Raw genomic sequence first — 56,229 nt, 5'->3', positions numbered from 1 at the left:
AACTGCGCCGCCCACTGGCCGAGGACCAGCAGGAGGGCGAGCCCGGAGGCGGCCCAGACGGCGCCCAGGGCGGCCTGCTGGACGCCCTGGTCGATGCCGTGCCGGATCAGGACCGGCAGCAGCAGGCCGGAGCCGGCGTCGAGGGTGACGAGCCCGAGGCTGAGGGCGAGCGGCGCCCAGAAGCCGTGCAGCAGGCGGCGCAGGCCGTAGCTCTCCTCGGCGGCGGCGGCGCGGTCCTCGTCCACCTCCGGTTCGTCCTCGGCGGGCGGCAGGGCCGCCACCTGGGCGAGGAGTTCGGGGGTGGCGGGCATGCCGGGGGCGGCGGGGGTGGCGGAGGCGGACCGGCCGTCGTCCTCGCGGCGCCACAGCTCGGGGGTGACCCCGTCGGCGACCCGGCGCTTGGCGCTGACCGGCTCGGAGTCGATCTCCGCTTCGAGTTCCAGGTCGCGCTCGATGTCCCGCTCGAAGGCGGCCATGGCCGGCGCGTCGGCGGTGCGCGGAGAGGCCCCGCCGAGGGCGTCGGGGTCGGTCAGCAGCCTGCGGTACAGGGCCGAGCGCTGTTCCAGCTCCTCGTGGGTGCCGATGTCGGCGAGCCGCCCGCGGTCGAGTACGGCGATCCGGTCGGCCAGCGCGAGGGTGGAGCGGCGGTGGGCGATGAGGAGGGTGGTGCGGCCCGCCATGACGGTCCGCAGCGCCTCGTGGATCTCGTGCTCCACGCGGGCGTCGACGGCGGAGGTGGCGTCGTCGAGGAGCAGCAGCCGGGGGTCGGTGAGGAGGGCGCGGGCGAGGGCGATGCGCTGGCGCTGGCCGCCGGAGAGGGTCAGGCCCTGCTCGCCGACCCGGGTGTCGTACCCGGCGGGGAGGGCCTCGACGAAGCCCTCGGCCTGGGCGGCGCGGGCGGCGGCGCGTATCTCCTCCTCGGAGGCGTCGGGGCGGCCGAAGGCGATGTTGGCGCGGATGGTGTCGGAGAAGAGGAAGGAATCCTCCGGGACCAGGCCGATGGCGGCGCGCAGGGAGTCGTACGTCAGCTCGCGGACGTCGTGGCCGCCGACGCGGACGGCGCCGTGGTCGGCGTCGTAGAAGCGGGGCAGGAGCAGGGCCACGGTGGACTTGCCGCTGCCGGAGGAGCCGACGACGGCGACGGTCTCGCCCTCGGCGAGGGTGAGGGAGAACCCGTCGAGGACGGGCCGCTCGGGGTCGTAGCCGAAGCGGACGTCGTCGAACTCGACGGTCGCGGGGGCGTCGGCGGGCAGTTCGCGGGTGCCCTCCCGGATCACCGGCTCGGTGTCGATGAGCTCGAAGACCCGCTCGGCGCCGGCCCGGGCCTGCTGGCCGACGGTGAGGACCATGGCGAGCATGCGGACGGGGCCGACGAGCTGGGCGAGGTAGGTGGAGAAGGCGACGAAGGTGCCGAGGGTGACCTGGCCGCGGGTGGCCATCCAGCCGCCGAGGGCCAGCATCGCGACCTGCCCGAGGGCGGGGACGGCCTGGAGGGCGGGGGTGTAGCGGGAGTTCAGCCGGATGGCGCGCATCCGGCCGCCGAAGAGCCTGCGGCCGGCCTCGCGCAGCTTGCCGGTCTCCTGCTCCTCCTGCCCGAAGCCCTTGACGACGCGGACGCCGGTCACGGCGCCGTCGACGACGCCGGCCACGGCCGCGGCCTGCGCCTGGGCGTACCAGGTGGCGGGGAAGAGCTTCTTGCGGCTGCGCTTGGCGATGAACCAGAGCGCGGGGGCCATGAGCAGCGCCACCAGGGTCAGCAGCGGGGACAGCCAGAGCATGACGCCGAGGGATATCCCGAAGAGGAGGAAGTTCCCGATGGTCATGGGGAGCATGAACAGCAGGCCCTGGATCAGCTGGAGGTCGCTGGTGGCCCGGCCGACGACCTGCCCGGTGGACAGCTCGTCCTGCCGCCGCCCGTCGAGGCGGGCGATGGTGTCGTACATGTCGGTGCGCAGGTCGTGCTGGACGTCGAGGGCGAGGCGGCCGCCGTAGTAACGGCGTATGTAGGTGAGGACGTACACGAGCAGGGCGGCGCCGATGAACAGGCCGGCCCAGGGGGCCATGTCCTTGGTCTTGTTCCCGACGACGTCGTCGATGATCACCCGGGTGACGAGCGGTACGAGGGCCATGACGGCCATGCCCGCCAGCGAGGACCCGAGCGCGAGCAGCACGTTCGCCTTGTACCGCCAGGTGTAGGCGGCCAGTCGCCTGCCCCAGCCCTGTTTCTCCCCTGCCGCCGTCTGCGCCGCCGTCACGTCGTGCCTCCCCGTCGGTCCTGTCCTGCCGCCACCCCCAACGCTCCCACCGGCGGATTTCATCCCGTCGCGACCATCGGACGGGATCGCGCGGGCGGGCGCGCGGCGGGTGGGCCGGACGGGGGACGGCGTGCGGGGCGGGCGCGGGAGGGGGGTGGGGCGGGCGCGCTCAGAGGTGGGTCGGGGCGAACATCCTGAGGGTGGCGGGGAGGACGACGACCGAGGGGCCCGGGGTCTTCAGGGCCTTGGCGAGGTCCGCGCGCAGGGACGCGGGGGTGGTGGTCGTCGCCGGGACGTCGAAGGAGGCGGCCAGGGCGGCGAAGTCGGGGCGGGTGAGGTCGGTGCCGGTGGCGCAGCCGTACTCGCGCAGGATGCCGTAGCCGCCGTCGTCCACGATCAGCCAGGTGACGTCGAGGGCGTGCTGCTTGGCGGTGGCGAGTTCGGCGAGGGAGTACATCGCGCCGCCGTCGCCGGAGACGGCCAGGACCGGGGTGCCGGGCTCGGCCACGCAGGCGCCGAGGGCGGCCGGGAAGGCGTAGCCGAGGCCGCCCGCGCCCTGGGCGGAGTGCATGGTGTTGGGGCCCTGGGGGTCGAAGGCCGACCAGGCCCAGTACGTCAGGATCGTCATGTCCCAGAAGGACGGGGAGCGGGGCGGCAGGGCTTCGCGGACCGCGCGCAGGAGGTCCTGTTCCAGGGCGAGGTCCTGCTCGGCGAGGCGGGCCTCGACGGCGGCGAGGAGCAGGCGGACCCGCTCGGGGGCCTCGGCGTCCTCGCGGGGCGTGACCGTCTCCAGGAGGGCCTGGACGGCCAGGCGGGCGTCGGCGTGGATGCCGAGCGCCGGGTGGTTGGACTCCAGCTTGCCGAGGTCGGCCTCGATCTGGACGACCCGGCCCGTGGGGAAGAACGTGTGGTAGTTCGAGGAGAGTTCCCCGAGGCCGGAGCCGACGACGAGGAGGACGTCCGCGTCCTCCAGGAAGTCGGTGGTGTGCCGGTCCTCCAGCCAGGACTGGAGGGAGAGGGGGTGCGTCCAGGGGAAGGCGCCCTTGCCGCCGAAGGTGGTGACGACGGGTGCGTTCAGGCGTTCCGCGAGCTGCCTGAGCTTGCCGGCGGCGTCCGCGCGGATCACCCCGCCGCCCGCGATGATCACCGGGCGGGAGGCGTGGGAGAGCCAGTGGGCGGCGAGCGCCGTCAGCTCGGGGCGCGGCGCCAGCTCGTGCGGGGTCGCGTCCATGCCGGTGACCTGGGGGATCACCGTTTCCGCCCGCAGGACTTCCTCGGGGATCTCCACCCAGACCGGGCCGTGCGGGGTGCTGAGGGCCGACTCCCAGGCCTCGGCGATGACGGAGGGGATCTGGGAGGGGGTGCGGGCGGTGTGCACCGACTTCACCACCTCCCGGAAGGAGGCGGACTGCTCGCGCAGCTCGTGCAGGTGGCCCCGGCGGCCCCCGCCCAGGCCCGGGGACGGGACCTGGGAGGAGATCGCGAGGACCGGTGCGGAGGCCGCCGCGGCTTCGGCGAGGGCCGGCAGGGCCGTCAGCGCGCCCGGACCGGTGGACAGCAGCAGCGGGACGGCCTCGCCGGTGAGGCGGCCGTACGCGTCGGCCGCGAAGCCGGCGTTGTTCTCCACGCGCAGGGTGACCAGGCGCAGCCCGGAGCGGCCCACCGCGTCGAACAGGGCCAGGGCGTGCTGCCCCGGCAGTCCGAAGGCGGTGGTCGCGCCGAGCCCCCGCAGGGTCTCCACGACCAGGTCCCCGCCCGTGCGGCCCGGCGGCGGCGCCAGGGCGGCGGCCGTCTGGGCTTCGGTGGGGCGCAGTACCAGGTCGTGGTCGTGTGTCACTTGTTCTACTGGCCCTTCGCCCGCGCGATCTGCCGCGACATGATCGTGGTGAGCTCGTACGCGGTGTGCGAGGCCGCGACCGAGGTGATCTCCGCGTGATCGTACGCCGGGGCGACCTCGACGACGTCGGCGGAGACGAGGTTGCAGGAGGACAGGCCGCGGATGATCTCCAGCAGCTCGCGGGAGGTCATGCCGCCCGCCTCGGGGGTGCCGGTGCCGGGCGCGTGGGCCGGGTCGAGCACGTCGATGTCGATGGAGATGTAGAGGGGACGGTCGCCGATGCGCTGGCGCAGCTGGTCGGCGACCTCGTCGGCGCCGCGGCGGTAGACGTCCGCCGAGGTCACGATGCCGAAGCCCATCTTGGCGTCGTCGTCCAGGTCCTGCTTGCCGTACAGCGGGCCGCGGGTGCCGACGTGGGAGAGTGCCTCGGTGTCGAGGATGCCCTCCTCGACGGCGCGGCGGAACGGGGTGCCGTGGGTGTACTCGGCGCCGAAGTAGGTGTCCCAGGTGTCCAGGTGGGCGTCGAAGTGGAGCAGGGCGACCGGGCCGTGCTTCTTCGCGACCGAGCGGAGCAGCGGGAGGGCGATGGTGTGGTCGCCGCCGAGGGTCATCAGGCGGGAGCCGGCGCCGATCAGCTCGTCGGCGGCGGCCTCGACCGTCTCGACGGCCTCGTTGATGTTGAAGGGGTTCACGGCGATGTCGCCGGCGTCCGCGACCTGGGCGAGCGCGAAGGGGGAGGCGTCCTGGGCCGGGTTGTACGGGCGCAGCAGGCGGGAGGCCTCGCGGATGGCGTTGCCGCCGAAGCGGGCGCCGGGGCGGTAGGAGACACCGGAGTCGAAGGGCACGCCGACGACGGCGACGTCGGCGGAGCCGACCTCGTCGAGGCGGGGCAGCCGGGCGAAGGTCGCCGGGCCCGCGTAGCGCGGGATGCGGGAGGAGTCGACGGGGCCGCGCGGCTGCGTGCTCATGGGGGGTGCCCTTCTGGTGGTCCTGCGGTGCGGTGATTTCGAGCCTAAACGGGCGGGGCCGGGGCGCGAAGTGTACGGTTCATCCACTGTTCAACCCGGATATGTACGGAGTAGCCATGGAGGCCCCGCTCACCCCGCCGGTTCCACTGGCCGCCCTGACCGCCGACCGGGAGCTGGGGCTGCGGCTGCTCGCCGGGGCGGCCGGGGCCGACGTGTACGGGGTGCACGCCTCGGAGATGGCCGACCCGACGCCGTACCTGCTGGGCGGCGAGCTGCTGCTGACGGCGGGGGCGGGGCTCGCGGGCGCGGCCGCGGGGGACGCGGGGGACGCGGGCGATCCCGGGGCGTACGTGGCGCGGCTGGCCGGGGCCGGGGTGGGCGCGGTGGGGTTCGGGGTCACCCCGGTGCACGAGACGGTGCCGCCGGAGCTCGTCGCGGCCTGCGAACGGTACGGGCTGCCGCTGGTGGAGGTACCGCCGGGCACGCCGTTCACCGCGGTCGGCCGGGCGGTCTGGCGGCTGATGGCCGAGGCCCGGACCCGGGAGCTGCGCCGGGTGACCGAGGCGCAGCGGTCCCTGGCGTCGGCGGCGTCCCGCCCGGACCCGGTGCCCGCGGTGCTGACCCGGCTGGCCTCCACCCTGACCGGCTGGGCGGCCCTCCTGCCGCCCCCGCCCGCCACCGATCCGCTCGCCGGGGCCGGGGTGGATCCGCCGGAAGGGGCGGTATCGGCGGTCCGGGCGCTCGCGGCGCGGGTGGGGGCCGGGGGCGCGGCGACGGCGACCGACGTGCTGGACGGGACGCAGCTGGCGGCGTACGCCGTGGGCGGCGGCCGGGTGCTGGCCCTCGCCACCCCGAGCCGGGCCCCCGGGGACCACACCATCGCCTCCGTCGCCGCCGTCCTGCTGACCCTGCTCACCGGGGACCGCCCGGCCGGGGACGAGGCCGCCGCCCTGACCCGGCTACTGCTGGACGGCGATCCGGCCGGGGCGCTCGCGCCGGGGCCCTGGTACGCCGTGCACGCCCGGGGCGCCGGGGACCCGCGGGCGCTGGCCGACGCGCTGGGCACCGTACTGCTGGACCCGCGCGGGGACGGCGTACGCCTGCTGACGGACCGGGAGCCGGCCCCGCAGCCCGGCTGGCGGCTCGGGGTGAGCGCGCCGGCCGGGCCGGCCGGCCTGGGCACCGCCGGGGCGCAGGCGCGCCGGGCGCTGGAGCGCGCCGAGGCGGCCCGGACCCCGCTGGCCCGGCACACGCCCGGCGGGCTGGCCGCCCTGCTGGACCCGGCGGAGGCCCGCGCGTACGCCGGGGCGCTGCTGGCCCCGCTGAGCCCGGCGCAGGCGGCGACCCTGCGGAGCTGGCTCGCGCACCACGGCAGCTGGGACCGCACCGCCGCCGCCCTCGGCGTCCACCGCAACACCGTCCGCCAGCGCATCGCCCGCGCCGCCGCCCTGCTGGACGCCGACCTGGACGACCCGGACACCCGGATGGAACTGTGGTTCGCCCTGCGCTGGACGCCGCGGCCCCCGGCCTGACGCCCGGCCGCGAGCGTGCCGCGTCTCACTCTGGACAGGGACGACAACCCGCCGGTAACTTAATCTGAGCAAGCGCTTAGTGCGCGAGCACCGACTGAGACACCACGACGGCGCTCGGCCACCTCCGCGAACCGACGCGGCGGCGGTTCAGCCGCGAGAGGGAGGCCGGCCGTGCGCCGTACCGTTTTCGACGAGGACCACGAGGCGTTCCGCGAGACCATCCGCGCCTTCATCGAGGCCGAGGTCGTCCCCGTCTACGACGAGTGGTTCGCGGCGGGCCAGGCTCCGCGCGACTTCTACTACAAGCTCGGCGAGCTGGGCGTCTTCGGGATCAACGTCCCCGAGGAGTTCGGCGGCGCGGGCCTGGACACCCACAAGTTCGAGGCCGTCCTCTACGAGGAGACCTCCCGCGCCGGCGTGAACTTCGGCGGCTCCGGCGTCCACGTGCTGCTCGCCCTGCCCTACCTCAAGATGCTCGCCACCGACGAGCAGAAGAAGCGCTACCTGCCGAAGTTCGTCTCCGGCGAGGAGATGTGGGCCCTCGCGATGACCGAGCCGGGCACCGGCTCCGACGTCGCGGGCATGAAGACCACCGCCAGGCTCTCCGAGGACGGCACGCACTACGTCCTCAACGGCTCCAAGACCTTCATCACCGGTGGCGTCCACGCCGACCGCGTGATCGTCTGCGCGCGCACCTCCGCCCCGGGCGAGCAGGACCGCCGCTTCGGCATCTCCCTCTTCGCCGTGGACACCAAGTCCGAGGGCTACTCCATCGGCCGCAAGCTGGACAAGCTGGGCCTGCGCACCTCCGACACCGCCGAGCTGGCGTTCGTCGACGTGAAGGTGCCGGTCGAGGATCTGCTCGGCGAGGAGAACAAGGGCTTCTACTACCTCGGCGCGAACCTGCCGTCCGAGCGCTGGGGCATCGCCTTCGGCGCGTACGCGCAGGCCAAGGCCGCCGTCCGGTTCGCCCAGCAGTACGTGACCGACCGTACGGTCTTCGGCAAGCCGGTCGCGCACTTCCAGAACACCAAGTTCGAACTGGCCTCCTGCCAGGCCGAGGTGGACGCCGCCGAGGCCGTCGCCGACCGCGCCCTGGAGGCCCTGGACGCGGGCGAGCTGACCGCCGCCGAGGCCGCCTCCGCGAAGCTGTTCTGCACCGAGGTCGCGCACCGCGTCATCGACAAGTGCCTCCAGCTGCACGGCGGCTACGGCTACATGAACGAGTACCCGATCGCCCGTCTGTACGCCGACAACCGCGTGAACCGCATCTACGGCGGCACCAGCGAGGTCATGAAGTCCATCATCGCCAAGTCGATGGGCCTGTAAGTCCCCGCGGGGCACTTACCTCCACCTTCATGAACGAGGCACTGACGACCCTCCTCGACCTGCTCGACCTGGAGCGGATCGAGGAGGACATCTTCCGCGGTACCAGCCGTTCGGCGCTGGTACCGCGGGTCTTCGGCGGCCAGGTCGCGGCGCAGGCGCTGGTCGCGGCCGGCCGGACCGTCCCCCAGGACCGTACGGCGCACTCGCTGCACTCGTACTTCCTGCGCGCCGGGGACCCCGGCGCGCCCATCGTCTACTCGGTGGACCGGATCCGCGACGGGCGCTCCTTCACCACCCGCCGCGTCGTCGCCGTCCAGCACGGGCAGCCGATCTTCCACCTCTCGGCGTCGTTCCAGACGTACGAGGAGGGGCTCGACCACCAGGCCGCCATGCCCGGCGCGCCCGACCCCGAGACCCTGCCGACGGCCGCCGAGGCGCTGCCCGCGTACCGGGACATCTTCCGCGACCCCGGCACGGTCGAGCGGCTGCTCGACGCCCGGGCCGCCGTCGACCTGCGCTACGCCACCACCCCGCCGTGGGGCAGCGTGGGCGAGCCGGTGGAGCCGCGTACGCAGGTGTGGTTCCGTACGGCCGGCAAGCTGGAGAGCGACGACCCGCTGCTGCACACCTGCCTGGCCACGTACGTCTCCGACATGACCCTGCTGGACTCGGTGCTGCTCGCGCACGGCCGGGGCGGCTGGGCCGTCGGCGACGTGGTCGGCGCCTCGCTGGACCACGCCATGTGGTTCCACCGGCCCTTCCGCGCCGACGAATGGCTCCTGTACGACCAGGAGTCCCCCTCGGCCGCCGCCGGCAGGGGCCTCGGCCAGGCCCGCATCTGGACCCAGGACGGCCGCCTCGCGGTCACGGTCATCCAGGAGGGCGTGGTCCGCGTCCCCCGCGCCTGACCGCGCCCCGCGCCGCCCCGGGCGGCGGGTGTCACTGACCGCCGCGGCCGGGCGCGGGACGTACCGTCGCGGCATGTCCGGAGAATCCGAGAGCGTCGGCACGGTCGTCGTCGCCACCGTCACCAACCTCGGGATCGCGGCGGCCAAGGCGGTCGGCGGGATCGTCAGCGGGTCCAGCGCGATGCTGTCCGAGGCCGCGCACTCGGTGGCCGACACGGTGACCGAGGTGCTGCTGCTGACCGCACTCAAACGCAGCGCGAAACCGGCGGACGAGGCGCATCCGCTGGGGTACGGGCCCGAGCGGTACATCTGGGCGCTGCTCGCCTCCATCGCGACGTTCGTCGGCGGCGCGGTCTTCGCGGTGTACGACGGCGTCCACACCCTGGTGCACGGGGAGGACCCGGGCGACCCGGCGCTCTCGTACGTCATCCTCGCCGTCGCCTTCCTGCTGGAGGGCTACTCGCTGCTCGTGGCCTGGCGGCAGATGAGGGGTGAGGCGGCGCGGATGCGGGCGCCGCTGGGGCGGTACGTGAAGCACACCCCGGACACGGCGGTGAAGGCGGTCCTGCTGGAGAACGTGGCGGCGCTGATCGGCCTCGCGCTGGCGGCGGGCGGCCTGCTGGGGGCGCAGCTGACGGGCTCCGGGGTCTACGACGGGGTGGCGTCGCTGCTGATCGGGCTGCTGCTGGTGGCGGTGGCGTGGGAGCTCGGGCGCTCGAACGCGCAGTACCTGATCGGCTGGCCGCTGCCCGCCGCGACGCGGGCGCGGGTACGGGAGGAGCTGCTGACGGTGCCGCACATCGAGGCGGTGCTGGAGCTGACCACCCTGGTCCAGGGCCCGGACGAGTGGCTGATCGCGGCGAAGGTCGACTTCCACGACCTGGCGTCGGCCCGCCAGGTGGAGGCGGCCTGCGAGGACGCCGAGTCCCAGCTGCGCGAGCGCTTCCCGGCGGTCCGCCGGGTCTACCTGGACCCGACGCCGAGCCCGGGTCCCGCGCCGGGTCACGGCCCGGGCTCCGCTCCCGGGCCCGACCCCTGGCGGTCCGGGCCGCGGCACGGTTAGCCGGCGGGCACGGTCAGCCGGCGGCCAGACCGGCCGTCGCGAGCAGGTAGGCGACCATCGGGTCGTAGAAGCGGGGGTCGCGCACGTGGTCGTCCAGCGGGACCGCCACCTGGAGGGTGCCCTCCGCCTCGGCGAGGAAGAGCGCCGGGTCGTTGCAGTCCGCGTACCCGGCCGCGTCCAGCCCGCGCTCGGCCGCGCAGCCCGCCCAGCCGTGGTCGGCGACGACCAGGTCCGGCTGCGGGCGGCCCTGCGCCGCGAGGCCGTCCAGGATCGCGGCCATCGGCGCCGGGGAGTGGGTGTGCCACAGCGTGGCCCCGCGCTCCTGGACCGCGACGTCCGCGAACTGCCACACGGAGCCCTCGTCGGCGGTGAGCCCGGCCGGGATCCGGACGATCTCGCAGCCGGCCGCGCGCAGGGCGTCGGCCGTGGCCCGGTGGACGTCGAGGAGGCCGCCCGGGTGCCCGGTGGCCAGCAGCACGCTCTGCCGGTCGGCGGCGGCCTTGCGCAGCCGGGCCGCGAGCCGGTCCAGGGCGGCGACGGTCAGCTCGGGGTCGATGGTGTCCTGGCCGTAGCGGTGCCCGGGGTCGTCCACGACGCCGCAGCGCTCCGCCATGACGGCCAGGACGTCCTGCTCGTCGCTCCAGCGGTCGCCGAGCTCCAGGCCCAGCCAGTAGTGCCGGTCCCCGTTGGCGAGCCGGCGGTAGTGGCTCAGGTTGTTCTCGCGCGGGGTGGCCACCTCCCCCGCGATCCGGGTGCGGACCAGGTGTTCGACGAGTTCGGCGCGGCTGGGTACGGGCGTCTCTATCGGCATGCCGCCCATTCTGCCGCCGCCCGGCCGGAGCCGTGCGTTCCGTCCACGTCCCCGCAGCCGGGGCCTCACCCGGACAGCGCCCCGAAGGCGCCGTTCGCGAGGCGCCGCAGCAGGGCTTCGGTCGCGTCCCGGCCGAGGACCGCCAGATGCGGGGTGGAGTTCAGCAGTCCGAATACCGCGTGCACGCAGACCCGTACCTCGGTCTCGGCGACCTCGGGGTGCAGTTCCCGTACGACGGCCACCCACAGCTCCACGTACTGGCGCTGGAGCTGGCGCACGAGCTTGCGGTCGGCCTCCCGCAGCCGGTCCAGCTCGCGGTCGTGGAGGGTGATCAGCGCCCGGTCGTCCAGGGCGAAGTCGATGTGCCCCTCGACCAGCGAGGCCAGCACCTCCCGCGGTTCGCCCCGGGCTTCCTCGACCCGCCGGCGCCCGCCCGTCAGCAGCCGCTCGCTGATCCCGACCAGCAGCTCGGCGAGCATGGCGTCCTTGCCCGCGAAATGCCGGTACAGGCCGGGGCCGCTGATGCCGACCGCGGCCCCTATCTCGTCCACGCCCACCCCGTGGAAACCGCGCTCCGCGAAGAGCCGGGCGGCCTCGCTGAGGATCTGCTCGCGACGGGTGGGGGCGGCGGCTCTGGTGCTCATGGGAATCCATTCTAGACAGGGCGGTTAGCGCTCGTTAACCTGAAGCCCGGAAGCGTTAACGCTCATTAACAAAGCGTGCACCGAGCAAGGGAGCTCGACCGATGCAGCAGGCACCAGTGCTGACGAGCGCCGCGGACCCGGCGTCCGAGGCCTGGCGGACCAATGAGGCCGCCCACCGCGAGCTCGCCGAGGGCCTGCGCGCCCGGCTGGACGCGGCCCGTCTGGGCGGCGGCGAGAAGGCCCGCGCCCGGCACACCGCGCGCGGGAAGCTCCTCCCCCGCGACCGGGTGGACGCCCTCCTGGACCCCGGGTCCCCCTTCCTGGAGCTGGCCCCGCTGGCCGCCGAGGGCATGTACGGGGGCGCGGCGCCCGCCGCCGGGGTGATCGCGGGCATCGGCCGGGTCAGCGGCCGCGAGTGCGTGATCGTCGCGAACGACGCCACCGTCAAGGGCGGCACGTACTACCCGATGACCGTCAAGAAGCACCTGCGCGCCCAGGAGGTGGCGCTGGAGAACCGTCTCCCCTGCCTCTACCTGGTCGACTCGGGCGGCGCCTTCCTGCCCATGCAGGACGAGGTCTTCCCCGACCGGGAGCACTTCGGCCGCATCTTCTACAACCAGGCCCGCATGTCGGGCGCCGGCATCCCGCAGATCGCCGCCGTCCTCGGCTCCTGCACGGCGGGCGGCGCGTACGTCCCGGCGATGAGCGACGAGGCCGTCATCGTGCGCGGCCAGGGCACGATCTTCCTCGGCGGCCCGCCGCTGGTGAAGGCCGCCACCGGCGAGGTGGTCACGGCCGAGGAGCTGGGCGGCGGCGAGGTCCACTCCCGCGTCTCCGGGGTGACCGACCACCTCGCGGAGGACGACGCGCACGCGCTGCGGATCGTACGGAACATCGTGGCGACCCTGCCGCGGCGCGGGGCCCTGCCCTGGTCCGTCGAGGCGCCCGAGGAGCCCAAGGTGGACCCGTACGGGCTCTACGGGGCGGTCCCGGTCGACTCGCGCACCCCCTACGACGCCCGCGAGATCATCGCCCGGATCGTGGACGGCTCCCGCTTCCAGGAGTTCAAGGCCGAGTTCGGCCAGACGCTGGTCACCGGCTTCGCCCGGATCCACGGCCATCCGGTCGGCATCGTCGCCAACAACGGCATCCTCTTCTCCGAGTCCGCGCAGAAGGGCGCCCACTTCATCGAGCTGTGCGACCAGCGCGGCATCCCGCTGCTCTTCCTCCAGAACATCTCCGGCTTCATGGTCGGCCGGGACTACGAGGCCGGCGGCATCGCCAAGCACGGCGCCAAGATGGTCACGGCCGTGGCCTGCACCCGGGTCCCCAAGCTCACGGTGGTCGTCGGCGGCAGCTACGGCGCGGGCAACTACTCGATGTGCGGCCGGGCGTATTCGCCGCGCTTCCTGTGGATGTGGCCCAACGCCAAGATCTCCGTGATGGGCGGCGAGCAGGCCGCCTCGGTCCTTGCCACCGTCAAGCGCGACCAGATCGAGGGCGCGGGCCAGGAGTGGCCGGTGGAGGACGAGGAGGCCTTCAAGGCCCCGGTCCGGGCCCAGTACGAGGAGCAGGGCAACGCCTACTACGCCACCGCCCGGCTGTGGGACGACGGGGTCATCGACCCGGTGGAGACCCGGCAGGTGCTGGGGCTGGCCCTGACCGCGTGCGCGAACGCTCCGCTGAGCGAGTCCGCTTTCGGCATCTTCCGTATGTGACGTGTGACGTGAGGACCTCTTCGATGTTCAGCACTGTTCTGGTCGCCAACCGGGGCGAGATCGCGGTACGCGTCATCCGCACCCTGCGGCAGCTCGGCATCCGCTCGGTGGCCGTCTTCAGCGACGCCGACGCGGACGCCCGGCACGTACGGGAGGCCGACACGGCCGTCCGCATCGGCCCGGCGGCGGCCGCCGAGAGCTACCTGTCGGTGGAGCGGCTCCTGGACGCCGCCCGCCGCACCGGGGCCGAGGCCGTCCACCCCGGCTACGGCTTCCTCGCCGAGAACGCGGGGTTCGCGGCGGCCTGCGAGGAAGCGGGGCTCGCGTTCATCGGGCCGCCCGCGAGCGCGATCTCCCTGATGGGCGACAAGATCCGGGCGAAGGAGACGGTGAAGGCGGCCGGCGTCCCGGTCGTCCCCGGCTCGTCCGGGAGCGGCCTGAGCGACGCCGAACTCGCCTCGGCCGCCGAGAAGATCGGCATGCCGGTGCTGCTCAAGCCCTCGGCGGGCGGCGGCGGCAAGGGCATGCGGCTGGTGCGGGACGCGGCCGTCCTGGCCGAGGAGATCGCGGCGGCCCGGCGCGAGGCGAAGTCCTCCTTCGGCGACGACACCCTGCTCGTGGAGCGGTGGGTGGACCGGCCCCGGCACATCGAGATCCAGGTGCTGGCGGACGCCCACGGCAACGTGGTGCACCTGGGCGAGCGCGAGTGCTCCCTCCAGCGGCGCCACCAGAAGGTGATCGAGGAGGCCCCCTCGGTCCTGCTCGACGAGGCGACCCGGGCGGCGATGGGCGCGGCGGCCGTGGAGGCGGCCCGCTCGTGCGGGTACGTCGGCGCGGGCACCGTGGAGTTCATCGTGCCGGGCGGGGACCCGTCCTCGTACTACTTCATGGAGATGAACACCCGCCTCCAGGTCGAGCACCCGGTGACGGAGCTGATCACTGGGCTGGACCTGGTGGAGCAGCAGCTGCGGGTGGCGGCGGGCGTTCCGCTGGCCTTCTCGCAGTCCGACGTCACGCTCACGGGCCACGCGATCGAGGCCCGCGTCTGCGCCGAGGACCCGGCGCGGGGGTTCCTGCCGTCGGGCGGTACGGTGCTGGCGCTGTCCGAGCCGTCGGGCGGGTCCGTGCGCACGGACTCCGGGCTGGTGGCGGGCGTCGACACGGGGTCGACGTACGACCCGATGCTGTCGAAGGTGATCGCGTACGGCCCCGACCGGGCCACTGCCCTGCGGGTGCTGCGGGGGGCGCTGGCGGACACCGTGATCCTCGGTGTCCAGACCAACACGGGCTTCCTGCGACGTCTGCTGTCCCACCCGGACGTGGTGTCCGGCAACCTGGACACGGGCCTGGTCGAACGCGACCTGCCGTCCCTCCTGCCGGACGGCGTCCCACCGGAGGTCTACGCGACGGCGGCGCTGCTGTCTTCCCCCCACCCCGCCCCTTCCCGAAACCCTGCCGGGGGCTCGGGGGAGGCCCCCGGCGGCGCGGCCGCCTGGGTCGACCCGTTCGGGGCGGCCAACGGCTGGCGCCTCGGCGGCACCCCGGCCTGGACGGTCCACCACTTCCGCCTCCCGGGCCAGGACCCGGTCACGATCCACACCCGCCCCTCCGGCTCCGAGACGGAGCTGCTCCTCGTATCCGCACATGCCGGCGACACCGGCCACATTCCAGCCCCGCCGACGGTTCAGGCGCGGGGGGCCGGGAGCAGGACCCCCGGCACTCAGCCCGCACGTGACGGCGGCGCCGGGCAAAATCCAGCCCCGCCGGCGATTGAGGCGCGGGGGTCCGGGGGCAGCGCCCCCGGTACACCGGCCCGCGGCCGGATCATCAGCCGCACTCCCGACACCCTCACCGTCGAACTCGACGGCGTCACCCACCGCTTCGCCCACGCCGCCTCCCCGGAGGGGACCTGGCTCGGACGGGACGGCGACTCCTGGCACGTCCAGAACCACGACCCCGTCACGGCCGCCCTCACCGGCCGGGGCCACGCCGGCGCCGACACCCTCGCCGCCCCGATGCCCGGCACCGTCACCGTCGTCAAGGTGGCCGTCGGGGAGAAGGTCGTCGCGGGCCAGAGCCTGCTGGTCGTGGAGGCCATGAAGATGGAACACGTCATCTCGGCCCCGCACGCCGGCACCGTCACCGAACTCGACGTCACCCCGGGCAGCACCGTCGCCATGGACCAGGTCCTGGCCGTGGTCACCCCCGAGGCCGGGCAGGAGGAGAGCGCGTGAACGGGCTGCCCATGACCGTCCCGGCCCCCGGCCTGCCGGCCCGGGTGCGGATCCACGAGGTCGGCGCCCGCGACGGGCTCCAGAACGAGAAGACGGCCGTACCGACCGCCGTCAAGGCCGAGTTCGTACACCGCCTCGCCGCCGCCGGGCTGACGACCATCGAGGCGACGAGCTTCGTCCACCCCAAGTGGGTACCGCAGCTGGCGGACGCGGAGGAGCTGTTCCCGCTGCTGCGCGACGTGGACGCGGCGCTGCCCGTGCTCGTGCCCAACGAGCGGGGCCTCGACCGGGCGCTGGCCCTCGGGGCCACCCGTATCGCGGTGTTCGGCTCGGCCACCGAGACGTTCGCCGCCCGCAACCTCAACCGGACCGTCGCCGAGTCCCTCGCCATGTTCGAACCCGTCGTGGCCCGCGCCCGGCAGGCCGGGGCGCACGTGCGCGGCTACCTGTCGATGTGCTTCGGCGACCCCTGGGAGGGCGCGGTCCCGGTCCACCAGGTGGTCCGCGTCGCCAAGGCCCTGCTGGACCTCGGCTGCGACGAGCTGAGCCTCGGCGACACCATCGGCGTGGCCACCCCGGGCCATGTCCGGGCGCTGCTGTCCGAGCTGAACGAGGCGGGCGTCGGGACCGACCGGATCGGCGTGCACTTCCACGACACCTACGGCCAGGCCCTGTCCAACACCCTCGCCGCGCTCCAGCACGGCGTGAGCACCGTCGACGCCTCGGCGGGCGGCCTCGGCGGCTGCCCGTACGCGAAGAGCGCCACCGGCAACCTCGCCACCGAGGACCTGGTGTGGATGCTCGACGGCCTCGGCATCGAGACCGGGGTCGACCTGGCCGCCCTCACCGCCACGAGCGTGTGGATGGCCGAACAGCTGGGGCGCCCGAGCCCCTCCCGTACCGTCCGCGCCCTCTCCCACAAGGAGTAACGAAGACCATGGCCCTCGACCACCGGCTCACCCCCGAGCACGAGGAACTCCGCCGCACCGTCGAGGCGTTCGCGCACGACGTGATCGCGCCCAAGATCGGCGACCTGTACGAGCGCCACGAGTTCCCGTACGAGATCGTCCGCGAGATGGGCCGCATGGGCCTGTTCGGCCTGCCCTTCCCGGAGGAGTACGGCGGCATGGGCGGGGACTACCTCGCCCTCGGCATCGCCCTGGAGGAACTGGCGCGCGTCGACTCCTCGGTGGCCATCACCCTGGAGGCGGGCGTCTCGCTGGGCGCGATGCCGATCCACCTCTTCGGCTCCGAGGAGCAGAAGCGGGAGTGGCTGCCGCGGATGTGCTCCGGGGAGATCCTCGGCGCCTTCGGCCTGACCGAGCCCGGCGCGGGCAGCGACGCGGGCGGTACGCGCACCACGGCCGTCAAGGACGGCGACGAGTGGGTCATCAACGGCTCGAAGTGCTTCATCACCAACTCCGGTACGGACATCACCGCTCTGGTGACGGTCACCGCCGTCACCGGGCGCAAGGCGGACGGCCGTCCGGAGATCTCCTCGATCATCGTCCCGTCCGGCACCCCCGGCTTCACGGTGGCCGCCCCCTACTCCAAGGTCGGCTGGAACGCCTCGGACACCCGTGAGCTGTCCTTCTCCGACGTACGGGTCCCGCTGACCAACCTGGTCGGCGCGGAGGGGCGCGGCTACGCGCAGTTCCTGCGGATCCTGGACGAGGGCCGGATCGCGATCTCGGCGCTGGCCACGGGTCTGGCACAGGGCTGCGTGGACGAGTCGGTGAAGTACGCCAAGGAGCGGCACGCCTTCGGCAAGGCCATCGGCGACAACCAGGCCATCCAGTTCAAGCTGGCGGACATGGAGACGCGCGCCCACATGGCCCGGATCGGCTGGCGGGACGCGGCCTCCCGGCTGGTGGCCGGGGAGCCGTTCAAGAAGGAGGCGGCGATCGCGAAGCTGTACTCGTCGACCGTGGCCGTGGACAACGCCCGTGACGCCACGCAGATCCACGGCGGCTACGGCTTCATGAACGAGTACCCCGTGGCCCGCATGTGGCGGGACTCGAAGATCCTGGAGATCGGCGAGGGAACGAGCGAGGTGCAGCGCATGCTGATCGCCCGTGAGCTGGGCTTCGCCGGCTAGCGCAGAGCGTCCGCGCGCGAGGAGCGGTAAGGGAACCCGAGAAGCAAATAAGGGTTCCCTTACTAATTTCGGCCAAGGTTAGGCTAACCTTCCCTCGAACGGCCTCACCCCTGGTGGCCGCCCTGCGCGCACGAAAGCGGACAACGTCATGGTCAAGCCCGGTACCTCCTTCCTCTCCCGTCGCGGCCTCATCGCCGCGGGCGGCGCCCTCGGTCTGGTCGCGGCGCTCAGCGCCTGCGGCGGCGGCAAGGACACGGCGAAGGACGGCGCGGGCGACAAGGGCTCCACGGCGGCCGCTTCCGGTCCCTGGAGCTTCAAGGACGACCTCGGCAAGGACGTCACCGCCAAGTCCACGCCGAAGAACATCGTCGCCTTCACCGGCACGGCCGCCGCCCTGTCCGACTACGGCGTCCAGGTCAAGGGCGTGTTCGGCCCGACGAAGCTCGCCGACGGCAAGCCCGACCCGCAGGCCGGCACGATGGACATCTCCAAGGTGGAGATCCTCGGCAACGTCTACGACGAGTTCAACGTCGAGAAGTACGCGGCCCTCAAGCCCGACGTGCTGCTCACCAACACCTGGGACGGCTCGTACTGGTACGTGCCCGAGGCCTCCAAGGACAAGATCCTCAAGCTGGCCCCGGCCGCCGCGATCGGCGTCGGCAGCGACGCCTCCATGGACAAGTCCCTCGCCCGCACCGCGGACCTGGCCAAGTCCCTCGGCGCCGACCTGAACAGCCAGCAGGCCGTCGACGCCAAGGCCCGCTTCGAGGCCGCCGCCGCCAAGGTCCGCGAGGCCGTCAAGGCCAACCCGGGCATCAAGGTGCTCGTCGGCTCGGGCGACCCCGACCACTTCTACGTCTCCACCCCGAAGACCTCGGCCGACCTCAAGTACTTCGAGTCCCTGGGCGTCGAGTTCGTCACCCCGGACAACCTCGACAAGGGCAGCGTCTTCTTCGAGAGCCTCAGCTGGGAGAACGCCGGCAAGTACAAGGCGGACGTCGTCCTGCTCGACAACCGCACCGGCACCCTGCAGAACGAGCAGCTGACCAAGGAGAAGCCCACCTGGGCCTCGCTGCCCGCCGTCAAGGCCGGCCAGATCGCCCCGCGCGTGACCGAGCCGATCTTCTCCTACGAGAAGTGCGCGCAGATCCTGGAAGACCTGGCGAAGACCATCCAGGGCGCCAAGAAGGTCAGCTGACCACCCGTCGTTCCGGCGAAACCCCAGGGGGGACCTTCCGTATGACCGCCACCGCCACCGAAGCCGCCACCGACGCCCGCGCCGCAGCCGAGGACGGGGCCGCCGCCGCGCACTTCCGGTTCTTCACCCTCGACGTGCTGCGCACCCGCCGCCTCGGCCACTCGTTCCTGCGCGTCACCTTCGGCGGGGAGTCCCTCGCGGACTTCCGGTCGGGGGGCCACGACCAGAGCCTCTCGCTCTTCCTGCCGCCCGCGCACCGGCAGCACACCGAACTGCCCTCCACCGAGGAGGACACCTGGTTCGCCGCCTGGCGCGGGATGCCGGACGAGGAGCGGCCGGTCATGCGCTCGTACACGGTGCGCGCGCAGCGGCGTACGGAGACGGGCGCGGACGAGGTCGACATCGACTTCGTCCTGCACGGGGACGCCTCCCCGGCCTCCCGCTGGGCCGGCCGGGCCGTGACCGGTCGCCGCATCGTGGCGATCGGCCCGGCCGTCGCCGAGAACAAGTCCGTCCGCTTCCAGCCGCCGGCCGGCACCGACGCGGTCCTGATGTACGCGGACGAGACCGCGCTGCCGGCCGCCGCCGCGATCCTGGAGCGGCTTCCCGCCGGGACCCCCGTGCGGGCCTGGTTCGAGGTCCCGCACGAGGACGACCGACTGGCCCTGGACACCGCCGCGGACGCCGACATCACCTGGATCGTGCGCCCCGCGGGCGCGGGCCGGGAGCGGACCGAGCAGGTGCTGGAGCGGGTGCGGGCGGCGGAACTGCCCGCGGCGGAGGCCCCGTACGCCTGGGTGGCGGGCGAGGCCGGCACCATTCGCGCGGTACGTCGCCACCTGGTGCGGGAACGTTCCGTCGACCGGCGCGCGGTGCGCTTCACCGGCTACTGGCGACTCGGCGCGAGCGAGGAGCAGTTGCTCGCCGAGGCGTACGCGGGCCAGGCCGCCAGCGAGGACCCGGCGTCCGCGCTGTAGTCAACGCCCCTGACGGGCAAGGAGTTTGAGAGAGGGGCCCCGGCTTTGGCCGGGGCCCCTCTCCATTTGGCCGCGATCTTAGGTTAGGCTAACCTAAGCAACACACCCCACCCCCCTCTCCCCCGCCCGGAGGAAAGTTGATGCGCTCGCATCTGCTGAACGAGACGACCGCGGACCTCTACCGGCGCTCCGTCACCGAGGGCGTCGACCGTGTCGCCGCCAAACTCGCCACCACGGAACGGCCCCACACCGGCATCTCCGTGGACGCGCTCGCCCCGGTCATCGCGTCGATCGACCTCGACACCCCGCTGGGCGACGCCGCCGCCGCGCTCGACGAGCTGGAGGACGTCTACCTCCGCGACGCCGTCTACTTCCACCACCCGCGCTACCTGGGCCACCTCAACTGCCCGGTCGTCATCCCCGCGGTCGTCGGCGAAGCGGTCCTCTCCGCCGTCAACTCCTCCCTGGACACCTGGGACCAGTCCATCGGCGGCACGCTCATCGAGCGCCGCCTCATCGACTGGACCGCCCGCCGCATCGGCCTCGGCGACGGCGCGGACGGCATCTTCACCTCCGGCGGCAGCCAGTCGAACTTCCACGCGCTGCTCCTGGCCCGCGACGAGGCCTGCCGCATCGTCATGAAGCGCGCCCTGGACGAGGGCACGGGCACGGCGCCCACCAAGGCGGAACTGCTTCCGAAGCTGCGCATCTTCACCTCCGAGGCCAGCCACTTCAGCGTGCAGAAGTCCGCCGCCATGCTGGGCCTCGGCTACGAGGCCGTCATCTGCGTCCCGGTCGACCGCAACCGCCGCATGGACACCTCGCTGCTCGCCCTGGAACTGGAGAACTGCGCCGCCGAGGGCCTCTTCCCGATGGCCGTCGTCGCCACCGCCGGCACCACCGACTTCGGGTCCATCGACCCGCTCCCCGAGATCGCCCGCCTGTGCGCCGAGCACTCCGCGTGGATGCACGTGGACGCCGCCTACGGCTGCGGACTGCTGATCTCCCCCACCCGCCGGCACCTCCTCGACGGCATCGAGCACGCCGACTCGGTCACGGTCGACTACCACAAGTCCTTCTTCCAGCCCGTGAGCTCCAGCGCGATGCTGGTCCGCGACCGCGACACCCTCAAGCACGCCACGTACCACGCGGACTACCTCAACCCGCGCCGGATGGCCGAGGAGCGGATCCCCAACCAGGTCGACAAGTCGATCCAGACCACGCGCCGCTTCGACGCCCTCAAGCTCTGGATGACCCTGCGCGTCATGGGCGCCGACGGCCTCGGCTCGCTCTTCGACGAGGTCGTCGACCTGGCCGCCGAAGGCTACGGCCTCCTCGTGGCCGACCCGCGGTTCGAGGTCGTCGTCCGGCCGCAGCTCTCCACCCTGGTCTTCCGCTACGTCCCCACCGGGGGCGAGTACCGCGCGGACCTCCTCGACGAGGCCCAGCTGCACGCCCGCAAGGCCCTGTTCGCCTCCGGCGAGGCGGTCGTCGCCGGCACCCGGGTGGACGGCGCCCAGTACCTGAAGTTCACCCTGCTCAACCCGCAGACCACGACGGCCGACATCACGGCCGTCCTCGACCTCCTCGCCGCACACGCCGAGCAGTTCCTGGGAGCATCCCTTGCCCTCCACCGTTAGGCCCCACGACTTCATCGGCATCGGCCTCGGTCCCTTCAACCTGGGACTCGCCTGCCTGACCGCGCCGATCGACGAGCTCGACGGTCTCTTCATCGAGTCGAAGCCGCACTTCGAGTGGCACGCCGGCATGTTCCTCGACGGCGCGCACCTGCAGACGCCGTTCATGTCGGACCTCGTCACCCTCGCCGACCCGACGTCGCCCTTCTCCTTCCTGAACTACCTGAAGGACCAGGACCGGCTGTACTCCTTCTACATCCGGGAGAACTTCTACCCGCTGCGCGCCGAGTACAACGACTACTGCCGCTGGGCCGCCGACCGGCTCGACAACGTCCTGTACTCCACCTCCGTCACCGAGGTCACCTACGACGAGGCCGCCGGTCTCTACGTGGTCCACACCGACCGGGGCGAGACCCACCGCGCCCGCCGCCTGGTCCTGGGCACCGGCACCTCCCCGTACGTCCCGCCGGCCTGCGCGGGACTCGGCGGCGACTTCCTGCACAACGCCGCGTACATGCCGAACAAGGCGGAGCTGCAGCGGAAGAAGTCGATCACGCTGATCGGCTCGGGCCAGAGCGCCGCCGAGATCTACCACGACCTCCTCGCGGAGATCGACACGTACGGTTACCAGCTCAACTGGGTCACCCGCTCCCCGCGGTTCTTCCCGCTGGAGTACACCAAGCTGACGCTGGAGATGACCTCCCCGGAGTACGTGGACTACTTCCACGCCCTCCCCGAGGACACCCGCTACCGGCTGGAGAGCCGGCAGAAGAACCTCTTCAAGGGCATCGACGGGGACCTCATCAACGAGATCTTCGATCTGCTCTACCAGAAAAAGATCAGCATGCCGGGCCCCGTCCCGACCACCCTGCTGACCAACACCTCCCTCAACAGCACGGCGTACGACACCACCACGGGCGTCTACACGCTCGGGCTGCGCCAAGAGGAACAGGAGCGGGACTTCACGCTCACCACCGAAGGCCTCGTGCTCGCCACCGGCTACCGGTACGTGGTTCCCGCGTTCCTGGACCCGGTCCGCGACCGCCTGAACTTCGACGGCCGCGGCCGCCTCGACGCGGGCCGCAACTACAGCGTCGACACCACCGGCCGGGGCGTCTACCTGCAGAACGGCACCACGCACAACCACTCCCTGACCTCACCCGACCTGGGCATGGCCGCGTACCGCAACGCGTACATCGTCTCCGAACTGCTCGGCCGGGAGTACTACAAGGTCGAGAAGTCCATCGCGTTCCAGCAGTTCGCCGCCCCGGAAGGCACGCACGCATGAGCACCACCACGGAGATCCTCTTCACCCGCACCGACCCGGTCCTCGGAGCCTTCGCGATCCGCCCGCTGGACCCCTTCGCGGACGCGGAGCTGCTGCACGGCTGGGTCACCGACCCCAAGGCCGCGTTCTGGATGATGCAGGACGCCACCCTGACCGAGGTGGAGCGCGAGTACGTGCGCATCACCGCGCACGAGCACCACCAGGCCTTCATCGGCCTGCACGAGGGCCGCCCCGCCTTCCTCATGGAGAGCTACGACCCGGCGCGCCTGGAACTGGTCGGCCTGTACGACGCCCGGCCCGGCGACGTCGGCATGCACTTCCTCGTCGCCCCGACCGACACCCCGGTCAGCGGTTTCACCCGCGCGGTGATCACGACCGTCATGGCCGCCCTCTTCGCCGACCCGGCGAACCTGCGCGTCGTCGTCGAGCCGGACGTCGCCAACAAGGCCGTCCACGCCCTCAACGAGGCCGTCGGCTTCGTCCCCGAGCGCGAGATCACCAAGCCGGAGAAGACCGCCCTGCTCAGCTTCTGCACCCGCGAGCAGTTCGAGGCCACCCGGCAGGAGTCCATATGAGCCTCGCCGACGCCATCTCCCACCTCTCCCCGGAGCTGTGGGCCCGCGCCAACCGCGCCCTGGTCCGCAAGGCCCTCGCGGAGTTCTCCCATGAGCGCCTGCTGACCCCCGAGGCGCTGGGCGACGGCCGTTACGCCGTCCGCAGCGACGACGGCACGGTCGAGTACCGCTTCTCCGCCGTCCTGCACGCCCTCGACCACTGGTCGGTGGACGAGGCCTCCATCAGCCGCCACGGGGACGGCGCCGAGCTGCCCCTGGACGCCCTCGACTTCCACATCGAGTTCCGCCGGACCCTGGGCCTGAGCGACGAGGTGCTGCCCGTCTACCTGGAGGAGATCTCCTCCACCCTGGCCGGCACCGGCTTCAAGTACACCAAGCCGCAGGTCTCCTCCGCCGTCCTCGCGAAGTCCTCCTTCCAGGACATCGAGACCGGTATGACCGAGGGCCACCCCTGCTTCGTCGCCAACAACGGCCGCCTGGGCTTCGGCGTCCACGAGTACCTCTCCTACGCCCCCGAGACCGCGAGCCCGGTCCACCTGGTGTGGGTCGCCGCCCGCAAGGACGTCTCGACCTTCACGGCCGGCGCGGGCCTGGAGCACGACACCTTCATGCGCGAGGAGCTCGGCGAGGCCGCCCTCACCCTCTTCGCCGCCAAGATGGACTCCCTGGGCCTGGACCTGGCGGACTACCACCTGCTGCCGGTCCACCCCTGGCAGTGGTGGAACAAGACCACCGTCACCTTCGCCGCCGAGATCGCGAACCGCCGCCTGGTCCTGCTGGGCGAGGGCGAGGACGCGTACCTGGCCCAGCAGTCGATCCGTACGTTCTTCAACACCAGCACGCCGACGAAGCACTACGTGAAGACCGCGATCTCGGTCCTCAACATGGGCTTCATGCGCGGCCTGTCTGCGGCGTACATGGAGGCCACCCCGGCCATCAACGACTGGCTGCACCAGCTGATCGAGTCGGACGAGGTGCTGCGTTCCGTCGACTTCTCGATCATCCGCGAGCGCGCGGCGATCGGCTACCACCACCGCCAGTACGAGCGCGCGACCGACCGGTACTCCCCGTACCGCAAGATGCTCGCCGCGCTGTGGCGCGAGTCGCCGGTGAACTCCCTCAAGGGCGAGGAGCGGCTGGCCACCATGGCCTCCCTCCTCCACGTGGACGCCGAGGGCACGTCCCTCGTCGGCGCCCTGATCGAGGAGTCGGGCCTGACCCCGTCGCAGTGGCTGCACCACTACCTGCGCGCCTACCTCCTCCCGCTCCTGCACTGCTTCTACCAGTACGACCTCGCGTACATGCCGCACGGCGAGAACACCATCCTCGTCATCGAGGGCGGCGTCGTGAAGCGGGCGATCTTCAAGGACATCGCCGAGGAGATCGTGGTCATGGACCCGGACGCGGTCCTGCCGCCCGCCGTCGAGCGGGTCCGGGCCGACATCCCGGAGGACATGAAGCTGCTGTCCGTCTTCACGGACGTCTTCGACTGCTTCTTCCGCTTCCTGAACGCGATCCTGGTCACCGAGGGCCTCTGCGACGAGGCCACCTTCTGGCGGGCCGTGGCGGACTGCGCCCACGCCTACCAGGGCTCCGTGCCGGCCCTGGCGGAGCGCTTCGAACGCTACGACCTCTTCGCGCCGGAGTTCCCGCTGTCCTGCCTCAACCGCCTCCAACTGCGCAACAACCAGCAGATGGTCGACCTCACCGACCCCTCGGCCGCCCTCCAACTGACCGGCACCCTCAAAAACCCCCTGACCCCCTACACCCGCCCCTGACACCGGGGCGCACCAAAGAAAACGCGCCCGCCGGAAACCCTCCCGGCGGGCGCGTTCTCATGCGCCTATCGCGGCCCGTGCGTGGACACGAGATAGACGGCCGTCTTCTCGCCCCGGTTGTCCCAGAGCACTTCGAATTCGCTGCCGTTGCCGGTGGTGAAGTCCGAGCTCAATTTGTAGGTCCGCGAGGGGACCAGACGGAGATCCAGGTCCTTCAGGACATGTTCCTTGAACGGAGGCGGGCTGCTGGGGTAGGTCTTTCCCTCGAACGTCACCGGCGAGGTCGGCCATGTGAGCACGAGCGTGAAATCGACACCGTGGTCCTTGAGGTACTGCTCCGCACAGGGAGTCGGCGCCACGAAGTGCAGCCGCATGTCCGACTCCCCGAAGTCCCGCGCCCCGGTGGAGCCCACGTCCTCGATTCCGCACTCCGGCAGCCGGAGCCCGAAGTCGTTCAACAGATCCTCCCGCGACCGCTCCCAGAGTGAACACCCCGACAGCGGCATCAGGACCCCCATCACGGCTAAGACCGCGAGGATCTTCCTCACACGCACGCACCCCCCACTAGGCAAACTGGTGAACGGCCCAGCCTAGATGGGCCCTGCACGGATGAGCCGCGAAGCCCGTGGAGCTACTCCCACGGCACCTCCGGGGCGCGGTAGAAGGTGATGTTCTGGGCGGTCAGGCGGGGGGACTGGGCGGCCAGGCGGGTGCGGTACGCGGGCCAGTCGAGGGCGCGTGCCGGGGACCAGCCGAGTTCCGCGAGGCCGAGGACGCGGGGGAAGGCCATGAGGTCCCAGTCGGCGCGGGTCGCGACGTGCTCCGTCCACAGGGGGGCCTCCACGCCGAGGACCGCGGACTCCGGCAGGTCCGGGAGGTAGGCGCCCGGGTCCCAGGAGTACGAGCGCTGAACCGGGACGTAGCCCGCCCAGGCGAGGCCCGGCTTCGTCGCCGCGTCGTACTTCATGTCCAGGTAGAGGTGGTCGGCCGGGGAGAGGATCACCGGGTGGCCGGCCCGGCCCGCCGCCGCGACCGCGGCCTTCTCGGCGGCGGCCGTCTTGTCGTGGCCCCAGTACTGGAGCACCGCGCCCGGTGCCGGCCGGGCCGCCGCGAGCTGGTGCCAGGCGATCACCGTCTTGCCGTGGCGGGCCACCACCCGCTGGGCCCGGTCCATGAAGGCCGCGTAGTCCGCCGCCGGGGTGGCGTGGGCCTCGTCGCCGCCGATGTGGAGGTAGCGGCCGGGGGTGAGCTCCGCGAGCTCGCCGAGGACCTGGTCGATGAACTCGTACGTGCGCTCCTTGCCGACGCAGAGCGAGCTGAAGCCGACCTTGGTCCCGGTGTAGCGGGCCGGGGCCTTGCCGTCGCAGGTGAGTTCCCCGTAGGAGGCCAGCGCCGCGTTGACGTGGCCGGGCATGTCGGTCTCCGGGACGACGTCCACGTACCGCTCGGCGGCGTACGCCACCAGGTCCCGGTACTGCTCCTTGGTCCAGTGGCCGCCGGGCCCGCCGCCCACCTCACTGGCGCCGCCGTACTGCGCGAGCCGCGGCCAGGAGTCGATCGCGAGCCGCCAGCCCTGGTCGTCGGTGAGGTGGACGTGCAGCGTGTTGATCTTGTACTGGGCGAGCTGGTCGACGTACCGCTTCACCTGTTCCACCGAGAAGAAGTGCCGGGCGATGTCGATCATCGCCCCGCGGTACGCGAAGCGCGGGACGTCCGTGACGGTGCCGCCGGGCACGCTGCCCGCCCCGCGCACCGGCAGCAGCTGGCGCAGCGTCTGCCCCGCGTGGAAGAGCCCGGCCGGGGTGCGCGCGGCCAGGGTCACCCCGGTGGCGTCGGTGCGCATCCGGTAGCCCTCGTCGCCCAGTTCCGCGTCGCCGGGGTCGAGCCGCAGCCGGATCCCCTCGCCCCGCGACCCGTCGGCCAGCGGCAGCGGCAGCCCGCTGGGGCCGCGCAGCTGCTCCGCGAGGAGCTCGCCGACCCGCCGGACCTCCTCCGGCGCCGCCGCTTCCGTACGGATCACCGTGCCCGCCCCGAAGCGGTACGGGGTGCCTCCGGCCCGGGCAGAGGCGGGCTCGGGCAGGAGCCGGGCGTAGGGAGCGGGGGCGGCGGAACGGCCGAGGGGAGGTCTGGCGTCGTCACCGTGGGCCGCGGTGCAGGAGAGGGCCGCCCCGAGGGCGAGGAGGGTGCCGAGCGTGCGTCGCAGGACTCTCATGCGCCCAGATATAGGCCAACGGGCCCCGGATCGGCGGTGGGAGAATCACCACATGGCGGAAATCATCCAGAAGGACGGCACCTGGACCTTCGACGGGGACACGGTGCGCGTCGTACCGGGCCGCGACAAGGGGGTGGGGCTGCTGCGGCAGCACCTCGGCGAAGTGGCCGTGCCGCTGCGCGCGATCGCCGGGATCAGCCACGAGCCGGGGCGCAAGGCGGGCCGGCTGCGCCTGCGGCTGCGCGACGGGGCGGACCCGCTGCTCCAGGTGACGGGCGGCCGGCTGCCGGAGTCCTCGGACCCGTACCGGCTGACGGTGGAGGCGGACCGCACCGGGGTCGCGGAGTACTTCGTGGACGAGGTCCGCCACGCGCTGCTGCTGGACCAGGTCGATCCCGGCCCCTGTGACGCGTACCTGCTGCCGGGCCCCTCCGTGCCGATCTCGGTCGGGGCGGGCGATGGCTCGGTGGTCTTCGACGGCGACCGGGTGCTGCTGGACTGGAACTGGACGACGGAAGAGGCGAAGCGTTCCGGCGGACCGCGCGAGTTCCGCGTCGCCGAGGTGCGGGCGGTGGAGTGGACGCCGTCGAGGGGGCTGGAGAACGGCTGGCTCCGCTTCACCCTGGCCGGGGCCACGGCGGTCGCCGCGCCCAAGTACGACCCGCACACGGTGGAGCTGTTCGGCTTCAAGAAGGACCCGCTGATGGCGCTGGTCGCGGCGGCCGTGGCGGTCCGGATGCCGCATCCGGCGGCGCCCGCCGCCGCGCGCGAGCCGGATCCCGCGCCCGCCCCGCCGGCGCTCGCGGACTCGGCGGCGGCCCTGGCGGGGGAGCCCGTCGACCACGACACGCTGCTGCGGCGCCTGCGCGAAGTGGGTGAGCTGCACCAGGCGGGCGTCCTGAACGCCGAGGAGTTCAGCGCGGCGAAGGCCGCCATTCTGGGCCGTTTCTAACGCCGCTTCTCACGCAGCTCCCCGCGCCGTTTTTCACCGACCCTGACCGGAATTTCCCCTTCCTCTGGTCCAGACCAGCGTGATCCTGCCCGATTCCGGGCAGGATCTTTGCGTTCCGGCGCACGGGACGTCAATATCTACGAGTGCTCGACCGCCGCCCGTCGCATGACGACCTCGTCGACCACCTGGTGCGCAGCACCGCGCTGCAGCGCGGGGAGGCCGCCCGGGTGGTGCTCGACGTGCTCGCGTACTTCGACGAGACGACGGAGGAGTTCGTCCGCCGCCGCCACCGCGAGCTGCAGTCCGGCGGCGCGGTGAACGCGGAGATCTTCGAGCGGATCGCGGCGGAACTGCCGCACCGCGCCGTGGCACCGCCGGAGCTCTCGCTCCGGCAGCTGCGCCGCATCGTCTACGGCTGAGACGGCCGGGCACACACCGAACTTCAGGAGGGGCAAAACCGTATGTGCGGAATCGTGGGTTACATCGGCAAGCGCGACGTGGCACCGCTGCTGCTGGAGGGTCTCCAGCGGCTGGAGTACCGGGGCTACGACTCGGCGGGCATCGTCGTCAACAGCCCGAAGTCCGCGGCCCTGAAGGTCGTCAAGGCCAAGGGTCGGGTCCGTGAGCTGGAGTCCCGCGTCCCCAAGCGCTTCGCCGGCACCACGGGCATCGCGCACACCCGCTGGGCCACCCACGGCGCGCCCAGCGACATCAACTCCCACCCGCACCTGGACGCCGACCAGAAGGTCGCCGTCGTCCACAACGGCATCGTCGACAACGCCGACGAGCTGCGCGCCAAGCTGACGGCGGACGGGGTCGTCTTCGTCTCCGAGACCGACACCGAAGTGCTCGTCCACCTGATCGCCCGCTCCCAGGCCGACTCCCTGGAGGAGAAGGTCCGCGAGGCGCTCAAGGTCGTCGAGGGCACCTACGGCATCGCCGTGATGCACGCCGACTTCGCCGACCGCATCGTCGTCGCCCGCAACGGCTCCCCGGTCGTCCTCGGCATCGGCGAGAAGGAGATGTTCGTCGCCTCCGACGTCGCCGCCCTCGTCGCCCACACCCGCCAGGTCGTCACCCTCGGCGACGGCGAGATGGCCACCCTCAAGGCCGACGACTTCCGTACCTACACCACCACCGGTACGAAGACCACCGCCACGCCCGAGACCGTGGAGTGGGAGGCCGCCTCCTACGACATGGGCGGCCACGACACGTACATGCACAAGGAGATCTCCGAGCAGCCCGACGCGGTCGACCGCGTGCTGCGCGGCCGGATCGACGACCGCTTCAACACCGTGCACCTGGGCGGCCTCAACCTGGACCCGCGCGAGGCGCGCGGCATCCGCCGGGTCAAGATCCTGGGCTGCGGCACCTCCTACCACGCCGGGCTCATCGGCGCGGGCCTGATCGAGAGCATGGCCCGGATCCCGGCCGACGCCGAGCCGGCCTCCGAGTTCCGCTACCGCAACCCGGTCGTGGACCCCGACACCCTGTACATCGCGGTCTCCCAGTCGGGTGAGACGTACGACGTCCTCGCGGCCGTCCAGGAGCTCAAGCGCAAGGGCGCCCGCGTCCTCGGCGTGGTCAACGTGGTCGGCTCCGCCATCGCCCGCGAGGCTGACGGCGGCGTGTACGTGCACGCCGGCCCGGAGGTCTGCGTCGTCTCCACCAAGTGCTTCACCAACACGGTGGTGGCCTTCGCCCTGCTCGCCGTGCACCTCGGCCGGATCCGGGACCTGTCGGTCACCGACGGCAAGCGGATCATCGAGGGCCTGCGCAAGCTGCCCGCGCAGATCCAGGAGATCCTGGCGGGCGAGGACGAGATCAAGAAGCTGGCGGCCGAGTACGCCGAGGCCAAGTCGATGATGTTCATCGGCCGGGTGCGCGGCTACCCGGTGGCGCTGGAGGCCTCCCTGAAGCTGAAGGAGATCTCCTACATCCACGCCGAGGCCTACCCGGCCTCCGAGCTCAAGCACGGCCCGCTCGCCCTCATCGAGCCGGCGATGCCGACGGTCGCGATCGTCCCGGACGACGACCTGCTGGAGAAGAACCGTGCGGCGCTGGAGGAGATCAAGGCCCGCAGCGGCCGCATCCTCGCGGTCGCCCACCGCGAGCAGGAGAAGGCCGACCACACCCTCCTCGTGCCCAAGAACGAGGACGAGCTGGACCCGATCCTGATGGGCATCCCGCTCCAGCTGCTGGCGTACCACACCGCCCTGGCGCTGGGCCGGGACATCGACAAGCCGCGCAACCTGGCGAAGTCCGTCACCGTCGAGTAGCCGCACCGCACGCGACGGCGGCCCCCGGGGGGATTTCCCCCGGGGGCCGCCGTTTTACGTACGCCCGGGCCTCAGCCCGCGACGGCCGCGCCCCGGCGGGAGGTCCTGCCGACGGTCATCGGCCAGTGCGCCAGTACGGCGGTGGCCCCGTACCAGGCCAGCAGCCCGGTGACCGCGGCGACCCAGCCGGCGATCTTGCCGATCACGCCGCTGTCGGCGAGGACGCCTATCGCGAGGAGCACCAGGGAGAGGGTGAGCAGGGCGTACACGCCCTGCCCGAACAGGCCGCCCGCCGCGCTCACCGTCAGGGACAGCGCGAGCAGGGCGAACAGGATGAGGAACAGCCCGGCCGCGTGCGCCGAAACCTTTCCGTCGGCGCCGTTGGCCCAGGTGAACCAGAAGGCGCCGAGGCCCGCGAACGCGGTCCCGTTGAAGCCGTTGCCGCCGCGGAATTCGAGGACTCCGAGGACGAACAGGGCCAGACCGCCCACGTACGTCGCGAGCGATACGGAGTCGGCCGCGGTCACACCGCTGAGGATGCCGGTGTGGCCGATACCGAACGCGAGAAGGGTGAGCCCCAGGGCGATGTTCCCCAGGGCCGAAGTCGAGGTGGTGCTTCCCGCAGAGACACCGTTGTCCACGGCGGGCTCCCTTCGATCTGCAGTTGTTTGCTGCGTCCCAGCAGCATTTATCTACCCTTTACAAGGGGGTTCACAACCGCACGAACGACGTACAGAGGGTTACGGAATGACAACGACGGGTCGCTGCGCCCGCTTGGCCAGCCGGCCCGCCACCGAACCGAAGATCCGCCCCACCAGGCCCTGCGTGGAGCCGACCACGATGGCGTCCGCCGAGTACTCCCGGCCGACCTCCTCCAGCTCGTGGCAGATGTCCCCGCCCCGCTCGACCAGGATCCACGGCACCTCGGACAGGTAGTCGGCGCACGCGAGCTCCAGCCCCAGCACCTCGGTGCGGTGGTCCGGCACGTCCACGAAGACGGGCGGCTCGCACCCGGCCCACACGGTGGTGGGCAGCCGGTTGGCCACATGCACGATGATCAGACCGGAACCGGAGCGCCGGGCCATGCCGATCGCGTACGCGAGGGCCCTCTCACTGGAAGTGGAGCCGTCGAAGCCCACCACCACGCCGTGCCGGAAGGCCGGGTCGCAGGGGAGGCGTGTCTGTTCCACCGCGCGCAGGTCGCTCGATACGGAATCGGCGAGTGGTTTGCGCTTGCGGTCCGCGGGTTCGGAGAATTCGTGACCGGCCATGGGTGTCTCGGCGGAGGGTCCTCGGGGAGGCGGCGGGGGCGGGAGCGTCGACGCGGGTGGGACGGCGCGGGTGCGGCGACGCGGGTTTGGCGACGCAGGGTGACGGAGCTCTGTCCGGGAAGCATCTTCCCAAGCCCTTACCCACCAGGGTACGGCGACACCCTTGTCCTGCACAGGGCATGCCGCCCTTGGAGAGCGTCCCAGGGAGCATGCCGGAGCGAGGGCGCCTTGGCAATGGCCGCTGTCCCCTACAGCCAGTGACGACGGGCCCGGGCGCCACTCGTGCGCGCAGTGACCGAGCCGCGTCCCGGGCCGTTGGACAGGCGTCCGACCGTCCAGGAAGAGCCCGCAGGGAGTACGCCGTGCCCGGTCATCCGGTTCACCCCGTCCAGCCCGTCCAGCCCGCTCCGCCGACGCGACCCGTCCCGCCCGCCCCCTCCCCCGCGCCGCACGCGCGCTCCGTACTTCACCCGTCCGTGCCATCCGCCGGACGGCCCCATGAGGACCCGGCGGGTGACGTGGTCCGCTGGGCCGCCTTCAGCTGCCTGCTCGTCCCGGTGGTCCTGGTCGTCTACGGGACCTCGTACGGCGGGGCCGCCGTGGCGACGCTGGGGCTGGCCGCCGTCACCGCCGCCTGCCGGGTGCTGCTGCGGCACTCGGAGCGGATGGAACGGGTCACCGCCCGGGTGCGCTCGGAGGAACCGCTTCCGACCGGGCACCGGGGCCGGCACTCCCGCGGCGGGGCCGGTTCGCACCGCGGTTGCCACGGTTCCCTCCCCCTGCCCCCTCACGACTGACCGGTTCGCACGTACACACCCGGTTGTTTTCAGCCAACTTCCCGACCCGGTGACCCCCTTGCCGGAATGTCCCCCCAACCCCCCTACCACCAGCGACGACACGGGCCGGGGGGCCTCGCGACCCTACGGGTACTGGCCATGGCCGGAGAGGAAGCTTCCCACCCGGGTAGCGGAGTGGAACGCTTCCTGATCGAATGCTTTTCGCCAAGTTGCCAAGTCGACATAGCGCTGCGTGCTGAACTTGTCACGCCGACACCACGGGACGCAGTAGATTCGATCATGTATTTACGGCGGGGGATCCACGTGCAAGGCCGAGGGGAAACGTGCAGGTGCGACCAGACCAAGGAGTCGCGACACCCAAGGGGGGCTTAGCGCCATGAGCCAGGATTCCACCGCCGCCGTCGTCGCCGACGCGGGCCGGAAGCTCGCGGGGCGTCGCCGCAGGGAGATCGTCGCGGTGCTGCTGTTCAGCGGCGGACCGATCTTCGAGAGTTCCATTCCACTTTCCGTGTTCGGCATCGACCGGCAGGACGCGGGAGTGCCACGCTACCGACTGCTCGTGTGCGCCGGGGAGGACGGTCCGCTGCGGACCACCGGCGGACTCGAACTGACCGCGCCGTACGGGCTGGAGGCGATCGCCCGGGCAGGCACGGTCGTCGTTCCCGCCTGGCGCTCCATCACCTCGCCGCCGCCGCCCGAGGCGCTCGACGCCCTGCGTCTGGCGCACGAGGAGGGGGCCCGGATCGTCGGCCTGTGCACGGGGGCGTTCGTACTCGCCGCCGCCGGGCTGCTGGACGGCCGGCCCGCGACGACGCACTGGATGTACGCGCCGACGCTGGCCAAGCGCTACCCGTCCGTCCACGTCGACCCGCGCGAGCTGTTCGTCGACGACGGCGACGTGCTGACGTCCGCCGGCACCGCGGCCGGAATCGACCTGTGCCTGCACATCGTGCGCACCGACCACGGCAGCGAGGCGGCCGGGGCCCTGGCCCGCAGGCTCGTCGTGCCGCCGCGCCGCACCGGCGGCCAGGAGCGCTACCTCGACCGGTCGCTGCCCGAGGAGATCGGCGCCGACCCGCTCGCCGAGGTCGTCGCCTGGGCGCTGGAGCACCTCCACGAGCAGTTCGACGTGGAAACGCTGGCCGCCCGCGCCTACATGAGCCGGCGCACCTTCGACCGTCGCTTCCGTTCGCTCACCGGCAGCGCGCCGTTGCAGTGGCTGATCACCCAGCGGGTGCTCCAGGCGCAGCGGCTGCTGGAGACCTCCGACTACTCGGTCGACGAGGTCGCCGGACGCTGCGGGTTCCGCTCCCCGGTCGCCCTGCGCGGCCACTTCCGGCGGCAGCTGGGGTCCTCCCCGGCCGCCTACCGCTCCGCCTACCGGGCGCGCCGGCCGCAGGCCGACGTCTCCCCGGTGAGCGAGCTGGCCGCCGGGCCGCTCCCGCACCAGCGGACGCCGCAGCCCCAGCGCGCGGCGGCGGCCCTGGCCGCCTCCGGTCCCAGCGTGACGGAGCTGTACGCCCCGGGCCGGGTGCTGCGCGAGCACGCGTAGCCGCCTCCCGGGCGCCGCTTGACGGAGGTCCCCCGCAGTGGTCGAGCACCACGGCGGGGGACCTTCGGCATAAGGTGGGGCGCATGAACGATCGCATGGTGTGGATCGACTGCGAGATGACCGGGCTCTCGTTGACGGACGACGCACTTATCGAGGTGGCCGCACTGGTCACCGACTCGGAGCTCAACGTGCTCGGCGAAGGCGTGGACATCGTGATCCGCCCGCCGGACGCGGCCCTGGAGACCATGCCCGACGTGGTGCGCGAGATGCACACCGCCTCCGGCCTGCTCGACGAACTGGCCGGCGGCACCACCCTGGCCGACGCCGAGGCGCAGGTCCTGGCGTACGTGCGCAAGCACGTCAAGGAGCCGCGCAAGGCGCCGCTGTGCGGCAACTCGGTCGGTACCGACCGGGGGTTCCTGCTGCGCGACATGGCCGCGCTGGAGGGCTACCTGCACTACCGGATCGTGGACGTGTCCTCGGTCAAGGAGCTGGCGCGCCGCTGGTACCCCCGGGCGTACTTCAACAGCCCGCCGAAGAGCGGCAACCACCGGGCGCTGGCGGACATCAAGGAGTCCATCGCCGAGCTGCGCTACTACCGTGAGGCGGTCTTCGTGCCGCAGCCCGGTCCCGACTCGGACACCGCCCGGACGATCGCCGCCAAGCACGTGGTGGCGGGCGAATAGCACCACCCGGAGACGGGCGCGGGAAAAGGGTGGAGCGAGCACCCTCCCGGACCCTGTACCCTTTTCTTCGGCCGGTCGTTCTGCGACCGGACATGGTGGGTGTAGCTCAGCTGGTAGAGCACCTGGTTGTGGTCCAGGTGGCCGCGGGTTCAAGTCCCGTCACTCACCCTGTGGGAAGGCCCCGGTACGCGAAAGCGAACCGGGGCCTTCCGCGTTCCCCGGCGCGCTGCTCCCCGCGGTCTGCTCACACCGCCGTGCTACGAGGACGCGCGGACCACCAGCCGCGTCCCGAGGACCACCGGCTCCTCCCCCGGCGCCCCGGGGCGGCCCGCGATGCGCCGCAGCAGCAGCCGGGCCATGGTCCGGCCCATCTCCTCGGCGGGCAGCCACACGCTGGTCAGCGGCGGATCGAGGTGCCGGGCCAGCGCGGAGTCGCCGAAGCCGACCACCGCCACGTCCTGCGGTACCCGGCGGCCGGCCGCGCGCAGCTCCCGCAGGGCTCCGGCCGCCAGCTCGTCCGAGGCGGCGAAGACGGCGTCCAGCGCGGGACGGCGCTCCAGCAGCTCGCGCACGGCCCGGCGGCCCGCCTCCCCGGTCGGCTCCCCGACCGCCACCAGCCCCTCGTCCACGGGCAGCCCGGCGGCGGCCAGGCCCTGCCGGTACCCCTCCAGCCGGCACCGCGCCCCGTACAGGTCGGGCGGCCCGCCGAGGGCGGCTATCGCCCGGCGGCCCCGCTCCACGAGGTGGCGTACGGCCCCTGCCGCGCCCGCCCGCTCGTCGCAGTCCACGCCCGGCAGCGCCTCACCGGCCGAGCGGCGCCCGCCGATCACCGCCGGGACACCGAGCCTGCCCGGCAGCTCCGGCAGCGGATCCCCGGCGCGCACCGCCAGCAGCAGCACCCCGTCGACCCGGTGCCCCGCCAGGTACCCCTCCAGACGGCGGCGCTCCCGCTCGCTCCCGGCCGGCGCGAGCACCAGCTGTACGTCGGCCTCGGCCAGGGCGGAGGCCACCCCCCGCACCACCCCGGCGACGGAGCCCCCGGGGAAGAAGGGCGCCTCGGGATCGGGGACCACCAGGGCCACGGCGTCGGTGCGGTTGGCGGCCAGCGCCCGGGCGGCCCGGTGGGGCACGTACCCCAGCTCGGCGACGGCGGCCTCGACGGCGGCCCGGGTGCGCGCGCTGACCCCGGGCGAGCCGTTGACCACGCGGGAGACGGTGCCCCGCCCGACTCCGGCCCTCAGGGCGACCGCCTCCAAGGTCGGCCGACCCCCACTGCGCCCGTGACCCTTCATGGCTGCCTCCCGGCTGCCGAATCTACTCCGCGGGAAGGGGCCGGAGCGCCTCGCGGAAGGCCCGGCCGCTACATCGGCGACATCTCCGCCGGCTCCTTCGCCAGGTCCTCGGCGTTCATCACGGGGGCCACCTCGACCTCGGCGTTGAACTGCAGCAGGAGGTCCTCGCACAGCGCCCGTACCTGCGTGCTCTCCTGGAGGTCGAAGACGATCCAGCAGGACCGGACCCCCTCGTGCAGCCCGAAGTAGGCGGCCTCCGGCCGGACCCTGTCCAGGAGCCTGCGCACCGCCCGGTCGAGGGCGCCCGTCTTGACGCCCTCGTTGGCGGCGGCGGTGTCCAGGTGCGCCCGGAGCATGACCCTCATGGTGACTCCTTCCGATGCCCCCGTCCCCATCCCACCCTCCGCGCGGCCCGGGGGCCTGGCAAGTCAGACCCCGGAGCCGGGGTCAGTGCCCCCGCCGCCTGCGCCGGCCGCGCCGGGCGGCCGCGCCCCGGCCGGCGCCGCCCCGGGCCCGGTCGTCGAGGGCGATCCACACCCGGACCTCGGTGCCGCCGAGGACGGAGCGGCCCAGCCGGACGTCGCCGCCGGTGGCTTCCGCGACCCGGCGCACGATGTCGAGGCCGAGCCCGGTCGAGCCGTCCCGGCCGCCGTCGTTGCCGCGCCGCAGGGCGGCGTCCGGGTCGGCGATGCCGGGGCCGGCGTCGGAGACGAGGACGATGACGGCGTCGCCCGCGTCGTGCACGTCCACCGCGAAGGGGGTGGCCTCGGGCGTGTGCCGGAAGACGTTGCCGAGCATGGCGTCGAGGGCCGCCGCGAGCTCGGGGCGGGGTACGGGGACCCGTACGGGCCGGGCCACGCCCGCGAGCCGGACCTCCCGGCCCTCGTCCTCGGCGAGCGCCGACCAGAAGGCCATCCGGTCGCGGATCACCTCGGAGGCGTCGCAGCCGGCGCCCGCGAAACCCTGCGTCACGGGGCGCTGTTCCCGGGCGGTACGGATGATCGTGTCGACCTCCCGCTCCAGTTGCTCCACCGCCGTCCGGGTGTGCTCGGCGGCCGGGCCGTCGCCGAGCGAGGCCGCGTTGAGCCGCAGCACGGTCAGCGGGGTGCGCAGCCGGTGCGAGAGGTCGGCGGCGAGTTCCCGTTCGTTGGCGAGGAGTTCCACGACCTGGTCGGCCATGGCGTTGAACGCGGCCGCCGCCGAGCGCAGTTCCTTCGGCCCGTCCTCCGCGACCCGGGCCCCGAGCCGCCCCTCCCCGAGCTGGTGGGCGGCGTCCGCGAGCCGTTCGGCGGGCCGGACGAGGCGGGCGCCGAGCCGGTCGGCGACCGCCACGGAGCCGATGACGAGCGCGAGCCCGACGCCGGCGAGGACCAGCCAGGCGGTGGTGACGCCGTTGCTGACCTCGCTCTCCGGGACCAGGATCTCGATGACGGCGATGTCCCCGGAGCCCAGGGCGGTGGGCTGGAGCAGCGCCGAGCCCCCGCCCGCCACGCGGGCCGTCGTCGCCCGGCCGAGCCGCCGGGTCTCGGCCACGGCCCGGGCGCCCGCCCAGCCCGCGCCGATGTCCACGGGGCCGGCGCCGCCGATGGCCGGGACGTGTACGGCCATCCGCCGGGCGGCGCCCATCTGCGTGGACTCGACGGCCTTGCGCAGCTGGCCGGGCTCGGTGGTGATGGACAGGGTCGGCCCCATGGTGGCGGCCTGGCGTTCGGCGTTGGAGAAGGCCCGGTCGCTGGCCATCTCCCGCACCACCAGCCCCAGCGGCACGGCGAAGGCCAGGACGACCATGCTGGTGACGGCGAGGCACACCTTGACCAGGGCCCATCTCAAAGCGGCGGCTCCAGTTTGACCCCGACCCCCCGCAGCGTGTGCAGGTAGCGCGGGCTGGCGGCGGTCTCGCCGAGCTTGCGGCGCAGCCAGGACAGGTGGACGTCGATGGTCTGGTCGTCCCCGTACGACTGCTGCCAGACCTCGGCGAGCAGCTCGCGCCGGGCCACGACCACGCCGGGCCGGCCGGCGAGGAAGGCCAGCAGGTCGAACTCGCGGCGGGTGAGGTCCAGGACGCGGCCGTCCAGTTCGGCCTGGCGGCGCAGCGGGTCGATGGCGAGTCCGCCCACGCGCAGGACGCGGGAGGGCGGTTCGGCGGCGACGGCCTGGGAGCGGCGCAGGACGGCGGCCATCCGCGCGGAGAGGTGTGCGACGGAGAAGGGTTTCGTCAGGTAGTCGTCGGCGCCGTCGTTGAGGAGGCGGACGATCTCGGCCTCGTCGTCGCGCGCGGTGGCGATGATGACCGGCACGTCGGTGATGCCGCGCAGCATCTTGAGCGCCTCGGAACCGTCGAGGTCGGGCAGGCCGAGGTCGAGGATGACCACGTCGAAACGGTGGTGGGCGACTTCGCGCAGGGCCTCCAGGGCCGTGCCGACGCTGCGCACGGTGTGGGAGGCCTCGGTCAGGTGCCGGATCAGGGCGGACCGTACGAACTGGTCGTCCTCGACCACGAGCACACTTGCCATGGCGGCACCGTAGTCCATTCGGGCGACCCCGGGAGGCGCCGGGACATCTCCGTGACGGGTGGTGCACCATGTCCCCTGATGCGACGAGGATGTGTACACGCCATGGCCTGGGTGCTGGCGACGGCCGCCGCCGTGACCCTGTCGTGGTGGGGCGTGCACACGGTCATGTCCGGTACGGCGTACGATCCCCCGCTCGCGGTCCCGCTGGTGATGCGGCCCCCCACGGCCCCGCCACTGTCGTCGTCCACGCGGGGCTCGCAGCCCCCGCCGTCCCCTGCGCCCTCCCCCTCCGCGTCGGAGCCGGCGTCCGCGCCCGCCGCCCCGTCGCCGCCGTCACCGTCCACCGAGCCGGAACCGGCGCCCCCGGCCGGCGGCCGGAGTCCGTACGGGGGGACGGACGGCGGCTCCGACGGCGGGCCGGGCACCGTCAAGGGCTACTCGGTCTCGGGCGGCCGGGTCGTCTTCGACCTCGGGCCCGCCTCGGCCGGGCTGGTCTCGGCGACCCCCGAGGGGGGCTGGCGGATGCAGGTGTGGAAGCAGGACTTCTGGATCCGGGTCACCTTCACCCGGGACGGCCGGGAGGTGTCGGTGTTCTGCACCTGGCACGACCACCCGCCGGTGGTGGAGGTCGTCGATCCCTGACGGACGGGCCCCGGCCTACCGGAACACCGACGGCGGCGGCTCCGGCGAGGCCACCGCCGAGGCGTCCACGACGGGGGCCGCCCCGCCCGTGAAGTCCGCCAGGGCCCGGCCGTGTTCGACCCGGCCGGGGTGCGGGTCGCTCGCCACCCGGCGGGTGAACTCCGCGACCGGCAGCTCCCGGTCGGCGGCGACGAGCACCGCGTTACCGAAACGTTTCCCCCGCCACACCACCGGATCCGCCGCCAGCGCCAGCTCCGCGAACCGGGAGGCGGCGGTGGCGACCTGGCCCCGCAGGTGGGCGAGCGGCGGACCGTCCGCGAGGTTGGCCACGAACCACCCGCCGGGCTTCAGCGCCCGGCGTACGTCGTCCAGGAACTCCCCGCTGGTCAGGTGGGCCGGGGTGCGCGCCCCGCCGAACACGTCCCCGATGACCAGGTCCGCCCAGCCGTCCGCCACCTTGGCCAGCCCGGCCCGCGCGTCCACCGCCCGTACGCGCACCCGCGCCTGCGGGTCCAGCGGCAGGTGTTCGCGTACGAAGGCCACCAGGGCGGCGTCGATCTCCACGATCTGCTGCGTGGAGCGGGGGCGGGAGGCGGCGGTGTAGCGGGCCAGGGTGAAGGCGCCGCCGCCCAGGTGCACCACGTTCAGGGGCTGCCGGGCGGGCGCGATCAGGTCGATCAGGTGGCCGATCCGGCGCTGGTACGAGAAGTCCAGGTGCCCGGGGTCGTCGAGGTCGACATGGGACTGCGGGGCCCCGTCGATCAGCAGGGTCCAGGCACGCGCCCGCTCCCGGTCGGGAGCCAGCTCGGCCAGCCCGCCGCCCACCTGCCCGGCGAGCGGCCCCGCGGCCTGCCCGGCGGCGCCGCGTCCGCCACCGCCCTGGCCGCCCTCGCCGCCGTCCTTGCCCCGGCCCTTGCCGCCCCTGCCCTTACCCTTGCCTGCCACGCCCCCCATTATGGCTGGTCAGCGGCTCACCGGCAGTTGTCGGCCGCCTCGATCAGCCGGGCGGCCTCGCCGAGCGCCGCCCGCAGCACCTCCGGGTCGGTGACCGGCTCCACGGCCTCGGGGGGCAGCAGCCAGCCGGTGCCGCCCGCCGTCGGGCAGGCGGCGTCGCCGAACCGGACGCCGCGCCCGTTGGTCTGCGTACAGGCGCTGCCGGGCAGGTCCCAGGCGTCGGCGGTCCCGGGCGGGACGAGGAAGCCGAGGGTGGCGCCGGAGCCGTCGTGGAGCACCGGGCCGACGCCGGGGGCGGCGAGACCGGCGCCGCGGCGGATGATGTCCACGGCCTCCAGGCCCTGCCGGGTGGGCACGGTCACCAGATCGGGGGCCGCGGCCGGCGTCACGGCCGGGGCCGGGAAGGGGACCGGGGCCGGCGGGGGCGTCGCGCCGGGTGCGGGCGCGGTGTTCGTTCCAGTGCTGTCCATGCCGGTCTCCACCAAGGGGAACCCCTCCTCGATCCGTATCCGCATGGGTTCAACGCGCGGGGGCGTCAACGGGTGCGGTGGCAAGACGCCGCAAAGGATGGCACTTCATGGCGGATCGCGGGTGAGATATCCCTTTTGTAGCCAAACACTGCGTGAACCGGCCTTCGCCGGCGGTACGTTCGTGCGCGCCGGAGCCGCGCTCCGGGGCGAGATCGACAGGGGTCAACCGGGATCACCTGAGATTGTCCAGAGAGGCCACGTCCATGGCGGCGTCCCCCCACTCACCCAACTCCTCCTTCCGGCGGCTGCGCGGGCAGCACTCCCCCGCCGAGTTCGCGGCCCTGGTGCGGCGGGCCGCACGCGAGATCGGCGAAACGGTTTCCTGCGACGCCCGTTACATCGGCCGGGTCGAGTCCGGGGAGATCCGCTGCCCCAACTACGCGTACGAGCGGGTCTTCCTCCACATGTTCCCCGGCCACACCCTGGCCGACCTGGGCTTCTCCTCGCGCGAGGCGGTACGCGGGCGGTCCGCGCAGCGCGCCCCGGCCGGGCCGGCCGGCTTCCCGCCCCCCGCCCACCCTTCCGACCGTTCCAAGGAGAGCGACGTGCTGCGTCGCGCGTTCATGGCGGGCGGCTCCGCGACCGTGGCGGCCGCGACGCTCAGCCTCACCCTGCTCGGCGACACCCGGCGGCTCCCCTCCCGCGCGGGCGAGGCGGAGGCCGCCGCCGTGGAGGACGCGGTACGCCAGATCCGGCTGCTGGACGACCGGCACGGGGCCGACTCCCTCTACCGGCGGGCGGCCGGGCCGCTGCGCACCGCCTACGCGCTGCTCGACGCGGGGGCCGCCCGCCAGTCCACCGAGGACCGGCTGCACGCGGGGGCCGGGGAACTGGCCGTCTCGGTGGGGTGGCTGGCGCACGACTCGGGCCGGTTCGAGGACGCCCGCTCGCACTACTCCGAGGCGCTGGCGACGGCCCGGGTGGCCGGGGACGCGGCCCTGGAGGCGCACGCGTTCAGCAACATGTCCTTCCTGGCCCGGGACCGCGGACGCCCGCGCGAGTCGGTACGGGCCGCGCAGGCGGGCCTGCGGGCGGCGCGCCCGCTGGGCTCCCCCCGGCTGCTGTCGCTGCTGGCGCTGCGGGAGGCGGGCGGCTGGTCGGGGCTGGCCGACCGCAGGGCCTGCGAGGAGGCGCTGGCGCGGGCGCACACGGAGTTCTCGCGGGGCCCCTCGCCGGCCGACCCGGAGTGGATGTCCTTCTTCGGCGAGGCCGAACTGGAATCGCTGGAGTCCCGGTGCTGGGCGGCGCTCGGGGAGTACGCGCGCGCGGCCCGGCACGCCCGGCGGGCGGCGGACCTCCAGGATCCGCACTTCGCGCGCAACGTGGCCCTCTACACGGCCGAGCTGGCGCAGGACCTGGCCCGTGCGGGCGCCCCCGACGAGGCCGCCTGGGCGGCCGGGCGGGTGCTGGACCTGCTCGCCGAGGTCCGGTCGACCCGGATCCGCTCGATGCTCGCGGGCACGGCCCAGACCCTGGTCCCCCACCAGCGCTCCCCCCGCGTGGGCGCCTTCCTGACCCGCCACGCCGAGGCCTGACCCCGGCCGGGCCGCCCCCGGCCGGGGGCGGCGGCGCCGTTGTCAGGCGTCCAGGTGGCCCGTGTCGTTCCAGCGCTCCAGGGCCGGGGCCCCGTACGCCCAGCCCAGGACGGACAGGGAGGTCGGGTCCAGGCGGATGCGGGCGCCGAAGGAGGCCTCGAAACCGAGCCAGCGGGCGGCCAGGGTGCGCAGGATGTGCCCGTGGGCGAAGACCAGGACATCGCGTTCCGCCGAGCGCGCCCAGCCGACGACCTCGTCCGCGCGCGCCGCGACGTCCGCGACGGACTCGCCGCCGGGGACCCCGTCGCGCCAGATCAGCCAGCCCGGCCGGACCGCCTGGATCTCGGCGGGGGTCATCCCCTCGTAGTCGCCGTAGTCCCACTCCATCAGGGTGTCCCAGGGCTCCGCCTGGAGCCCGAAGCCCGCCAGGTCGCAGCTCTCGCTCGCCCGGACCAGCGGGCTGGTGCGCACCTCCAGGCCGCGCAGGCCCGCCCAGGGCTCGCGGGCCAGCCGCTCGCCCAGCAGCTTCGCGCCCTGCCGGCCCTCCTCCAGCAGCGGCACGTCCGTGCGCCCGGTGTGCTTGCCCAGCCGGGACCACGCCGTCTGTCCGTGGCGGGCCAGCAGGATGCGGGGGGCCATAGGTGTTTCTCCCGGTCCGTGGGGGTTCGTCCGCGATGCGGCGGTTCCGTCGTCCGTCCATCATCCACGACGTGAACACAGGGCAACTCGGGGCGTCCGCCGAGCGTCCTACCCCTCATGACCAAATGGCCCGGACCCACGCGCTGGTGGGCGGAACTGCTGCTCCTCGGACTCCTCTACGGGGCGTACTCGGCCGGCCGGCTCCTCGCCCGGGGGGACGCGGCCCTCGCCGTGGACCACGGGCTGGCCGTCCTGCGCGTGGAGGAGTTCCTGGGCGTCGACTTCGAGAGACCCCTGAACCGGCTGTTCTCCCGCACCGGCCCGCTCGGCATAGCCGCCGACTTCGCCTACGCCTCCCTGCACTACCTGCTCACCCCGGCCGTGCTGGTGTGGCTCTACCGCCGGCGCCCCGCGCACTACCGCACCGCCCGCACCTGGCTGGTGGCCGCCACCCTCCTCGGCCTCGCCGGCTTCGCGCTGCTGCCCACCTGTCCGCCCCGGCTGCTCGACGCCCCGTACGGGTTCACGGACACGATGGCCCAGTACAGCGCCTACGGCTGGTGGGGCGGCGCGGCGAGCGCCCCGCGCGGGCTCGGCGCGCTGACCAACCAGTACGCGGCCATGCCGAGCCTGCACGTCGGCTGGGCCCTGTGGTGCGGGCTGCTGGTGTGGCGGCACGCGCGGCGGCCGCTGGTGCGGGGGCTGGGCCTGGCCTATCCCGCGCTCACCGCCGTCGTGGTGATGGGAACGGCCAACCACTACTTCCTCGACGCGGTCGCCGGGGCCGCCGTGATGGGCGCCGGGCTGCTGATCGCCCGCGCCCTCGCCGCCCGGCGGAGCGCCGCCGCCGGCCACCCCGGCGCCGTCGAGCAGGAACCTTTCGCCCCGGCGGCGGGAGCCGCGCCCGGCACACCACCGGCCCGTTTTCGCGGTACGTCCCCGATTGTCAGTGGCGGATGGGACACTTCCGCCCGTGAGCTCCTACCCGCCCGCCGCTCCCCCGCGGAAGACGACCCTGCGGCAGCGCCTCGCTGATCTGCGCGGCCCCGCCGTGCCGCCCCGGCCGCTCGACGCCCGGTCCCTCGCCGCGCTCGCGGCCAACCCCGGCTGCGGCAGACGGGCCCTGCTCGACGGCGCCGGGGTGGACAAGGGCGCGCTCGCGACGGCGCTGGGATCGCCGGCCGCCTTCGGGCAGTCGCAGTTCGCCATCGTCCGGGGCAACTCCTTCGAGGCCAAGGTCAAGGGCGACGGCGGGGCCGAGCTGCTGCGGCTCGCGCACGCCCGGCTGGGCGGTCCTGGCGAGCCGCCCGGACCGGACGCCCGGGTGCCCGACCTGACCGCCGCCGGGCCCGAGGGCCGGGCGGCCCGGACGGCGCTGGCCCTGCGGGAGGCGACCGCCGCCGGGGCGTGGACGCTGCTGGACCATCCGATGCTGGCCCTGGAGGTGGCGGGCACCCCCGCCTACCTGGAGCCCGACGCCGTCGTGGTGGACCCCGGCGGCCGGTGGACCGTGGTGGAGATCAAGTCGTTCCCGATGATCGACGGGGCCGCCGACTCCGCGAAGGTGGGCGCCGCCGCGCGGCAGGCCGCCGTCTACGTGCTGGCCCTGGAGCGGACCGCCGAGAAGGTGGCGGGCGCCGAGGTGGGCCACCGGGTGGTGCTCGTCTGCCCGAAGGACTTCTCCAACCTGCCCACCGCCGCGCTGGTCGACGTACGCCGGGAGCGGTCGGTGACCCGGCGCCAGCTGGAGCGGCTGACCCGGGTCGAGGAGCTGGCCGCGCGGCTGCCCGAGGGGCTGGGCTTCGACCCGGCCCGCAGCCCCGGGGAACTGGCCGAAGCCGTCTCCGCCGTCGGCGCGGCCTACGCCCCCGAGTGCCTGGCCGCCTGCGAGCTGGCCTTCCACTGCCGGGAGCGGGCCCGGGAGACCGGCGAGGTGACCGCGCTGGGCCGTTCCGTACGGGGCGAGCTCGGCGGGCTGGCCACCGTCGAGGCCGCCCTCGCGGCGGCCGGCGGCGCGGGCCCCGCCGACGATCCCACCGCGGCCGCGCTGCGGCAGGCGGCCCGGCTGCGCGCCGAGGCGCTGGAGCAGGCCCGCGCCGGGGCCGCCCCCGGGGAGGGCGCATGTCCCTGCTGACCACCGTGGCCCGGCTGCAGGCCGTCCGGGCGGGCCGGGCGCAGCCGCTGGCGACCGTACGGCACCGGCACCTGAGCGCGCGTCCGCTGGTCTTCGTACCCCTGACCACGGCGGGCGAGGCCGGGGCGCCGCTCGGGGCGATGGTGGGCACCGACCGGGCGGATCCGCGGATCCTGGTCATACCGCAGCCGCGTGACCGCGACCTGCGCTGGCAGTTCCTGGCGGAGCTGGCCCGCCAGGTCATGCCGTACGTCGACGGGTACGCGGACGCCGTCGAGCCCGCCGAGCGCACCGAGACCGATCCGGAGTCCGGCAAGCGCGTCAAGGTGGAGACCGAGCTGTGCGTGGACGCGCCGCAGCTGATCGTGCCGAGCCGGGCGGGCATCGAGTACGTCCGCCTGCTCGGGCGCTCGATGCGGTTCCGGCGGACCGCCGAGGAGGACCCGGAGAACCCCTACCCGGCGCCCGCCCAGGTGCCGCTGCTGGGCCGCTGGTTCACCCACCTCGGGGAGCGCGCGCGGGTGCCGGGCTCCTCGATGCTGCTGGCGGCGACCGACCTGCTGGGGCGGCACTGGGCCACCGGCCAGAGCACCCTGGAGGACCAGCACCTCGGCGCGCTGCTGGCCTGGATCACTCCCGAGGAAGGTGCGAGCGGCGCCGAGCGGGCGCTGCGCGCCGAACTCGGGCGCGACGGGCGGGGGCAGCTGCTGGTCCCGCCGGCCGGCCCGGCCACCGATCCGGCGTTCGACAACAAGCTGCTGGCCCCGGCGATCACCAGGTTCGACGCGGCCCGGGCGGCGGCCGGACCCCGCGGCGGCGAGGTGCCCGCGCAGGCCGGGGCGGCGGTCCGGGAGGCCGAACAGGAGGTCCGGCGGCTGGTCGTGGACCAGATGCGGGGCACCTGGGAGGCGGTGTGGCAGGCCCTGGACCTGCTGGACGCGCTGCCGCCCGGGGAGCACGTCGAGGAGCGCTGGACCCGCGACCGCTGGTCGTACACCGGCCACCGCGACCGGGTGCGCGCGGGCGAGCCCCCGCAGCCGCGCCGCGACGACGCGGTGACGGCGGCGCAGAAGCTGGCCACGCGCGAGACGGAGCAGGTGCGCCTGGACGCGCAGGAGGCGCTGGACGACCCGCTCGTCATGGCGGGCCGGCGCATGACGGGCGAGGCCTTCGCGGGCGAGGTCACCGAGGTGGTGATGGAGTGGACGCCGGCCAAGCGGCCCGCCCCGCGCCCCCTGGTGCTCCTGGCCACCGAGGACCGGCCGCAACTGGCGCACGGGGGCGGCCAGAAGGTGTTCCGTTCGCTGGACGGCCGGCCGCAGTCGGCCGAGTTCGTGCGGGTGGCCGAGGACGGGCAGCTGGTGCTGCGGCTGCTCGACAAGATGGGCCGCGGCCGGGAGCCCGAACCGGGCTCGGTGCCGGAGAAGGGCGACCGGCTGTGCTGGACGCTGTTCGAGCACGACGCGCGGGGCGGCCCGAAGCTGCCCGACCCCGAGAACACGCCCTGGACGCACGGCGGGCCGCCGGGCTCCGCCGCCGCCCACGCCCCGGCCGACGCCGTGACCGACGAGGACCTCCTGTGACGACCTTCGACCCGGGCGCGGCCGCCGCCCAGGCGACCGCCGCCATCCTGCGCGACACCCTGCACGGCACCGAGCGGGGCGTGGTGGTGGACTCCCCGCCCGGGGCCGGGAAGTCGACGCTGGTGGTGCGCGCGGCCCGGGAGCTCGCGGCGGCCGGGCGCCGGCTGATGGTGGTCGCGCAGACCAACGCGCAGGTCGACGACCTCGTGCTGCGGCTCGCCGCGAAGGACCCGGACCTCAGGATCGGCCGGCTGCACAGCAGCGACGCCGACGCCTTCGATCCGGCGCTGCGGGAGCTGCCGTCGGTCACCCTCTCGGCGAAGCCGGGCGACCTCGCGGAGCTGCCGGTCACCCTCTCGACGGCCGCGAAGTGGGCGTACGTGAAGAACGCCGAGCCGTGGGAGCACGCCATCGTCGACGAGGCGTACCAGATGCGCTCCGACGCGCTGCTGGCCGTGGCGGGGCTGTTCGAGCGGGCGCTGTTCGTGGGCGATCCGGGGCAGCTGGACCCCTTCAGCGTGGTGGGTGCCGAGCAGTGGGCCGGCCTGTCCTACGACCCGTCGGCCTCGGCGGTGTCGACCCTGCTGGCGCACAACCCGCAGCTGCCGCAGCACCGGCTGCCGGTGTCGTGGCGGCTCCCGGCGACGGCCGCGCCGCTGGTCTCGCGCGCCTTCTACCCGTACGCCCGGTTCCGCAGCGGTACGGGCCCCGGCGAGCGGCGGCTCGCGTACGGGGTCGCGGGCGACGGCTCGGGCCCCGACCGGGTGCTGGACGAGGCCGCCGAGGCGGGCTGGGGCCTGCTGGAGCTGCCCGCCCGGCACACCCCGCGCACGGATCCGGAGGCGGTACGGGCGGTGGCGCTGGTGGTCCGGCGGGCGCTGGACCGGGGCGCCGTGACGACCGACGAGCAGTCCCCGCGGCCGGCGCCGCTGACGCCGGCCCGGATCGCCGTGGGCACCGCCCACCGCGACCAGGCCGCCGCCATCCGCACGGCCCTGGCCGCGCTGGGCGTCGGCGGGGTCACGGTGGACACCGCGAACCGGCTCCAGGGCCGCGAGTACGACCTCACCGTGGTGCTGCACCCGCTGTCGGGCCGCCCCGACGCGACGGCGTTCCACCTGGAGACGGGCCGGCTGTGCGTGCTGGCCTCCCGCCACCGGCACGCCTGCGTGGTGGTGGCCCGGGCGGGCATAGCGGAACTCCTGGACGACCACCCGTCGACGGAACCGGTCCAGCTCGGCGTGACGGTGAAGTTCCCCGACGGCTGGGAGGCGAACCACTCGGTCCTGGCCCACCTGGCCGAACACCGGGTGGCGTGGCGGCCGTAGGGGCGCAGCGTCTCGCCGGCCTCCGCGAGGGGGGTCCGGCCGCTCCGGGGTGAGCACGCCGGAGGAGGTGCCGCCGTACGGATTCCCCGTGCGGCGGCGGCGCCGCACGTCGTGCGGCCTCCATCCCGGAGGGCCGGCCCCGCGCCCGGCCCCGGCGCCCGCCACGGGCCGGACGGCGTCTTCGCGGACCTCGCGGATCTCGCCGACCTCGCCGAGGAGCCCGCCACCGCGCGAGACCCCGGCCCCCTTGCGCGACGCTGGACAATGGAGGGTGGCCCGGAGGATTTCGTACGCGCAGCAGGAGGACACGCATGGCAGAGCCCGAGCGGACCGAGCGGAGGCTGCGGCCCGCGCCGCTGCTCTTCGAGCCCTCGGAGGCCGCCACGGACCCGGAGCACTTCTTCGACCTGGAATCGATCGAGGACCCGCGCGAGCTGCTGGCCCGCGCCACCGAGCTGACGCTGGCCTTCCGGGCCGCGCAGGACAGAGCGGTGGAGTTCCAGGCGCTGGCCGCGGCCCAGCTCGCGGATCCGCGCCGCTTCGACCGGCTCTCCGCGCAGGCCATCGCGGAGGCCGCCGAGTGGACCGAGGACTACGCGCGCAAGATGATCGAATTCGGTGAGGACCTCCAGCGCGGCCCGGCCCCCGACGCCTGACCCGGCACCATCCACACCACCCGCACCATGCCAGCGGGCTCCGCGCCTCCTCGCGCGGAGCCCGCTGGCATATGCGCGGCGCAACATACCCCAGCAGCGCCCCCCGTGTCCCGGTTTTCGGTAACTCGTGGGAACGGTCTCACTACGGCCGGTAGACCTTGGCATATGACGACACTGACGACGGCCACCGGCTGCCCCGCCCTCGACGGTCTCGACGCGCGCACCGCCCCCGCCACCGAGGTCACGCCGCAGGGCGCCGCCTGGCTGGCCTCGGCCTGCGCCCACCCGCGGAGCACCCTCGCGGCCTGGCAGGCCCGCCCGACCGCGCCCGCCGTGCTGCCCTGCGGGGTCGCCTTCGACGTCGTCAACGTTCCGCTCGTCCTGGGCCGCCGGATGCTGGACCTGCTGTGGGAGCGGGGGCCCGGTTCGGGACCGGCTGCCGTGCACCGCGGCCGGATGCTGCTCTTCGCCGCCCCCGGCACCGCCCAGCGGCTGCCGGCGCTGCTCGCCTGGGAGGAGTGGAGCCCGGCCGCGGCGGCCCCGCTCTGCCACGGCCACGGCGACGCCGTCACGGTGCCTCCGCTGCGGGCGGCCTCCGCCTCCGCACCCGGCCCCTCGCGCTGGCTGGTGGCCCCCGACGCCCGGCTGCCCTGGCTCCCCGGCCCGGACTCCCTGCTCTGGGCGTTCCTGCACGCCGCCCGCGGTCCGGTATCGATTTTTCCTTCGGACGGACCTGGTGCTAATGTCTACGACGTCAGCAGGCGCCGCTAGCTCAGTTGGTTAGAGCAGCTGACTCTTAATCAGCGGGTCCGGGGTTCGAGTCCCTGGCGGCGCACAGACGGGAAAGGACCCCCGCTCTTCGGAGCGGGGGTCCTTTTCGTCATGCGTCCGTCAGGTGGTGATCTTCACCGTGTACGCGCCGGACTGCGTGCGGTCCGCGACCTCGATCTTGATCCGCTCGCCCGGCACCGTATACGTCTCCCCGACCTCCAGCGGGGCGTCCGCCAGCTGCGGGTACACCGAGCGGTCCCAACAGGCCTCCGTCCGCGGGTGCCCGTCCAGCACCTCGATCGGACCGCCGCCCGAGGCCGCCTCGTTGCGGACCCGGTAGACCAGTACGCCCTCCGTACAGGTGTTCCCGTCGTTGCCGGAGGCGCCCCGGGCCTCGATGGCGATCGCGCTGCCGGGCCCGGTGCGGATCACCGCGAGCCGGGTGCCGCCCGTGCCGCCGCGCGGCGGGGCGTCCGAGAGCGGCTGGAGGGTGTGCAGGGTGGTGCCGGCGCGCACGCAGTCCACCTGGGCGGGGTCCAGCCAGCCCAGCTTCCACTTGTTCCAGCCGAACAGGTCCGGGGCCATGCCGAACTGGCTGCCCATGACGTCCCAGTCACCGACGAAGGTGTCCCAGTCGCCCTTGCCGTCCGTCGGCCGGTGGTAGAGGTCGGGCAGGTCGAAGACGTGCCCGGTCTCGTGGGCCAGCACGTTGCGGTCCGGCGGGTGGTGCTCGAAGACCGTCACGATCCGCCGCAGGTCCGTGCCGTCGGCCCGCAGGGGGTGCTCGAAGTTCACGACCTTGGTGGCGTCGGAGTCCACCCCCGGGGCGCTGGGGTCGGCGACGAAGTACACGACGTCGAACTTGCTGAAGTCCACCTGCGGATCGGCGGCCGCGACCGCGTCGCGCAGGTACGCCGCCCGGTTCTCGGGCGCCCAGTCGCGCTGTATGGCGTACGCGGTCGACGGGCGGGGCATCCGGATCCACCGCTCCTGCGGGTGCGGGACCAGCCGGAAGCGGCCGTAGGAGGCCCGGGCGAAGTAGTCGCTGGTGGCCGGGAAGTAGTCGGACGTCAGCTCCGCGGGGGCCACGGCGGGCTGGTGGTCGGGGAAGGAGAGGAAGACCAGCACCGCGTGCAGGGAGCGTTCCGGCTTGGGGTAGGCGCGGTTCCAGCTGTCCACGCCGAGGGAGTGGTGCGCGGCCGTACGGGTCAGCGCGCAGGGGCCGCCGGTCCGCGGGTCGGCCACCGCGGGTCCGGCGACGAGCGACATGGCGGCCATCGCCGTCATGGAGGTGAGCACCGCCGCGGTGCTTCGGATGCGGGAGCGGTCCACTCCCCCGGGTGTCTCCTGGCGCGGCACATCGACCTCCGGTGGTGGATTCGTACCCTCCCATCCACTTTGAGGCGATTGTCTTACTAATGCCCTGTTCCGCTGCCCCAGCCGAGTGAGCGGTGCGTCAAGTCGGCGACCCGCCGCCTTGACGCCCCTGTCTACAGAACGTCACGTGCGATCACGGGAGATCAGGGGAAGCCCCCGCCTGCTCACAGCCGCGCAGAAACGATCGCGCGGCGCGCCGCCGACGCTCCGTCAGCACGCCGTCCGCAGGGCGTCATCACGCCGACGGACCGCGCCCCGCACGGCGACGCCGCTGGATAGGGCCTCCCGGCAGCCTCTATGATCGGCACACTTTCCTGCACGGACACTCACGAACACTGCGGGAGCCAAGGGTGAGCGGAACCCCAGAAGGAACCGGTTCGGCGGCCGACCGCATCCGATCGGCCCTTACGGAGCGTCACCCAGCAGTGGCGGCCGTGCCGCGCGACTACCGGGCCGCCTTCGACGCGGCGCACCTCGCGATGGCGCTCGTCGGCCGTGACGGCGACGTCCTCGCCGCCAACCGGGCCCTCGCCGCGCTGCTCGGAGCCGAGCCGCGGGCCCTCGCCGGACGGCGCGCCGCCGACCTGGTGGACCTGGCGGCGGAGGCCCGTACCTGGCAGGCCTACCAGGAGGTGCTGCGCGGACGGCAGGCGCGGCTGCGCTGCACGCGGCGCCTCAAGCACCCCGACGGGCACTCGCTGTGGACCGAGGTCACGCTCGGGCCGGTGCCGGGCACCCAGGACGTCCTGCTGTCCGTCGCCGACATCAGCGACCGGCGCGACCTCCAGGCCCGGTTGCGGCACCTCCAGATGCACGACCCGGTGACCCGGCTGCCCAACCGGACGCTGTTCTTCGAACGGCTCTCCGCCGCCCTGGAGACACCGTCGTACGGGCAGGGCGGGACGGGCCGGATCGGCCTGTGCTACCTGGACCTCGACGGGTTCAAGGCCGTCAACGACACCCTGGGGCACCGGGTGGGCGACCGGCTGCTGACCGCCGTCGCGGCCCGGCTGACCCAGTGCGCCGACCAGTCCGGGTACGGGCGCACCGGCGGCCACCTCGTCGCCCGGCTCGGCGGCGACGAGTTCGCGCTGCTGGTCGAGGACTCCACCGGCACCGAGCAGCTCACCGACCTGGCGCGCAGCGTCCTGGCCGCCGTACAGGAGCCGTTCGACCTGGCCGGGCAGCGGCTGTCGGTCTCGGCGTCCATCGGCGTGGTGGAACGGGACGCCGCCGGCACCTCGGCGACCGGCCTGATGCAGGCGGCCGACACCACCCTGTACTGGGCCAAGGCCGACGGGAAGGCCCGCTGGACCCTCTTCGACCCCGAGCGCAACGCCCACCGCATGACCCGCCAGGCCCTGTCCTCGACGCTGCGGCCGGCCGTCGAACGGGGCGAGTTCGAGCTGGAGTACCAGCCGCTGGTGGACCTGGAGAGCGGGGCCGTGCGCGGGGTGGAGGCCCTGGTCCGCTGGAAGCACCCGCAGTTCGGCACGCTCACGCCGAATCGGTTCATCGGCATCGCCGAAGAGGACGGCTCCATCGTCCAGTTGGGCCGGTGGGTGCTGCGCACCGCCTGCCGCCAGGCGCGGCGCTGGCAGATCGAGCAGCCCAGCGACGCGCCGGTGTTCGTCTCGGTGAACGTGGCGGTGCGCCAGGTGTGGGACTCCGACCTCGTCGGGGACGTCGCGGAGATCCTCGCCGAGACCGGACTCGCCCCGCAGCTGCTCCAGCTGGAGCTGACGGAGTCCGCGGTGATGGGCTCCGCGGGCCGGCCGCTCCAGGCCCTCCAGGCGCTGAGCGACATGGGGGTGCGGATCGCGATCGACGACTTCGGCACCGGGTACTCGAACCTGGCCTACCTGAGCCGGCTCCCGGTCTCGGTGCTGAAGCTGGACGGCTCCTTCGTGCGGGGCTTCCGCTACGACGAGGGCGCCCACCCCAACCCGGCCGACGAGACCATCGTGGAGGCTCTGGTCCAGCTCGCGCACCGGCTCGGCCTGACCGTCACCGCCGAGTGCGTGGAGACCGCCGGGCAGGCCGCCCGGCTGCGCCGCGTCGGCTGCGACACCGGCCAGGGCTGGCTGTACTCCCGCGCGGTGGCCCCGGAGGCCATCGCCACGATGATCCGCCGGCAGAGCGCCCCGCGCGCCGACGGGCCCGCCCCGCACCCCCTCGTGTGAGGGGGGCGGGGCGGGCTCGCGCTCGGCGCGGGGTGGGGGGAGATCAGCAGGCGCCGAGGTCCTTCCAGACGCCCCACTGGCCCGTGGAGCCCGGCGTCTCGTTCTGCGTCCACCACTGGGCCTGCCACTTGTGGCCGTTGTACGCGACCTGGCTCCCGCCGGTGTAGACGGTGCCGGCGACGTAGGCCGGGAGCGCGCCGCATCCGGTGGTCGGAGGCGTGGTCGGAGGCGTGGTGGGCGGGGTGGTGGGAGGCGTCGTCGGAGGCGTCGTGGGCGGGGTGGTCGGCGGCTGCGTGGTGCCGCCGAGGGCGTCCGAGATCTGGTTCAGCAGGGTGGTCTTGTCGTCCAGGCCGAGCAGCGAGTACATCATCGCGCCGGCCAGGCCGCGCTGCTTGCCGTAGTCGACCCGGGCCTGGATCGACTTCTGGTTCAGGCCGGTGAAGAACTCGCCGTCCTTGTAGAAGTACGAGGCCTTGGCCTGGTCGTCCCAGTAGCTGGTCGCCGGGTTGTCGACGATCCCGCCGAGCTCCTTGTAGTTGGCGATGCCGGCCTGCTGGCTGGTGGGCCGGGCGCCGGAGGGGCCGGTCGCGGACTGGGCGAGGCCGTTCGCCGACCCGGCGGGGACGCCCTTCCAGCCGCGGTAGTAGAACTCGTAGCCCAGGGTGAGCTTGTTGGCGGGGAAGCCGCCGGTGATGCCGTACGCCGGGTTGCCGTCGATCCAGGAGTCGATCGCGTTGTCGACGCTGTACTTCTGGGTTCCGGGCGCGATCGGGTCGGTCGGGTCGCCGGCCGGGGAGTAGAGCGGGGACTGGTGGTACGTCGGCCCGTCGGCGTCCCAGGCGCCGTGCATGTCGTACGTCATGATGTTCGCGTAGTCGAGGTACGCGCCGATCTTGTCCGTCTCGATGTACTTGATCTTGTCCTGGCCGGCCGGGAGGGCCGCGGTGAGCAGGTACTTCTTGCCGCCGTTGGCCTGCCCGTAGGCGTCCAGCTGGTCGCGGAACTCCTTGAGCAGGAGGGTGAAGTTCTGCTTGTCCTCGGGGGCGTAGTGGTTGCCGAGGTGGCCGCCGGAGGAGCCGGGGTACTCCCAGTCGATGTCGATGCCGTCGAAGATCCCGGCGGCGCTGCCCTGGCCGCCGAAGCCGCCGTCGACGGGCAGGTTGCCCTTGATGTACTGGTCGATGCAGGAGGAGACCAGCTTCTTGCGGGAGGCGTCGGTCTTCGCCGCGTCGCTGAAGTACTTCGAGTACGTCCAGCCGCCGATCGATATGTTGATCTTCAGGTGGGGGTACTTGGCCTTCAGCTGCTTGAACTGGTTGAAGACGCCCACGATCGGCTGGTCCCACTTGTCGGCGACCCCGCTGACGCTGTCGGCCGCGCCGAAGGACTTCTGGTAGTCCGCGTACGAGTCGCCCGCACCGTCACCGGCGTTGGGGTTGTTGTCGTCGCCCGCCGCCTTGTTCGCCTCGAAACAGGTGAGGTTGGTGGGGTGGATGTTGCCGAACGAGTAATTGATGACGTCCAGCTTGCCCGCGATGCCGCGGGTGTCGAGGTGCTTGGGGTAGAACGCGCTGCCGTACACGCTCCACTGGTCGTAGTAGGCGATCTTCACGCCGCCGGCGCTCGCCGTGGTGGAGCTGTCGGCGGCCTGGGCGGTGCCCAGTCCCGCGAAGGTGGCCAGCGCTCCGGCTGCCAGCGCGGCCGTGGCGGCGGCCGCGATGAGGGGTTTACGGATGTGCATGAACTGCCTCCGGGGGGTGGGAGGGGAGAGCATCAGCTTCAGGTGAGAGAAGTGATAGCGATCACCCCGCGCCCCCGTCAATGGTTTGGACCAAACAAGGACTAGACCACTGCCGGGCCAAATCCGCTCGTCAGAGCGCTGGAGGCATAGGGAAAACCGCCCGCCACCCCGGGTGACGAGCGGTTTAAGGATGTCTTAGGTCATGCTCCGGCAAGATTTCGGCAACAAACCAGCCAAACCCCGTTCGCCCGCGCTCAAGCCGGAGTCGATGCCTCCGTGGGCATCCCGTACGCATCTGCGACGAGCCCGTACGAGCGCACCCGGGCGTCCCCGCCATGGGCGTTGGCGGTCAGCATCAGCTCGTCGGCGCCCGTCCGCCGCACCAGCGCGTCGAGCCCCGAGCGGACCTCGTCGGGGGTGCCGTGGACGATGTTGGCGAGCCAGCCGTCGACGAACTCCCGCTCCATCGGCGAGAAGGGGTACGCCGCCGCCTCCTCGGGCGTCGGCACCAGCCCCGGGCGGCCGCCGCGCAGCCGGAGCATCGACAGCGCGCCGGTCAGCACCTGCGCGCGGGCCCGCTCCTCGGTGTCGGCGGCGAGCGCCGAGACCCCGATGAGGGCGTAGGGCGCGTCCAGTACGGCGGAGGGCCGGAAGCTCTGGCGGTAGAGGTCGAGGGCGGGCAGGGTGCCGGCGGCCGAGAAGTGGTGGGCGTACGCGAAGGGCAGACCGAGCTCCCCCGCGAGGCGGGCGCTGAAGCCGGAGGAGCCGAGCAGCCAGATCGGCGGCCGGCCGGCGGGCCCCTGGACCGGTCCGGGCACGGCGTGCACGCGGGCGTACGGGTGCCCGTCCGGGAAGTCGTCGTCGAGGAAGCGGGTGAGCTCCGCGAGCTGGCGGGGGAAGCCGTCGGCGGCCTCTTCCAGCCGCCCGGCCCCGCGCAGCGCCGCAGCCGTACGGGGGTCGGTGCCCGGCGCGCGGCCGAGTCCGAGGTCGACGCGGCCGGGAGCGAGGGCCTCCAGGGTGCCGAACTGCTCCGCCACGGCCAGCGGGGCGTGGTTGGGCAGCATCACCCCGCCGGAGCCGAGCCGGATCCGCGAGGTGTGGGCGGCGAGGTGGGCCAGGATCACGGCCGGGGAGGAACTGGCCACCCCGGGCATGGAGTGGTGCTCGGCGACCCAGTGGCGGTGGAAGCCGCGGGACTCCGCGAGCCGGGCGATCTCCACGCTGGTGCGCAGGGCCGCGTGCGCGGTGCTGCCGCTGCCGACGGTGACCAGGTCGAGCACCGAGAGCGGTACCGGAGCCGTGCCCCGGACCGTGCCCCGGACGGCGCCGCCGGCCTCCGCGCGGGCAGCACCGGCGCCGGTCACCCCCGTGCCGCCGGTCTCCCCGCCGCCCGTGTGCCGGCCCGCATCCCCGGTGTCGCTCATCGCCGCTCCCGTCCCGTCGCGCTCATGTCCGTACGAGGAATTCGAACCGTGGGGAGGCTCCCGGCATTCCCGGCCCACCTTCCGAGGAGGTCATGTCTCTGGCATATGCCAAGCGGGTAGGCCCTGGCCGAGGGACGTGATTGAGCCATCAATCTTCCCAACAGGCACTGCCGCGGCGCCCCTTGGTGGCTATCGTGAAGGGGCAAGCGGTAACAACCTGGTAGGGGGAGACCGTGGCGCTGAAGCCCGAGCCGACCGCGCCGTTCCACTCGGTGCAGTACGCCCTGCGCGTACTCGAAACGATCTCGCGGCACACCGGCGGCGTGAC

The 56,229-nt window shown here is 73.4% G+C and carries 49 protein-coding genes and 2 tRNA genes (2 of these 51 only partly in view); 32 read left to right on the top strand and 19 right to left on the bottom strand.

The annotated features are described in order from the left end of the window. The 3 genes from ACZ6ZT_RS06155 to speB form a co-directional block, all read right to left on the bottom strand. Window positions 1–2,255, bottom strand: partial view of an ABC transporter ATP-binding protein gene (locus ACZ6ZT_RS06155; protein ID WP_469716028.1) — the 5' portion only. The gene continues 1,540 nt to the left of window position 1, outside the view; the window shows 2,255 of its 3,795 coding nt (coding positions 1–2,255); the start codon lies at window positions 2,253–2,255; its stop codon lies beyond the left edge, outside the window. Between the two features lie 169 nt (window positions 2,256–2,424). Further along, complete coding sequence (locus tag ACZ6ZT_RS06150) at window positions 2,425–4,092, bottom strand: thiamine pyrophosphate-binding protein (RefSeq protein ID WP_469716025.1); 1,668 nt, start codon at window positions 4,090–4,092, stop codon at window positions 2,425–2,427. A 5-nt stretch (window positions 4,093–4,097) separates the two neighbouring features. Further along, on the bottom strand, window positions 4,098–5,060 hold the full coding sequence (speB, locus tag ACZ6ZT_RS06145; RefSeq protein ID WP_469716023.1) for an agmatinase: 963 nt from the start codon (window positions 5,058–5,060) through the stop codon (window positions 4,098–4,100). A gap of 116 nt (window positions 5,061–5,176) precedes the next feature. On the opposite strand from speB, the gene ACZ6ZT_RS06140 reads away from it, so the two are divergent. The 4 genes from ACZ6ZT_RS06140 (at window position 5,177) to ACZ6ZT_RS06125 (ending at window position 9,892) form a co-directional block, all read left to right on the top strand. Further along, entirely contained in the window at window positions 5,177–6,592 is a 1,416-nt protein-coding gene (locus ACZ6ZT_RS06140) for a helix-turn-helix domain-containing protein (RefSeq protein WP_469716021.1), read from the top strand. A gap of 171 nt (window positions 6,593–6,763) precedes the next feature. Continuing rightward, window positions 6,764–7,921, top strand: a complete 1,158-nt coding sequence (locus tag ACZ6ZT_RS06135; protein WP_469716019.1) for an acyl-CoA dehydrogenase family protein — start codon at window positions 6,764–6,766, stop codon at window positions 7,919–7,921. Between the two features lie 29 nt (window positions 7,922–7,950). After that, a complete protein-coding gene (locus ACZ6ZT_RS06130; RefSeq protein WP_469716017.1) occupies window positions 7,951–8,829 on the top strand; it encodes an acyl-CoA thioesterase in 879 nt (292 codons plus the stop codon). Between the two features lie 73 nt (window positions 8,830–8,902). After that, window positions 8,903–9,892, top strand: a complete 990-nt coding sequence (locus ACZ6ZT_RS06125; protein ID WP_469716013.1) for a cation diffusion facilitator family transporter — start codon at window positions 8,903–8,905, stop codon at window positions 9,890–9,892. Window positions 9,893–9,905: 13 nt separating this feature from the next. On the opposite strand, the gene ACZ6ZT_RS06120 is transcribed toward ACZ6ZT_RS06125, so the two are convergent. Together ACZ6ZT_RS06120 and ACZ6ZT_RS06115 are read right to left on the bottom strand one after the other, a co-directional pair. Further along, entirely contained in the window at window positions 9,906–10,712 is an 807-nt protein-coding gene (locus ACZ6ZT_RS06120) for a phosphatase (protein ID WP_469716011.1), read from the bottom strand. A 56-nt stretch (window positions 10,713–10,768) separates the two neighbouring features. After that, window positions 10,769–11,347: an SACE_7040 family transcriptional regulator gene (locus ACZ6ZT_RS06115; RefSeq protein ID WP_469716008.1), complete on the bottom strand. Its 579-nt coding sequence runs from the start codon at window positions 11,345–11,347 to the stop codon at window positions 10,769–10,771. 101 nt (window positions 11,348–11,448) lie between these two features. Between ACZ6ZT_RS06115 and ACZ6ZT_RS06110 the strand changes: the two genes are divergently transcribed. The 10 genes from ACZ6ZT_RS06110 to ACZ6ZT_RS06065 all read left to right on the top strand — a co-directional run bounded on the left by ACZ6ZT_RS06110 (window position 11,449) and on the right by ACZ6ZT_RS06065 (window position 24,850). Then, window positions 11,449–13,065: a carboxyl transferase domain-containing protein gene (locus ACZ6ZT_RS06110; RefSeq protein WP_469716006.1), complete on the top strand. Its 1,617-nt coding sequence runs from the start codon at window positions 11,449–11,451 to the stop codon at window positions 13,063–13,065. 23 nt (window positions 13,066–13,088) lie between these two features. After that, window positions 13,089–15,299 carry an acetyl/propionyl/methylcrotonyl-CoA carboxylase subunit alpha gene (locus ACZ6ZT_RS06105; RefSeq protein WP_469716004.1) on the top strand — a complete coding sequence of 737 codons (2,211 nt, stop codon included), beginning with the start codon at window positions 13,089–13,091 and terminating at the stop codon, window positions 15,297–15,299. Between the two features lie 11 nt (window positions 15,300–15,310). Continuing rightward, window positions 15,311–16,228: a hydroxymethylglutaryl-CoA lyase gene (locus ACZ6ZT_RS06100; protein WP_469716578.1), complete on the top strand. Its 918-nt coding sequence runs from the start codon at window positions 15,311–15,313 to the stop codon at window positions 16,226–16,228. An 8-nt stretch (window positions 16,229–16,236) separates the two neighbouring features. Beyond that, the gene (locus ACZ6ZT_RS06095) at window positions 16,237–17,397 is read left to right on the top strand and encodes an acyl-CoA dehydrogenase family protein (RefSeq protein ID WP_469716002.1); all 1,161 of its coding nucleotides are present in this window, start codon (window positions 16,237–16,239) and stop codon (window positions 17,395–17,397) included. A gap of 148 nt (window positions 17,398–17,545) precedes the next feature. Next, complete coding sequence (locus tag ACZ6ZT_RS06090) at window positions 17,546–18,595, top strand: ABC transporter substrate-binding protein (RefSeq protein ID WP_469715998.1); 1,050 nt, start codon at window positions 17,546–17,548, stop codon at window positions 18,593–18,595. Between the two features lie 41 nt (window positions 18,596–18,636). Beyond that, window positions 18,637–19,572: a siderophore-interacting protein gene (locus tag ACZ6ZT_RS06085; protein ID WP_469715996.1), complete on the top strand. Its 936-nt coding sequence runs from the start codon at window positions 18,637–18,639 to the stop codon at window positions 19,570–19,572. 140 nt (window positions 19,573–19,712) lie between these two features. Further along, window positions 19,713–21,212, top strand: a complete 1,500-nt coding sequence (locus ACZ6ZT_RS06080; RefSeq protein ID WP_469715994.1) for a pyridoxal phosphate-dependent decarboxylase family protein — start codon at window positions 19,713–19,715, stop codon at window positions 21,210–21,212. Then, window positions 21,196–22,497 carry a lysine N(6)-hydroxylase/L-ornithine N(5)-oxygenase family protein gene (locus ACZ6ZT_RS06075; RefSeq protein WP_469715993.1) on the top strand — a complete coding sequence of 434 codons (1,302 nt, stop codon included), beginning with the start codon at window positions 21,196–21,198 and terminating at the stop codon, window positions 22,495–22,497. Before ACZ6ZT_RS06080 ends, ACZ6ZT_RS06075 begins: the two co-directional genes overlap by 17 nt. Continuing rightward, entirely contained in the window at window positions 22,494–23,072 is a 579-nt protein-coding gene (locus tag ACZ6ZT_RS06070; protein WP_469715991.1) for a GNAT family N-acetyltransferase, read from the top strand. The genes ACZ6ZT_RS06075 and ACZ6ZT_RS06070 overlap by 4 nt, the downstream gene beginning before the upstream one ends. Beyond that, entirely contained in the window at window positions 23,069–24,850 is a 1,782-nt protein-coding gene (locus ACZ6ZT_RS06065; RefSeq protein ID WP_469715990.1) for an IucA/IucC family protein, read from the top strand. Before ACZ6ZT_RS06070 ends, ACZ6ZT_RS06065 begins: the two co-directional genes overlap by 4 nt. A gap of 65 nt (window positions 24,851–24,915) precedes the next feature. On the opposite strand, the gene ACZ6ZT_RS06060 is transcribed toward ACZ6ZT_RS06065, so the two are convergent. After that, entirely contained in the window at window positions 24,916–25,398 is a 483-nt protein-coding gene (locus ACZ6ZT_RS06060) for a hypothetical protein (RefSeq protein WP_469715988.1), read from the bottom strand. A gap of 83 nt (window positions 25,399–25,481) precedes the next feature. Continuing rightward, the gene (locus ACZ6ZT_RS06055) at window positions 25,482–27,062 is read right to left on the bottom strand and encodes a beta-N-acetylhexosaminidase (protein WP_469715987.1); all 1,581 of its coding nucleotides are present in this window, start codon (window positions 27,060–27,062) and stop codon (window positions 25,482–25,484) included. Between the two features lie 52 nt (window positions 27,063–27,114). Here ACZ6ZT_RS06055 and ACZ6ZT_RS06050 point away from each other — a divergent pair, with 52 nt between their 5' ends. The 3 genes from ACZ6ZT_RS06050 to glmS all read left to right on the top strand — a co-directional run bounded on the left by ACZ6ZT_RS06050 (window position 27,115) and on the right by glmS (window position 30,293). Beyond that, the gene (locus tag ACZ6ZT_RS06050; protein WP_469715985.1) at window positions 27,115–28,014 is read left to right on the top strand and encodes a DUF4429 domain-containing protein; all 900 of its coding nucleotides are present in this window, start codon (window positions 27,115–27,117) and stop codon (window positions 28,012–28,014) included. 143 nt (window positions 28,015–28,157) lie between these two features. Further along, complete coding sequence (locus tag ACZ6ZT_RS06045) at window positions 28,158–28,433, top strand: hypothetical protein (protein WP_030008735.1); 276 nt, start codon at window positions 28,158–28,160, stop codon at window positions 28,431–28,433. A 42-nt stretch (window positions 28,434–28,475) separates the two neighbouring features. Further along, window positions 28,476–30,293 carry a glutamine--fructose-6-phosphate transaminase (isomerizing) gene (gene glmS, locus ACZ6ZT_RS06040; RefSeq protein ID WP_469715983.1) on the top strand — a complete coding sequence of 606 codons (1,818 nt, stop codon included), beginning with the start codon at window positions 28,476–28,478 and terminating at the stop codon, window positions 30,291–30,293. A 71-nt stretch (window positions 30,294–30,364) separates the two neighbouring features. Here the strand turns inward: glmS and ACZ6ZT_RS06035 are convergent, their stop codons facing one another. Both ACZ6ZT_RS06035 and ACZ6ZT_RS06030 read right to left on the bottom strand, forming a co-directional pair. Continuing rightward, a complete protein-coding gene (locus ACZ6ZT_RS06035; RefSeq protein WP_469715982.1) occupies window positions 30,365–30,934 on the bottom strand; it encodes an acetate uptake transporter in 570 nt (189 codons plus the stop codon). Window positions 30,935–31,033: 99 nt separating this feature from the next. Continuing rightward, window positions 31,034–31,564: a universal stress protein gene (locus ACZ6ZT_RS06030; RefSeq protein WP_469715980.1), complete on the bottom strand. Its 531-nt coding sequence runs from the start codon at window positions 31,562–31,564 to the stop codon at window positions 31,034–31,036. A 476-nt stretch (window positions 31,565–32,040) separates the two neighbouring features. On the opposite strand from ACZ6ZT_RS06030, the gene ACZ6ZT_RS06025 reads away from it, so the two are divergent. The 4 genes from ACZ6ZT_RS06025 to ACZ6ZT_RS06010 all read left to right on the top strand — a co-directional run bounded on the left by ACZ6ZT_RS06025 (window position 32,041) and on the right by ACZ6ZT_RS06010 (window position 34,767). Further along, window positions 32,041–32,361 (top strand): hypothetical protein, encoded by a 321-nt coding sequence (locus ACZ6ZT_RS06025; protein WP_469715979.1) that lies wholly within the window; start codon window positions 32,041–32,043, stop codon window positions 32,359–32,361. Between the two features lie 376 nt (window positions 32,362–32,737). Beyond that, entirely contained in the window at window positions 32,738–33,913 is a 1,176-nt protein-coding gene (locus ACZ6ZT_RS06020; protein ID WP_469715977.1) for a helix-turn-helix domain-containing protein, read from the top strand. Between the two features lie 83 nt (window positions 33,914–33,996). Then, window positions 33,997–34,599, top strand: coding sequence for an oligoribonuclease (gene orn, locus ACZ6ZT_RS06015; protein WP_469715976.1), 603 nt, complete (start codon window positions 33,997–33,999; stop codon window positions 34,597–34,599). 95 nt (window positions 34,600–34,694) lie between these two features. After that, a tRNA-His gene (locus ACZ6ZT_RS06010) sits at window positions 34,695–34,767 on the top strand. A gap of 89 nt (window positions 34,768–34,856) precedes the next feature. Here the strand turns inward: ACZ6ZT_RS06010 and ACZ6ZT_RS06005 are convergent. From ACZ6ZT_RS06005 to ACZ6ZT_RS05990, 4 genes are all read right to left on the bottom strand, one after another. After that, window positions 34,857–35,891, bottom strand: coding sequence for a LacI family DNA-binding transcriptional regulator (locus ACZ6ZT_RS06005; protein WP_469715974.1), 1,035 nt, complete (start codon window positions 35,889–35,891; stop codon window positions 34,857–34,859). A 68-nt stretch (window positions 35,892–35,959) separates the two neighbouring features. Continuing rightward, complete coding sequence (locus ACZ6ZT_RS06000) at window positions 35,960–36,256, bottom strand: hypothetical protein (RefSeq protein ID WP_469715972.1); 297 nt, start codon at window positions 36,254–36,256, stop codon at window positions 35,960–35,962. Between the two features lie 82 nt (window positions 36,257–36,338). After that, window positions 36,339–37,721 carry a sensor histidine kinase gene (locus ACZ6ZT_RS05995; protein WP_469715971.1) on the bottom strand — a complete coding sequence of 461 codons (1,383 nt, stop codon included), beginning with the start codon at window positions 37,719–37,721 and terminating at the stop codon, window positions 36,339–36,341. Next, window positions 37,718–38,404, bottom strand: a complete 687-nt coding sequence (locus ACZ6ZT_RS05990; RefSeq protein ID WP_469715969.1) for a response regulator transcription factor — start codon at window positions 38,402–38,404, stop codon at window positions 37,718–37,720. Before ACZ6ZT_RS05990 ends, ACZ6ZT_RS05995 begins: the two co-directional genes overlap by 4 nt. Window positions 38,405–38,482: 78 nt before the next feature. On the opposite strand from ACZ6ZT_RS05990, the gene ACZ6ZT_RS05985 reads away from it, so the two are divergent. Then, window positions 38,483–39,046 (top strand): hypothetical protein, encoded by a 564-nt coding sequence (locus tag ACZ6ZT_RS05985; RefSeq protein WP_469715968.1) that lies wholly within the window; start codon window positions 38,483–38,485, stop codon window positions 39,044–39,046. A gap of 15 nt (window positions 39,047–39,061) precedes the next feature. Here ACZ6ZT_RS05985 and ACZ6ZT_RS05980 read toward each other — a convergent pair whose 3' ends face one another. Continuing rightward, a complete protein-coding gene (locus ACZ6ZT_RS05980; protein ID WP_469715966.1) occupies window positions 39,062–40,000 on the bottom strand; it encodes a spermidine synthase in 939 nt (312 codons plus the stop codon). A gap of 17 nt (window positions 40,001–40,017) precedes the next feature. Then, window positions 40,018–40,470 carry a hypothetical protein gene (locus ACZ6ZT_RS05975; protein ID WP_469715965.1) on the bottom strand — a complete coding sequence of 151 codons (453 nt, stop codon included), beginning with the start codon at window positions 40,468–40,470 and terminating at the stop codon, window positions 40,018–40,020. Between the two features lie 263 nt (window positions 40,471–40,733). On the opposite strand from ACZ6ZT_RS05975, the gene ACZ6ZT_RS05970 reads away from it, so the two are divergent. After that, window positions 40,734–42,065 carry a tetratricopeptide repeat protein gene (locus ACZ6ZT_RS05970; RefSeq protein WP_469715964.1) on the top strand — a complete coding sequence of 444 codons (1,332 nt, stop codon included), beginning with the start codon at window positions 40,734–40,736 and terminating at the stop codon, window positions 42,063–42,065. A gap of 42 nt (window positions 42,066–42,107) precedes the next feature. Here ACZ6ZT_RS05970 and ACZ6ZT_RS05965 read toward each other — a convergent pair whose 3' ends face one another. Next, window positions 42,108–42,704: a histidine phosphatase family protein gene (locus ACZ6ZT_RS05965; protein ID WP_469715962.1), complete on the bottom strand. Its 597-nt coding sequence runs from the start codon at window positions 42,702–42,704 to the stop codon at window positions 42,108–42,110. Window positions 42,705–42,821: 117 nt separating this feature from the next. On the opposite strand from ACZ6ZT_RS05965, the gene ACZ6ZT_RS05960 reads away from it, so the two are divergent. The 7 genes from ACZ6ZT_RS05960 (at window position 42,822) to ACZ6ZT_RS05930 (ending at window position 49,240) form a co-directional block, all read left to right on the top strand. Beyond that, window positions 42,822–43,739, top strand: a complete 918-nt coding sequence (locus ACZ6ZT_RS05960; protein ID WP_469715961.1) for a phosphatase PAP2 family protein — start codon at window positions 42,822–42,824, stop codon at window positions 43,737–43,739. Beyond that, complete coding sequence (locus ACZ6ZT_RS05955) at window positions 43,648–44,838, top strand: hypothetical protein (protein WP_469715960.1); 1,191 nt, start codon at window positions 43,648–43,650, stop codon at window positions 44,836–44,838. Before ACZ6ZT_RS05960 ends, ACZ6ZT_RS05955 begins: the two co-directional genes overlap by 92 nt. Then, the gene (locus ACZ6ZT_RS05950) at window positions 44,826–46,421 is read left to right on the top strand and encodes a hypothetical protein (RefSeq protein ID WP_469715958.1); all 1,596 of its coding nucleotides are present in this window, start codon (window positions 44,826–44,828) and stop codon (window positions 46,419–46,421) included. The genes ACZ6ZT_RS05955 and ACZ6ZT_RS05950 overlap by 13 nt, the downstream gene beginning before the upstream one ends. Then, window positions 46,418–47,749, top strand: coding sequence for an AAA domain-containing protein (locus ACZ6ZT_RS05945; RefSeq protein ID WP_469715956.1), 1,332 nt, complete (start codon window positions 46,418–46,420; stop codon window positions 47,747–47,749). The genes ACZ6ZT_RS05950 and ACZ6ZT_RS05945 overlap by 4 nt, the downstream gene beginning before the upstream one ends. A 311-nt stretch (window positions 47,750–48,060) precedes the next feature. Then, window positions 48,061–48,405, top strand: a complete 345-nt coding sequence (locus ACZ6ZT_RS05940; protein ID WP_469715954.1) for a hypothetical protein — start codon at window positions 48,061–48,063, stop codon at window positions 48,403–48,405. A gap of 165 nt (window positions 48,406–48,570) precedes the next feature. Continuing rightward, window positions 48,571–49,176, top strand: a complete 606-nt coding sequence (locus ACZ6ZT_RS05935) for a bifunctional DNA primase/polymerase (protein WP_469715952.1) — start codon at window positions 48,571–48,573, stop codon at window positions 49,174–49,176. After that, window positions 49,167–49,240 (top strand) — tRNA-Lys (locus ACZ6ZT_RS05930). Before ACZ6ZT_RS05935 ends, ACZ6ZT_RS05930 begins: the two co-directional genes overlap by 10 nt. 56 nt (window positions 49,241–49,296) lie before the next feature. Here the strand turns inward: ACZ6ZT_RS05930 and ACZ6ZT_RS05925 are convergent. After that, window positions 49,297–50,535, bottom strand: a complete 1,239-nt coding sequence (locus ACZ6ZT_RS05925; protein ID WP_469715950.1) for a M6 family metalloprotease domain-containing protein — start codon at window positions 50,533–50,535, stop codon at window positions 49,297–49,299. A gap of 368 nt (window positions 50,536–50,903) precedes the next feature. Between ACZ6ZT_RS05925 and ACZ6ZT_RS05920 the strand changes: the two genes are divergently transcribed. Then, window positions 50,904–52,736 carry a putative bifunctional diguanylate cyclase/phosphodiesterase gene (locus ACZ6ZT_RS05920; RefSeq protein WP_469715949.1) on the top strand — a complete coding sequence of 611 codons (1,833 nt, stop codon included), beginning with the start codon at window positions 50,904–50,906 and terminating at the stop codon, window positions 52,734–52,736. 43 nt (window positions 52,737–52,779) lie between these two features. Here the strand turns inward: ACZ6ZT_RS05920 and ACZ6ZT_RS05915 are convergent, their stop codons facing one another. Both ACZ6ZT_RS05915 and ACZ6ZT_RS05910 read right to left on the bottom strand, forming a co-directional pair. Then, a complete protein-coding gene (locus tag ACZ6ZT_RS05915; RefSeq protein ID WP_469715946.1) occupies window positions 52,780–54,477 on the bottom strand; it encodes a glycosyl hydrolase family 18 protein in 1,698 nt (565 codons plus the stop codon). A gap of 254 nt (window positions 54,478–54,731) precedes the next feature. Next, window positions 54,732–55,901, bottom strand: coding sequence for an LLM class flavin-dependent oxidoreductase (locus ACZ6ZT_RS05910; protein ID WP_469715945.1), 1,170 nt, complete (start codon window positions 55,899–55,901; stop codon window positions 54,732–54,734). A gap of 233 nt (window positions 55,902–56,134) precedes the next feature. Here ACZ6ZT_RS05910 and ACZ6ZT_RS05905 point away from each other — a divergent pair, with 233 nt between their 5' ends. Next, window positions 56,135–56,229: the beginning of an IclR family transcriptional regulator gene (locus ACZ6ZT_RS05905; RefSeq protein ID WP_469715943.1), read on the top strand. The gene runs 664 nt beyond the window's last position; 95 of the gene's 759 nt are visible here — the first part of the coding sequence; it begins with the start codon at window positions 56,135–56,137; the stop codon falls past the right edge of the window.

Source organism: Streptomyces sp. NPDC102258, assembly GCF_055584685.1.
The sequence above is the reverse complement of the archived record's forward strand: the minus strand, read 5'-3'. Positions and strand labels throughout refer to the sequence as shown.

Bases quoted from the DNA above. Each gene is read 5' to 3' on its own strand.
- ACZ6ZT_RS06105 (WP_469716004.1), top strand. From the start codon at position 13,089: ATGTTCAGCACTGTTCTGGTCGCCAACCGGGGCGAGATCGCGGTACGC.
- ACZ6ZT_RS06020 (WP_469715977.1), top strand. From the start codon at position 32,738: ATGAGCCAGGATTCCACCGCCGCCGTCGTCGCCGACGCGGGCCGGAAG.
- ACZ6ZT_RS06070 (WP_469715991.1), top strand. From the start codon at position 22,494: ATGAGCACCACCACGGAGATCCTCTTCACCCGCACCGACCCGGTCCTC.
- speB (WP_469716023.1), bottom strand. From the start codon at position 5,060: ATGAGCACGCAGCCGCGCGGCCCCGTCGACTCCTCCCGCATCCCGCGC.
- ACZ6ZT_RS06030 (WP_469715980.1), bottom strand. From the start codon at position 31,564: ATGGCCGGTCACGAATTCTCCGAACCCGCGGACCGCAAGCGCAAACCA.
- ACZ6ZT_RS06050 (WP_469715985.1), top strand. From the start codon at position 27,115: ATGGCGGAAATCATCCAGAAGGACGGCACCTGGACCTTCGACGGGGAC.
- ACZ6ZT_RS06100 (WP_469716578.1), top strand. From the start codon at position 15,311: ATGACCGTCCCGGCCCCCGGCCTGCCGGCCCGGGTGCGGATCCACGAG.
- ACZ6ZT_RS05965 (WP_469715962.1), bottom strand. From the start codon at position 42,704: ATGGCCCCCCGCATCCTGCTGGCCCGCCACGGACAGACGGCGTGGTCC.
- ACZ6ZT_RS06055 (WP_469715987.1), bottom strand. From the start codon at position 27,062: ATGAGAGTCCTGCGACGCACGCTCGGCACCCTCCTCGCCCTCGGGGCG.
- ACZ6ZT_RS06000 (WP_469715972.1), bottom strand. From the start codon at position 36,256: ATGAGGGTCATGCTCCGGGCGCACCTGGACACCGCCGCCGCCAACGAG.
- orn (WP_469715976.1), top strand. From the start codon at position 33,997: ATGAACGATCGCATGGTGTGGATCGACTGCGAGATGACCGGGCTCTCG.
- ACZ6ZT_RS06005 (WP_469715974.1), bottom strand. From the start codon at position 35,891: ATGAAGGGTCACGGGCGCAGTGGGGGTCGGCCGACCTTGGAGGCGGTC.
- ACZ6ZT_RS05990 (WP_469715969.1), bottom strand. From the start codon at position 38,404: ATGGCAAGTGTGCTCGTGGTCGAGGACGACCAGTTCGTACGGTCCGCC.
- ACZ6ZT_RS05975 (WP_469715965.1), bottom strand. From the start codon at position 40,470: ATGGACAGCACTGGAACGAACACCGCGCCCGCACCCGGCGCGACGCCC.
- ACZ6ZT_RS05910 (WP_469715945.1), bottom strand. From the start codon at position 55,901: ATGAGCGACACCGGGGATGCGGGCCGGCACACGGGCGGCGGGGAGACC.
- ACZ6ZT_RS06065 (WP_469715990.1), top strand. From the start codon at position 23,069: ATGAGCCTCGCCGACGCCATCTCCCACCTCTCCCCGGAGCTGTGGGCC.
- ACZ6ZT_RS06115 (WP_469716008.1), bottom strand. From the start codon at position 11,347: ATGAGCACCAGAGCCGCCGCCCCCACCCGTCGCGAGCAGATCCTCAGC.
- ACZ6ZT_RS06095 (WP_469716002.1), top strand. From the start codon at position 16,237: ATGGCCCTCGACCACCGGCTCACCCCCGAGCACGAGGAACTCCGCCGC.
- glmS (WP_469715983.1), top strand. From the start codon at position 28,476: ATGTGCGGAATCGTGGGTTACATCGGCAAGCGCGACGTGGCACCGCTG.
- ACZ6ZT_RS05970 (WP_469715964.1), top strand. From the start codon at position 40,734: ATGGCGGCGTCCCCCCACTCACCCAACTCCTCCTTCCGGCGGCTGCGC.
- ACZ6ZT_RS05985 (WP_469715968.1), top strand. From the start codon at position 38,483: ATGCGACGAGGATGTGTACACGCCATGGCCTGGGTGCTGGCGACGGCC.
- ACZ6ZT_RS06090 (WP_469715998.1), top strand. From the start codon at position 17,546: ATGGTCAAGCCCGGTACCTCCTTCCTCTCCCGTCGCGGCCTCATCGCC.
- ACZ6ZT_RS06125 (WP_469716013.1), top strand. From the start codon at position 8,903: ATGTCCGGAGAATCCGAGAGCGTCGGCACGGTCGTCGTCGCCACCGTC.
- ACZ6ZT_RS05915 (WP_469715946.1), bottom strand. From the start codon at position 54,477: ATGCACATCCGTAAACCCCTCATCGCGGCCGCCGCCACGGCCGCGCTG.
- ACZ6ZT_RS06140 (WP_469716021.1), top strand. From the start codon at position 5,177: ATGGAGGCCCCGCTCACCCCGCCGGTTCCACTGGCCGCCCTGACCGCC.
- ACZ6ZT_RS06130 (WP_469716017.1), top strand. From the start codon at position 7,951: ATGAACGAGGCACTGACGACCCTCCTCGACCTGCTCGACCTGGAGCGG.
- ACZ6ZT_RS06080 (WP_469715994.1), top strand. From the start codon at position 19,713: ATGCGCTCGCATCTGCTGAACGAGACGACCGCGGACCTCTACCGGCGC.
- ACZ6ZT_RS05940 (WP_469715954.1), top strand. From the start codon at position 48,061: ATGGCAGAGCCCGAGCGGACCGAGCGGAGGCTGCGGCCCGCGCCGCTG.
- ACZ6ZT_RS05960 (WP_469715961.1), top strand. From the start codon at position 42,822: ATGACCAAATGGCCCGGACCCACGCGCTGGTGGGCGGAACTGCTGCTC.
- ACZ6ZT_RS05935 (WP_469715952.1), top strand. From the start codon at position 48,571: ATGACGACACTGACGACGGCCACCGGCTGCCCCGCCCTCGACGGTCTC.
- ACZ6ZT_RS06110 (WP_469716006.1), top strand. From the start codon at position 11,449: ATGCAGCAGGCACCAGTGCTGACGAGCGCCGCGGACCCGGCGTCCGAG.
- ACZ6ZT_RS05980 (WP_469715966.1), bottom strand. From the start codon at position 40,000: ATGGGGGGCGTGGCAGGCAAGGGTAAGGGCAGGGGCGGCAAGGGCCGG.
- ACZ6ZT_RS06120 (WP_469716011.1), bottom strand. From the start codon at position 10,712: ATGGGCGGCATGCCGATAGAGACGCCCGTACCCAGCCGCGCCGAACTC.
- ACZ6ZT_RS06085 (WP_469715996.1), top strand. From the start codon at position 18,637: ATGACCGCCACCGCCACCGAAGCCGCCACCGACGCCCGCGCCGCAGCC.
- ACZ6ZT_RS05950 (WP_469715958.1), top strand. From the start codon at position 44,826: ATGTCCCTGCTGACCACCGTGGCCCGGCTGCAGGCCGTCCGGGCGGGC.